General features: G+C 62.6%; 36 protein-coding genes, 1 pseudogene and 1 other annotated feature. Of the genes and pseudogenes, 19 read left to right on the plus strand and 18 right to left on the minus strand.

What is annotated here, in order from left to right:
* Positions 1–127: 127 nt before the first annotated feature.
* From NE547_RS13325 to NE547_RS13375, 9 genes and pseudogenes are all read right to left on the minus strand, one after another.
* Positions 128–427, minus strand: a pseudogene (locus tag NE547_RS13325) (biotin synthase); the annotation flags it as partial.
* Between the two features lie 722 nt (positions 428–1,149).
* On the minus strand, positions 1,150–1,452 hold the full coding sequence (locus tag NE547_RS13330; protein ID WP_256176161.1) for an HNH endonuclease: 303 nt from the start codon (positions 1,450–1,452) through the stop codon (positions 1,150–1,152).
* Positions 1,453–1,652: 200 nt separating this feature from the next.
* Positions 1,653–1,997: a hypothetical protein gene (locus tag NE547_RS13335; protein WP_256176162.1), complete on the minus strand. Its 345-nt coding sequence runs from the start codon at positions 1,995–1,997 to the stop codon at positions 1,653–1,655.
* 499 nt (positions 1,998–2,496) lie between these two features.
* Entirely contained in the window at positions 2,497–6,222 is a 3,726-nt protein-coding gene (locus tag NE547_RS18435) for an S-layer homology domain-containing protein (RefSeq protein WP_305148524.1), read from the minus strand.
* 419 nt (positions 6,223–6,641) lie between these two features.
* Positions 6,642–9,026, minus strand: a complete 2,385-nt coding sequence (locus tag NE547_RS13355; RefSeq protein ID WP_256176163.1) for a valine--tRNA ligase — start codon at positions 9,024–9,026, stop codon at positions 6,642–6,644.
* A gap of 41 nt (positions 9,027–9,067) precedes the next feature.
* Positions 9,068–9,285, minus strand: a binding site (T-box leader).
* A 231-nt stretch (positions 9,286–9,516) separates the two neighbouring features.
* The gene (locus NE547_RS13360; protein ID WP_256176164.1) at positions 9,517–11,025 is read right to left on the minus strand and encodes a M23 family metallopeptidase; all 1,509 of its coding nucleotides are present in this window, start codon (positions 11,023–11,025) and stop codon (positions 9,517–9,519) included.
* A gap of 322 nt (positions 11,026–11,347) precedes the next feature.
* The gene (locus NE547_RS13365; protein WP_186906805.1) at positions 11,348–12,448 is read right to left on the minus strand and encodes an MFS transporter; all 1,101 of its coding nucleotides are present in this window, start codon (positions 12,446–12,448) and stop codon (positions 11,348–11,350) included.
* Between the two features lie 416 nt (positions 12,449–12,864).
* Positions 12,865–14,673 carry a translation elongation factor 4 gene (gene lepA, locus NE547_RS13370; protein ID WP_186907461.1) on the minus strand — a complete coding sequence of 603 codons (1,809 nt, stop codon included), beginning with the start codon at positions 14,671–14,673 and terminating at the stop codon, positions 12,865–12,867.
* A 250-nt stretch (positions 14,674–14,923) separates the two neighbouring features.
* The gene (locus NE547_RS13375) at positions 14,924–15,625 is read right to left on the minus strand and encodes a helix-turn-helix domain-containing protein (protein WP_186907462.1); all 702 of its coding nucleotides are present in this window, start codon (positions 15,623–15,625) and stop codon (positions 14,924–14,926) included.
* Between the two features lie 184 nt (positions 15,626–15,809).
* On the opposite strand from NE547_RS13375, the gene pta reads away from it, so the two are divergent.
* Positions 15,810–16,793 (plus strand): phosphate acetyltransferase, encoded by a 984-nt coding sequence (gene pta, locus NE547_RS13380; protein WP_352408858.1) that lies wholly within the window; start codon positions 15,810–15,812, stop codon positions 16,791–16,793.
* 135 nt (positions 16,794–16,928) lie between these two features.
* Here the strand turns inward: pta and NE547_RS13385 are convergent, their stop codons facing one another.
* A complete protein-coding gene (locus NE547_RS13385) occupies positions 16,929–18,248 on the minus strand; it encodes a S1C family serine protease (protein WP_186907463.1) in 1,320 nt (439 codons plus the stop codon).
* A 163-nt stretch (positions 18,249–18,411) separates the two neighbouring features.
* Positions 18,412–19,281: a DegV family protein gene (locus NE547_RS13390; RefSeq protein WP_186907464.1), complete on the minus strand. Its 870-nt coding sequence runs from the start codon at positions 19,279–19,281 to the stop codon at positions 18,412–18,414.
* A gap of 174 nt (positions 19,282–19,455) precedes the next feature.
* On the opposite strand from NE547_RS13390, the gene spoIIP reads away from it, so the two are divergent.
* Positions 19,456–20,649: a stage II sporulation protein P gene (gene spoIIP / locus NE547_RS13395; protein WP_256176165.1), complete on the plus strand. Its 1,194-nt coding sequence runs from the start codon at positions 19,456–19,458 to the stop codon at positions 20,647–20,649.
* A 41-nt stretch (positions 20,650–20,690) separates the two neighbouring features.
* Here spoIIP and NE547_RS13400 read toward each other — a convergent pair whose 3' ends face one another.
* The gene (locus NE547_RS13400; RefSeq protein ID WP_256176166.1) at positions 20,691–22,076 is read right to left on the minus strand and encodes a sigma-54-dependent Fis family transcriptional regulator; all 1,386 of its coding nucleotides are present in this window, start codon (positions 22,074–22,076) and stop codon (positions 20,691–20,693) included.
* Positions 22,077–22,352: 276 nt separating this feature from the next.
* Here NE547_RS13400 and NE547_RS13405 point away from each other — a divergent pair, with 276 nt between their 5' ends.
* From NE547_RS13405 to NE547_RS13455, 11 genes are all read left to right on the plus strand, one after another.
* A complete protein-coding gene (locus tag NE547_RS13405) occupies positions 22,353–23,843 on the plus strand; it encodes an amidase (protein ID WP_256176167.1) in 1,491 nt (496 codons plus the stop codon).
* 31 nt (positions 23,844–23,874) lie between these two features.
* The gene (locus NE547_RS13410; RefSeq protein ID WP_186907467.1) at positions 23,875–25,356 is read left to right on the plus strand and encodes a sodium:solute symporter family protein; all 1,482 of its coding nucleotides are present in this window, start codon (positions 23,875–23,877) and stop codon (positions 25,354–25,356) included.
* Between the two features lie 13 nt (positions 25,357–25,369).
* The gene (locus tag NE547_RS13415; protein WP_256176168.1) at positions 25,370–25,492 is read left to right on the plus strand and encodes a hypothetical protein; all 123 of its coding nucleotides are present in this window, start codon (positions 25,370–25,372) and stop codon (positions 25,490–25,492) included.
* 13 nt (positions 25,493–25,505) lie between these two features.
* Positions 25,506–25,628: a hypothetical protein gene (locus NE547_RS13420; RefSeq protein WP_256176169.1), complete on the plus strand. Its 123-nt coding sequence runs from the start codon at positions 25,506–25,508 to the stop codon at positions 25,626–25,628.
* A gap of 36 nt (positions 25,629–25,664) precedes the next feature.
* A complete protein-coding gene (locus NE547_RS13425) occupies positions 25,665–26,117 on the plus strand; it encodes a RidA family protein (protein ID WP_186907468.1) in 453 nt (150 codons plus the stop codon).
* A 235-nt stretch (positions 26,118–26,352) separates the two neighbouring features.
* Positions 26,353–27,666 (plus strand): aminotransferase class I/II-fold pyridoxal phosphate-dependent enzyme, encoded by a 1,314-nt coding sequence (locus NE547_RS13430; RefSeq protein WP_186907469.1) that lies wholly within the window; start codon positions 26,353–26,355, stop codon positions 27,664–27,666.
* 52 nt (positions 27,667–27,718) lie between these two features.
* Complete coding sequence (locus NE547_RS13435; RefSeq protein ID WP_256176170.1) at positions 27,719–28,042, plus strand: cyclic-di-AMP receptor; 324 nt, start codon at positions 27,719–27,721, stop codon at positions 28,040–28,042.
* Positions 28,042–29,025 carry an AAA family ATPase gene (locus NE547_RS13440; protein ID WP_256176171.1) on the plus strand — a complete coding sequence of 328 codons (984 nt, stop codon included), beginning with the start codon at positions 28,042–28,044 and terminating at the stop codon, positions 29,023–29,025. The genes NE547_RS13435 and NE547_RS13440 overlap by 1 nt, the downstream gene beginning before the upstream one ends.
* Before the next feature lie 39 nt (positions 29,026–29,064).
* Positions 29,065–30,336 (plus strand): regulatory iron-sulfur-containing complex subunit RicT, encoded by a 1,272-nt coding sequence (gene ricT / locus NE547_RS18665; RefSeq protein ID WP_370866851.1) that lies wholly within the window; start codon positions 29,065–29,067, stop codon positions 30,334–30,336.
* A gap of 123 nt (positions 30,337–30,459) precedes the next feature.
* Positions 30,460–33,129 carry a translation factor GTPase family protein gene (locus NE547_RS13450; protein ID WP_256176172.1) on the plus strand — a complete coding sequence of 890 codons (2,670 nt, stop codon included), beginning with the start codon at positions 30,460–30,462 and terminating at the stop codon, positions 33,127–33,129.
* Between the two features lie 306 nt (positions 33,130–33,435).
* Positions 33,436–37,119 (plus strand): S-layer homology domain-containing protein, encoded by a 3,684-nt coding sequence (locus NE547_RS13455; protein WP_256176173.1) that lies wholly within the window; start codon positions 33,436–33,438, stop codon positions 37,117–37,119.
* Positions 37,120–37,459: 340 nt separating this feature from the next.
* Here NE547_RS13455 and NE547_RS13460 read toward each other — a convergent pair whose 3' ends face one another.
* The 6 genes from NE547_RS13460 to NE547_RS13485 all read right to left on the minus strand — a co-directional run bounded on the left by NE547_RS13460 (position 37,460) and on the right by NE547_RS13485 (position 41,203).
* A complete protein-coding gene (locus NE547_RS13460; RefSeq protein ID WP_186906336.1) occupies positions 37,460–37,651 on the minus strand; it encodes a hypothetical protein in 192 nt (63 codons plus the stop codon).
* Between the two features lie 76 nt (positions 37,652–37,727).
* Entirely contained in the window at positions 37,728–38,066 is a 339-nt protein-coding gene (locus NE547_RS13465; protein WP_256176174.1) for a hypothetical protein, read from the minus strand.
* Positions 38,067–38,135: 69 nt separating this feature from the next.
* On the minus strand, positions 38,136–38,921 hold the full coding sequence (locus NE547_RS13470) for an amino acid ABC transporter ATP-binding protein (RefSeq protein ID WP_186906337.1): 786 nt from the start codon (positions 38,919–38,921) through the stop codon (positions 38,136–38,138).
* 12 nt (positions 38,922–38,933) lie between these two features.
* On the minus strand, positions 38,934–39,572 hold the full coding sequence (locus NE547_RS13475; protein WP_186906338.1) for an amino acid ABC transporter permease: 639 nt from the start codon (positions 39,570–39,572) through the stop codon (positions 38,934–38,936).
* A gap of 84 nt (positions 39,573–39,656) precedes the next feature.
* Positions 39,657–40,508 (minus strand): transporter substrate-binding domain-containing protein, encoded by an 852-nt coding sequence (locus tag NE547_RS13480; RefSeq protein ID WP_256176175.1) that lies wholly within the window; start codon positions 40,506–40,508, stop codon positions 39,657–39,659.
* A 95-nt stretch (positions 40,509–40,603) separates the two neighbouring features.
* A complete protein-coding gene (locus tag NE547_RS13485; protein WP_186906340.1) occupies positions 40,604–41,203 on the minus strand; it encodes a molybdenum cofactor guanylyltransferase in 600 nt (199 codons plus the stop codon).
* Between the two features lie 164 nt (positions 41,204–41,367).
* On the opposite strand from NE547_RS13485, the gene NE547_RS13490 reads away from it, so the two are divergent.
* The 6 genes from NE547_RS13490 (at position 41,368) to NE547_RS13515 (ending at position 51,208) form a co-directional block, all read left to right on the plus strand.
* The gene (locus tag NE547_RS13490; protein WP_186906341.1) at positions 41,368–42,498 is read left to right on the plus strand and encodes a D-alanyl-D-alanine carboxypeptidase family protein; all 1,131 of its coding nucleotides are present in this window, start codon (positions 41,368–41,370) and stop codon (positions 42,496–42,498) included.
* Between the two features lie 301 nt (positions 42,499–42,799).
* Positions 42,800–44,791 carry a 1,4-alpha-glucan branching protein GlgB gene (gene glgB / locus NE547_RS13495; RefSeq protein WP_186906342.1) on the plus strand — a complete coding sequence of 664 codons (1,992 nt, stop codon included), beginning with the start codon at positions 42,800–42,802 and terminating at the stop codon, positions 44,789–44,791.
* A 30-nt stretch (positions 44,792–44,821) separates the two neighbouring features.
* A complete protein-coding gene (locus NE547_RS13500; protein ID WP_256176176.1) occupies positions 44,822–46,030 on the plus strand; it encodes a glucose-1-phosphate adenylyltransferase in 1,209 nt (402 codons plus the stop codon).
* Positions 46,027–47,142, plus strand: a complete 1,116-nt coding sequence (gene glgD / locus NE547_RS13505; RefSeq protein WP_256176177.1) for a glucose-1-phosphate adenylyltransferase subunit GlgD — start codon at positions 46,027–46,029, stop codon at positions 47,140–47,142. Before NE547_RS13500 ends, glgD begins: the two co-directional genes overlap by 4 nt.
* 77 nt (positions 47,143–47,219) lie before the next feature.
* Positions 47,220–48,656 (plus strand): glycogen synthase GlgA, encoded by a 1,437-nt coding sequence (gene glgA, locus NE547_RS13510; protein WP_256176178.1) that lies wholly within the window; start codon positions 47,220–47,222, stop codon positions 48,654–48,656.
* A 116-nt stretch (positions 48,657–48,772) separates the two neighbouring features.
* The gene (locus NE547_RS13515) at positions 48,773–51,208 is read left to right on the plus strand and encodes a glycogen/starch/alpha-glucan family phosphorylase (protein WP_256176179.1); all 2,436 of its coding nucleotides are present in this window, start codon (positions 48,773–48,775) and stop codon (positions 51,206–51,208) included.
* Positions 51,209–51,254: the final 46 nt, after the last annotated feature.

Below are 51,254 nucleotides of genomic sequence, written 5' to 3' on the forward strand. Positions count from 1 at the left end.
GTTTCTTCCCGTGGCAGCAGCGGCTTGATTCGTTCCCATTGTTTTTTTGTTAATTCATATCGTTTCATGCCCTTAGCTTCGCATAACTTGGTTTGTTGTGCAACTTTTATTTTTCAAACAAGCCCTAGTTGCGGCGATAAAATTGGATGGTGAGCTCGGCCAGCTCCCGGGGGGTAAACGCCGCCCGGGGCACGTCGTTGGAGCGGCGATTCACGCAGTATTGGCAGTCGTAGGCACATACATTGGTCATCAGGACTTTGAGGAGGGTGACGCACCGGCCGTCGGCGGAAAAGGAGTGGCAGCAGCCGGCCGGCGTGGTAGAACCCAACTGTCCCGGCCGCCCGGCCCGGTCCAGCCCGCTGGAGGTGCAGGCTGCGTCGTACTTGGCCGCATCGGCCAGAATGGTCAGCTTATCCAGCAGTTCCAACGGGGGGGCCTCCCTTCAAATTCGAACTGGTGTACGATTATTATATATCGAACATACGTGCTGGTCAAGGGACAGTTTTTGGGAAAAACCATGCAACGAACAGGAAAAAGTGGGGGCGTCCGGCAATGAGCTGGACGCCCCCACAGCTTGTCGAAAAGTCCTGGCAGCGTTCGCGCCCGTGCCCAAGCCTGCCGGGCAGGCGCGGAAATGCCCTTGGGGTACAGGCGCGGATCCGGTCCGATCCACTTTCCCGGGCGGCACAAGGTGAATTGCCCCGCTGGGGTACAGGCGCGGATCCGGTCCGATCCGCTTTCCCGGGCGGCACAAGGTGAATTGCCCCGCAGGGGCAGGAGAGGGTCCCCCGGGGGATGCGCGTCGGGCGTGGGGCGTGGGCCGGGGCGGGCCGGGCGAGTTTGGGGCATGAGGGCCAACCGGCCCGAAATGCCCCGTGTTTGAAGCCCGGAACGCCCCGGCGCATGCCCCATGCCATCCCCGCCAGGCCGACACTGCCAGGGGGCCGACGAGGGGGCCGAGCGCCCGCCGACAGGCCGAGCCGCCGAATCGGCGGCGAAGCCCCGGACCGGGCTTGTCCGGGCCGGGGGTGGCGCGGGCGGCCAAGGGCGATGGCAGCCACGACCACCAGCAGGCGAGCGGGGGAGGGCACCGCTGAACGTACGCCCGGCCCCCTGGTTATCACCATGTGGAGACAGGAGGGCGGACCATCATGGCCCGTCCTTCCCCCAGGGATTCCAGTCCGGGGCATAGTAGTCCGCCAGGTACTCCACAATGGCCTGCTCCATGTCCTCTTTGGTGGCCCCCCAGCCGTTGAGGTCCATTCCGTGGGCCAGGGCATGGCAGTCCGCGCAGAGGCATATGAGGTTTTGCATGCCGTCCGTCCCACCCTGGGACCGCTTTATGCAGTGGTGGACCTGAAGGTATTTGGTGCTGTCGCAGATGGCGCAGCGGTACCCCTCCCGCTTGTAGACGGACTTCCTCGTGGCGTTGCTGATTCCGGCGCTTATCATGTCGCGCCCTCCTTTCTGCCTGTTCGGCACTTCCATTGCTCCACCCGAAGTCAAGCGGTCCCCCGCCGCTTGACCGGGTGGTACAATGGGAAGCCGAGCGGGCAGGCGCTCCAGGCTTCCGCTGAACGTACGCCCGGCCCCCTGGTTATCACCATTTGGAGACAGGAGGGCGGACCATCATGGCCCGTCTTTGAAGCGGGCTATCCGCGCTTGTCCGCTTCCCCGCCTGCGGCCTGCTCCAGCGCCTTGCAGACCCAGGCATAGAGGCTTATCCCCTGCGCCATGGCCGCTTCCCGGCAGCGGGCAGCCGCTTCCCTGGGCACCCTGGCCCCCACCAGGGTACGGCGGGCGGCATCGGTACGCCGGTCTGAGGCCCGCTTTCGGACGGCTTCGCCTCTTGCTGCAGCAATGGCTGTGATGCGCGAAAGCATGGCCGGGTCCTCCTGCGCGGCCTGCATGGCCCGCCTCAGCGCCTCCCGCTCGTGGGCGCTCATGGCCTTCACTCCGTCCTCAAACCGAGCCAGCTTCCCTCTTTTGTGCCCCATTTTTGTCCTCCTTTTTCGGTACGTCACAGCAGTTAAAATTTGGCAATCCATTGGGCCGCAACGGATTGCACGTTTCATAGAACGCCCGTTCTATTTCCGGACTTCCCGCTCTTCCCTACGCCGTAAGGCGTATGCCACTCCTTGTGGCAAGATGAATTGCCCTGCAGGGGCAGGAGAGGGTCCCCCGGGGGAGGTGCGTCGGAGAAAACGCTTCCCGGCCCGTAAGCGTGGGAGCTTCCCGCCATAGGCGGACGGCGAGTGCGCGCAGCAGGCCGCAGCTCCTTCAGACAAGCGGCAAAAGGATGCAGGACGGACCGGGTTCGACTTCCTGCGAAAAGTCACCCGGTCCGTCCTGTGAAGGGGCCTTTTCAAGGACATGCGCATTGAAAAGGCCGGATTCTGATTTTAGCCCGTCATCTTCGGATGACGAACTCTGCGCGGCGTTGTTTGCCCGGAAAAGCGGCTCTGCCGCCTTTCCGGGCGCCCCTGAGGGCTGCTGTCACATGGTCAGCACACGGTGGAGGATGGTGGCCATCTCGGCGCGGGTCAGGTAGCTGGTGGGATTCAGCATACCGTTGCTGCCCTTGATGATGCCTGCCTGGACCAGCGCGGACACGGCGCCCTGGGCGTAACTGGCCACGGAAGCGCGGTCGGAGAAGCCGCTCAGCGCCAGGGCGGTACCGTTGTTCATGATGCCGCCGGTGGCCTGGACGGTACGCTGGATGAGCAGCATGGCGTCCTGGCGGGTCAGGGGGGCGGTGGGCCGGAAGTTGCCGTCCCCGGTACCGGTGGCGATGCCCATCGACTTGGCTGCGGCGATGGCCTGGGCGTAATAACTGTTGGCGGGCACGTCCGGGAAGCTGGAGGTGCCGGCACTCTTCAGGCCGAAGGCGCGGTAGAGCATGAGCACAAAGTCGCCCCGGGTGATGTAGTTGGCGGGCGAATACTGCGTGGCGCTGGTACCGGTGACCACGCCGCCGGTGTACAGGAAGTCGACGGACGCGGCGGCCCAGCTGTAGTTCGTGCCCACATCGGTGAAGACGGCGGAAGAAGAGGCGGGAGAGACCACGATCTGAACGGCGCCGGAGTAAGTGGCGTTGTTCAGGTCGGTGCCGGTATAATTCAGGGTCACGGTGCCGGTGAAGCCGGCCTTGGGCACGAAGACCAGATCGCCGATGGAGGGGGAGCCGGAAGCGTTGTAGGCGGTGGTGGCGCTGGCCGGGCTGCCCGGAGTGGCGGGCGTCTTATAGCCGTTGTACAGGGTGCCGTAGGAGCTGTCCGGCAGAACGAACTTCACGAAGGAGAGCGCTGCGCTGCCCCGGGCGTTGCAGGCGGAGATGAAGTCCGTCAGGCGCAGGGACACCGGGGAGCTGTTGGAGGTATACCGGATGACAGCGGCCTCCTTGGGCGCGGAGTAGGTGATGATCACGTTGCCGGCGGCCTTTGTGCCGCTGGTGGAGACCGCCTCAAAGGGAATGGTCACGCTGCCGCTGTAGCCGTTGGCGGGGACGAAGGTAATGCAGTCCAGATAAGGCTTGGAGGTGCGGTAATACTTGGCGCTGCCGGAGACCTTGGTGTTGGAGTTGCTGCCGGCGGAATAGTCGTAGTAAAGCACGCCGCGGCTGGAGGAGGGCAGGTCGAAGGTGACGTAGCTCAGGTTGGAGCCGGTCTCATCCTTACAGAAGTCGTTGAAGTCGGTCACCACAAAGCGGACGTTCTCGCCCACGGAGGCGGTGTAGGATACGTCGCCCGCGTTTTTGCCCACGTAGATCTTCAGGGTCCCGGTAAACTTGGTGCTGTTGGAGCTGTAGCCGGTAAAGGAAATGGAGACGGTGCCGGTGTAGTTGTTGGCGGGGACGAAGGTGACATAGTCCGCGTAAGGCTTGGAGGTGCGGTAATACTTGGTGTTGGAGGTGACCTTGGTGTTGGAGCTGCTGCCCGCGGAATAGTCGTAATAGAGCACGCCGCGGCTGGAGGAGGGCAGGTCGAAGGTCACATAATTAAAGGTGTAGCCCGTTACCGCCTTGCAGTAGTCGATGAAATCGTCCTCGTCCAAGCGGACGGCGGTGTTGGCGGCAGTGGAATAGGTGATGGTCTTGGCCTCGGCGCCCACCTTGACGACCAGCGTGCCGGAGAAAGACTTGTTATTGGTGCTCACGCCGGCGAAGGGGATCTCCAGGGTGCCGGTGTATCCGCTGGCGGGGACAAAGGTCACGTCGGACAGATAGGGCGTGGAGCTGCGGTAGAACTCGTCGTTGGAGTCCACCACGTATCCATACCGGCTGCTGGAAGTGTAATTATAGTACAGGCGCCCGTATTTGGTGGCGGGAGGCGTGAACCAGATGGATTCGAAGTTGTAGCCGGTCACATCCTTGCAGTAATCGTTGAAGGAGGCGTTGTCCAGCTGTACGGCTTCATCCACCGCGGTGGTGTAGGTCACGTCGCCGCTGCCGGAGCCGGCGCCCACGGAGACCACCACGGTCCCGTTGAAGGCGGTGCCCTGGGAGTTATAGCCGGTGTACTCGATGGTGACGGAACCGGTATAACTGCTCTTGGGGACGAAGGAGACGTAAGAAAGATAGGGAGAGGTGGCGGTGCGGTAATACTTCTTGCTGGCGCTTACCGTGCCGCCGTTGTTGCTGCTGTTGGTATAATTATAGTACAGGGTACCCCGGGTGCTGGAGGGCAGGGAGAAATAGACGTAATTCAGGCTGTAGCCGGTCAGACTGTAGCACACGTCGTTAAAGTCGCTGGCGTCGAATTCCACGGGGGTGTTCTCGTCGGTGGAGTATTTGACCGCCGTGGCCGTGCCGGCGCCGGAGACGGTGACGGTACAGGCCGCAGTATAGGTGTGGCCGTTAATGGTCACCTGGGCGGTGATGGTGGCGGAACCGGTGGCTCTGGGATAGAGGGTGCAGGAAGAGCCGGTATAGGTGCCGGTGTTGGTGGTGCTGCCCACCCGGATGACGTTGGAGTTGCCGGAGCTCCAGCGTACGCTGCTGGCGCTGGAGGAGGGGACCGTGGTGGCGCGCAGAGAAGTAGTGCTGCCCATTGCCACGCTTACAGAGCTCTTGCTCAGGGTCAGCGGACTGATCACGGTGATGGTGGCATAGCCGGACTTGGAGCCGTCTGCGGTGGAGGTGGCGGTAATGCGCACGGTGGAGCCGACCGCGGCGTTGGCGTTGACCGTGACCTTGCCGGAGGAATCGACGGTGGCGACCGAAGCGTTGCCGCTGCTCCAGGTCACGGCCTGACTGACCGCAGCGGGGGCCACAGAGGCGGAAAGCGCAGTCGTACCGCCGGGGACGAGCGAGTAGGTGGCCGGAGTGACCGTCACGCCGGTAGCCGTACCGGTGACGGTGATGGTGCAGCTGGCCGTTTTGGTCGCATCGCCTGCTGCCGTGGCGGTGACCTTGATGGTGGAGCCTGCCGCGGCAGAGGAGTCCACCTTCACCAGCCCGGTGGAGGCGTTGACCGTGGCGGGACCGGAGGTCACGGCCCAGGTCACGGTTTGGTTTGCGCTGGAAGGAGAGACCGTGGCGGTAAGCTGCTGTGTGCCGCCCGGGGCGACGGAAGCGGAGGCCGGGGAGATCGAGACGCTGGAAACAGCGGCGGCAGAGACCGTGATGGTACAGGAATCCGTATAGCCGCCGTCTTCTGTGGTAGCGGTGATGATCGCCGTATCGCCGGCGGCCGCGCCGGAAGAGACGGTAACAGCCCCGGTACTGGAATTGACAGTGATGGTACTGGAATTACTGCTCCAGGTCACCCCTTGAATCGTAGCGTCCGAGGGTGCAAGAATCGCCGCAAGCGTAGCGGTTCCGCCGGCGGACAGGCTCATGGAGCCGGGGGCGACGGTAACGCCGTTAACGGGTGTGCAGGTATAGGTGTAGCAGGATTCAGTATGCGTGTGGTAGCAGTCAGCGGTATGTGAGTGACCTTCCGTACCGTCTGTCTCCTCTTTACCACAAGTGAGTTCATTGTCTTGGTAGCATTCCGCTGTGTGATGGTGCGCTTCGACAGGAGCTTGTTCTTCTTTTCCACAGACCAGAATCTGGCCTTCGCCCAGGAAGCTGCTATATTCACAGCTCAGCTCTTTCGGGCATTGGCTCGTGTGCTGATGGGGACTGCTCGCCAGCGCGGCGGGCATCAGGCCCGCGACCAGGGACAGAGACAGAACCAGAGACAGGACGCGGGGCCAAAGCTTATTTGTCTGGGATTTCATGGTGGTACTCCTTCCATATCCTTTTGTTGCTATTGTATCGCAACCGGGCAAAAAGGTCTATAGATTTAAGACGATCGTAAGAAATAAAAAGTTTCCGTTTGGAAGCAATTACGCAAAATAAAATCCGGCGCGGGCCTGCCCGGAAAACGGCAGGCCCGCGCATCCGCTGGTCGAACGACTGAGACTCGCACAAGCGGGCGCACGCTTCCTGCACAAGGGGAAGCCCTCGGCAGGGGTTCGCCGCCGCAACGGCGCAATCAACGCTGAGACCGCATTCTCCGGCGGCATGCGCTTCGGAGAATGCGCTGCTGCGCCTGAACGCGCACGGGCTGTCCGCCAGCGGCGGACAGCCCGTGCGCGCAGCAGGCCCCAGCCATCTCAGAAAAGCGGCTCAGCCGCTTTTCTGACCGCTGCGCTGCTTAATCGTGGTATTGGAACGCGATCTCCCTGGCGTGGGTGCAGGCGTTCAGATCGCCCATGCTCTGTTCGAACCAGCGCTTGTGGGAAGCGAGAGCCTCCACCTCCAGCCGGTCGATCTCATCCCGCATGGACAGATTGTGCTCGGATTTGTATTTGCGCATGGCGTCCAGCGCGGCCTTGAACTCCTCGCCGAAGCGGAGGATATCCTCGTCGGCCCGGTCGCCCTTCTCCCACTGGAGCAGGTGGATGGACGGCGCGCCCACAAACTCCTTCAGGCCCTTCTGGTAGATATATTCGGTGATGTGGGGCACATAGATGGCATAGAGCTTGAGGATGTTCAGCAGGGCGTAGAACACCGCGTACTGCCCGCTGCGGCGTTCGGCCTCGCCATGGATCTCGGGCTCGTACAGGCGGGACTTGACGATCTCGATATAGTCGTCGCACAAATCGTTCCAGAACAGCTCGTCGATCAGGTGGCGGGCCAGGCCGATCTCGTAGGAGTCCAGCAGCTCGGTGGCCTTCCGGGCGGTCTCCTGCACCCGCTCCACCATCCAGCGGTCGATGGGCAGCAGCTCCGGCCGGACGCCGGGATCAAAGTCGTGCAGGTGGGACAGGCAGAACTTGGAGGCGTTCCACAGCTTGGTCATAAAGCGCTTGGAGGAGTCCACCATGTCGTTCTGATCGAAGAAGGTGTCGGTGCCCAGCCGGGCGCTGGCCGCCCAATAGCGGATCATGTCGGCCGGATGGGTCTCCAGCAGGGACTTGGGCGTGAGCTTGGCGTTGCCCTTGGACTTGCTGATCTTTTCACCCGGCTTGGCCAGAACGAAGCCGCAGATCATCACGTCCTTCCAGGGGATGGTGTGGCGGTGGTAATAGCTTTTGACGATGGTATAGAAGGCCCAGGTGCGGATGATCTCATGGGCCTGGGTACGCATGGTCATGGGCACGAAGGGCTCCTCGTAGCCTGCGCCCCGGGCGGTGTTCTCGTTGATGGCGGGGGTCAGGGAGGAGGTGGCCCAGGTGTCCAGCACGGCGGACTCGGGCACAAACTCGCTGCAGCCGCATTCACAGGCGCCGTGATAGGGGGTCTCCAGAGGGTTGACGGGCAGCTGAGACTCGTCGGCAAAGTGGGGCTTGCCGCACTTTGCGCAGTACCACACCGGGAAGGGAACGCCGAAATACCGCTGGCGGGAGATGCACCAGTCCCACTTCAGGTTCTCCACCCACATGCGGTAGCGGTTTTTCATGGAGGCGGGATACCAGTTGATCGCGTCGCCGGCCTTCAGAAGCTCTTCCTTAATATTGAGCACGTCGATATACCACTGCTGGGAGGGAATGATCTCCACCTCGGTGCCGCAGCGCTCGTGGATGGACACCGTGTGGGTCAGCTTCTCCGACTTGAGCAGCAGGCCCTTCTCGTCCAGCAGGCGGATGATCTCCTTCCGGGCGGCCCGGACGGAGAGGCCCGCGATATAGGGCACGTCCGCGGCGATGCGGCCGTCGGGCAGGATGACCTGACGGTAGGGCAGCTGATAGTCGTTGTACCAGTCCAGGTCGGTGGAGTCGCCGAAGGTGGCGCACATGACCACGCCGGTGCCCTTTTCGATGCTCACCCGCTCATCGGAGAGGATGGGCACCTCGTACTCATACAGGGGCACCGTGATCTGCTTGCCGATATAGGCCTTGTAGCGCTCGTCCTCGGGGTTGACGAAGACGCACACCACACCGTAGAGCAGCTCGGGCCGGGTGGTGGCCACCTCCAGGGTCTTGCCCTCTACCACGAAGGGGATATAGTTGAATGTGGAGTCGATGTCCTTGGCGTCCAGCTCCGCCTGAGCGATGGAGGTCTGGCACTCGGAGCACCAGAGGACCGGGGACTTCCTGAGGTAGGCGTGGCCCGCCTTGGCCAGCTCGATAAAAGAGCGCTGGGAGATCTTCTGCGCCTGGGCCCCCACGGTGGAGTACTGCAGGTCCCAGTCGCAGGAAAAGCCCATGGCCTTCCACAGGGCCTTGAACTCCGCCTCGTATTTTCCAGTGATCTCGATGCACTGGCGGCCGAACTCGCTGCGGGGCACGTTCATGGCCTTTACGCCGGTCTCCTTTTCCACCAGCCGTTCCGAGGGCAGGCCGTTGTCGTCAAAGCCGAAGGGGTAAAACACGTTGTAGCCGTTCATCCGGCGGTAGCGGGCGATCATCTCCGCCTGCGTATAGCTGAAGATGTGGCCGATGTGCAGGCTGCCGTTGACGGTGGGAGGGGGCGTGTCGATGGAGTAAATGGGCCGGGACTGGTCCGGCACGTACTTGTAGACCTGCTGCAGCTCCCACAGCTGCTGCATCTGGGGCTCGATCTCCAGCCCGTTATATCGTTTTTCAAATTCTTCCATAGTGACCTCCCAATCAAAATAAACGCCCTAAACTGCTGCCAGTTTAGGGCGAAATCAACTCCGCGGTACCACCTAAATTCGCGTGCCGGGACGGCGCGCGCGCTCTTGGGGGCGATAACGGGCCCCTCCCGATGGAGTCTACTGCAGTTCCTTCCATGGCTCCCGGGCGACTTGGGCGGCCCGCCTGCGAAAGCTCACACCCAACGCTTTCTCTCTGGGGCAGGAAAGACCGCTTACTACTCCCGATCCGTGCCGTTTTCCTATGATTTTCCGAATCGAACGGAGAAATGCTATCACATTTCAAATTGCTTGTCAAGAGCAGAACGCTCCCCCGCCGCGGCAGGCGGCGGGGGAGCGCAGACGGTCGAGCACGCAAAGCCCATGCAGGAAGGAGGGGGACGCTTCCATGGGAAAAGCCTCCGGCGGGGGCCGGCCCCAGACGGCCAAGAACATACGCCTGGGACGTTTGACTGCTTCAGGAAGCGGGGATTCAGCTCAGATAGGCCAGGGGATTGACCGAGGTGCCGTTGATCTTGACCTCAAAGTGGCAGTGGTTGCCGGTGGAGCGCCCGGTGGAGCCCACCCGGGCGATGGTCTGGCCCTGGTAGACGTGGTCGCCCGCCGAGACCAGTACGCTGGAGCAGTGGCCGTAATAGGTCACCTTGCCGTTGCCGTGGTTGATGATGACCAGGTTGCCGTAGCTCCAGTTGCTGCCGGTGGCCCGGCCCGCGAAGGTCACGGTGCCGCCGTCGGCGGCGGCGATGCCGGTACCGTAGGAAGCGGCGATGTCGATGCCGCCATGATAGCTGTAGGAGCCGAAAATGGACCGGTAGCCAAAATAGGAGGTGATGCGCCCGTAGACCGGCCAGATAAAGTAGCCGTTGGGGTACCAGGAGGGCCGCACCTTGGTGCCCACCGCGATGACCTTGGTGGTGGCCTCCTGCAGCACCTGGGTGCTGATGATATCCCGCTCCTGCTCGCGGCCGTTGACATAGGTGATGTTGGCGCTGACCAGCGCTTGGCCGGGAACGCCGGGGTCGATCACACGGGATTCACCCTGGTACATGGAGTCGTCCTCCACCTGCTCCACGGGGCACTCCACGGCCTCGGTATAGGTGACGGAATCCACCGTCTGCACCGACAGGTAGGGGATCTCCTCCCGGACGTTGAGCAGCTGGCCGATATAGATCCGGTTGATGTCGATCTCGGGATTGAGCTGCTGCATCTCGCTGACGGTCATGCCGTTGTCCAGCGCGATCTGCATAAAAGTGTCTCCGCTCTGAACCTCATAGGTGGTCTGGCCGTTGGTGTTTTGGGTCAGCCGGGCCAGCATCGCGTCCAGATCCTGATTCACGTCGGAGGGGGTGTATTCATGAGAGACGACCACATTGGAGGTGAAATCGGCGGAGACGGTGTTTTCGGTCCGGTAGGGCGCCTTGATGGCGTCCAGCAGGGCGTCCAGGCTCTCCCGGTCGGCGGCTGCGCCGATAAACGTGCCGTCCACCTTGAGCACATAGCTCTTCATCACCGCGCCGATCTGGTCGAAGAGATAGGTCTCAAATTCGCCGGTGTCGGAAAGCTTCCCGCGCTCGGACAGGGCAAAGGTATAGCTCACCGTGCTGGGGATCTCATAATCATAGCCCAGAATGGTGGCGGCCCGGGCCTCCACCCGGTCCATCACATCCTCGAAGACCTGGGGATCGGACACGGTGCCCAGGGGCACCCCGTCCACCGACACTACGTAGCTGGGCGTGTAAACGGTGGCCACCACAGTGGCCACGCCCACCACGGCGGCCACCGCCAGAAAATTCAGCGGTGTGAAGAGCCGTTTTCCCCCTGCCGTGGCCTCGTCCAGCTTGTGCTGGAACCGCCGGGCGCTCAGCCGCACGCGGGCCATGCCGTCCATCCAGGCGGCACGGTAACGCTCCAGCCGTTTTGCCAGGGGCAGGCCTGCCTGCTGTGCGTCCTCGTCCCGGGGCGCATGCAGAATATCGTCCATATGGGAATCCCTCCCGTTCGAGTGGTTTACATCAAGATCGATCCGGCACAAAAGCGCCGAATCGTAACAAGTTGAATAAAAAGATTACAAAAAGGTTACAGAGTTTATGATACACGTTTTTCCCGGCACAGTCAAGCCCTTTCTGCCCTGGGGGAGGCGCGGCGGCCCGCGCCGGGCGGCAACACGACATCTTGTGGAGCCGGGGCGCGGAAGGGAAGCCGTACCCCCACACCCGCCCCGCGAGCCGGAAACGGCCGGAGGGGCGGTATAAAAATTTCGTCCTTTTGCTGAGGGCGCGCTCCGGGGACAATGCGCGGCGGCATTAGAGCAGCCCCTCCCAAACGGCCCCGGTCAGGGGCGAGAGAACGATCATGACCAGGCTGAAGGTCATGGAGGAGACCGAGATGAGGGTGGCCCGCCGCTGGGAGGGGATCATGGCATTGAGCCGGGCGTCGGTAAGCATCTGGAACGCATCGTCGCAGGCGCTGGCCAGAAAACCTCCGGCGGCCAGCAGGGGCAGGCGGCCGGTGAGCGACAGAGCGGCTCCGGCGGCGACCCCGGCCAGACAGAGGAGCCCCGTCAGCCGGTAGGGCAGCCGTTCCAGCAGCAGGGCGGCGCGGGAGCCGGCCACGCCGCCCAAAGCCACTAGGAGCAGCAGAGGACCCAGCAGCGCGTTCCCCGCCCCGGCGGAAGTCAGGCCGTCCTGGAGAAAGAAGCCCAGCAGGGTGGCCAGAGCGCCCACCAGAGCATTGAAGAGCATGACCGCGGCGGCAGCGGGGTTGGCGCGCAAAAAATCCGCCGCGTCCCGTGCGCAGTCCCGAAAGCCCCGGGGCAGTTCGCTTAGGCGAGGCCGCCGCTCCGGAGCGCCCACGGCGGGCTCCGTCAGGCCCAGCGCCGTCAGCACGGCCAGCACGTCCACCAGGATGTCCAAGCCGTAGGCCAGCCGGTAGCCCAGCGCGGCGGTCAGCCCAGCCCCCAACAGGGCTGCGGCCCCGGCACCCCGCCAGAAAATGTTCTGCCAGGCGCTTACCCGGAGGTAGCGCTCCGCCTGGCCGCATTGGAGAAGCGAGTCGTAGGTGATGGCCTCACGTGTGCCGGAGGCCAGGTTGTAGCCTAGGGCGCACAGGCCCATGGCCAGACACACGCCCAGTCCGGTCCGGGCCGTGATCATGGCCAGGGCGGACAGCGCGCCCATCGCCCGGCTGGCCGCCAGGGTCCATTTCCGGCCCAGCAGGTCGGCCAGCATACCCGAGGGCAGCTCACAGCAGAGGCTGACCAAATGGAACACGCCCTCCGCCAGGCCGATCTGAGTCAAGGTAAAGCCGCGCAGGGTGAGCAGCAGCACCCAGGCCGTCCCGGCCAGGTGGAGGTTGCTCAGCCCGTCCAGCAGCAAAAGCCGCCGGATCTGTTTGTTCAGGTTCATAATCGCATCGTTCCTTTCTGATCGCTCCATCCCTGCAGGCGCCGGCCCGAGCCGCACAACGCGTTTGGCCGCGCGGGGCGCGTCTGGCTTTACATCAGGGAAGGAACGTTGAAATAAGCATCAAAAAGGAAAAGACGCCTTTTTTGCGCAGAAAAAGGCCGCGGCAGAACTGCCGCGGCTATAAAACATCCGATGGTTTTACCGCCGTGGGTCCCGCAAAAAGGGCGCACTTCCCCCAGGACGGCCTAAAAAATTTCCAAAAGTTTCCATAACTATGCCGAACGCCCAGCCCATGGTACGCCCTCCTCTCGAAAAAAGATAACGATAGGATACCATAAATTTATCGTAATTGCAAGCGCGCCGCAGGACGCGGCGGGGCCCTGCTCTGCGGAGGCGGGAGGAAGATGGGGCTGCCTCTATTCCTCGTCCAGCTTGAGCACGGCCATGAACGCCTCAGTCGGGATCTGTACGGTCCCAAGAGAGCGCATCTTTTTTTTGCCCTCTTTTTGCTTTTCCAGCAGCTTTTTCTTGCGGGTGATGTCGCCGCCGTAGCACTTGGCCAGCACGTCCTTGCGCATGGCCTTGACGGTTTCCCGGGCGATGACCTTTCCGCCGATGGCGGCCTGCACCGGCACCTCGAAGAGCTGGCGGGGAATGTTCTCCCGGAGCTTTTCGCACAGCCTTCTCGCCCGGGGGTAGGCCTTGTCCCTGTGCGCGATGAAGGAAAGCGCGTCCACCTGGTCGCCGTTGAGGAGCAGGTCCACCTTCACCAGCTCGGAGGCCTGGTACCGGTCCAGTTCATAGTCCAGGGAGGCGTAGCCCTTGGTGCGGGCCTTGAGGGTGTCGAAGAAATCGTAGATGATCTCGCCCAGGGGCATGGAGTAATGCAGCTCTACCAGGTTGGTGTCCAAATACTGCATATCCTTATATTCGCCCCGCCGCTCCTGGCACATGGGCATGATGTTGCCCACGTAGTCCGGCGGGGTGACGATGGACACCTTGGCGTAGGGCTCCTCGGCCAGCTCGATGACCGCCGGGTCGGGATAGTTGTGGGGATTGTCCACCATGACCACCGAGCCGTCGGTCTTGGTGATGCGGTAGATGACCGAAGGCAGGGTGGTGATGAGGTCCAGGTCGAATTCCCGCTCCAGGCGCTCCTGAATGATCTCCATGTGGAGCATGCCCAGAAAACCGCAGCGGAAGCCGAAGCCCAGGGCGGCGGAGGACTCCGGTTCAAAGGACAGGGAAGCGTCGTTGAGCTGGAGCTTCTCCAGCGCGTCCCGCAGGTCGGGATACTTGCTCCCGTCCTCGGTATAGATGCCGCAGTACACCATGGCCCGGGCGGGGCGGTACCCGGGCAGCGCCCCGGCGGCCGGGCGCTCCGCACCGGTGACGGTGTCGCCCACCTGGGTATCCTTCACATTTTTGATCGAGGCCGTGAAATAGCCCACCTCGCCCGCGATGAGCTCGTCGCAGCGCTCCATGCCCAGAGGGAGCAGATGGCCGCACTCCAGCACCTCGTAGGTGGCGCCCGAAGCCATCATCCGCACCTTCATACCCGTCCGGATAGCGCCCTCCATGACCCGGAAGTACACGATCACGCCCCGGTAGGCGTCGTATTGACTGTCGAAGATCAGCGCCTGCAGGGGCGCGTTCACGTCCCCCTTGGGGGGCGGGACGTTTTTGACGATATCCTCCAGCACCGCATCGATATTGATGCCTACCTTGGCGGAGATCTCGGGCGCGTCCTGAGCCGGAATGCCGATGATATTCTCGATCTCGTCCTTCACCCGCTTGGGGTCGGCGGCGGGCAGGTCGATCTTGTTGAGCACCGGCAGGATCTCCAGATCGTGCTCCAGGGCCAGAAAGGTGTTGGCCAGAGTCTGGGCTTCGATGCCCTGGGCGGCGTCCACGATCAGCACTGCGCCCTCGCAGGCGGCCAGGCTGCGGCTGACCTCATAGTTGAAGTCCACGTGGCCCGGGGTATCGATCAGGTTGAGCTCATAGGTCTGGCCGTCCTCCGCCTTATAGTTCAGACGCACGGCCCGGGCCTTGATGGTGATGCCGCGCTCCCGCTCCAGGTCCATGTTGTCCAGCAGCTGGCTGGCCATCTCGCGGGCTTCCACCGCGTTGCATTTTTCGATCAGCCGGTCGGAAAGCGTGGACTTTCCGTGGTCAATATGCGCGATAATGGAAAAGTTGCGGATTTTGGATTGGTCGGTCAATCAAAACACCTCCGTAGGAAGGTCCGCGCTGGGGCCCCGCACAGCGGGGCGGCGCACAGCGCCGGAATCAAAATCAGAAACGGGATCTGAGCAAAGCCGTGAGGCTTTGCCGCGGGGAGCGGCAGCGCAGCGGGCAGCCCCCCGGCTTCCGCCGGGGACGGGGGACACAGGGCCGGCCCCGGCGCGGCCGGTGTGGGCGGTCCGGCAGGAGTAAAACCGTTGGCATCGGCCGGCCGTGCGGCCGCGCGGCTCAGCGGTCGTTCCGGCGGGCTTCCACCCGGCGGTTGATGCGGGCGCCGGTGGTGTGGATGATCTGCAGAAGGGATTGATACAGGCCGGGGTAGCTTTCGGTAAGCGCATCGTTGTTCATGGGCGGGAAGGTGCCCTTTTCTTTGGCGTGGGTGGCCAGAGCGTCCACATAATCGGCCTCGGCACAGATCATGTCGGCCCGGGGCACGCCCACGACGAAATGGCGGGCGGGGACGGAGAAAAAGTCCTCGTTCTGCGTGCCGTTGGCCCGGAACAGATGCCGGAACATGGTATAAACGGCGGTGCCCAGGTAATCGGCGGCGGCGGAGATGGCCTGCTTGCTGCCGGTTTTGCCCAGCAGGTCGAAGAGCACGCCCACCGAGTTGACCAGCAGCTTTTTGTTCAGCGTAGCCATGATGCTGCCGTGGAGCACATTGTCCTTTTCCGCGGAGTAATCGTACAGCTCGTCGGCGGAGACGATGGTGGTGCCGTCCCGGGACAGGGTACGCCCCAGAAGAAAGTCCGCCGACACATGATAGTAATTGCAGGCCTTGACCACGAAAGCCAGACCGGGTTCGCGCACGCCGTTCTCATAATGGGAGAGCAGCGCCTGGCTGATCCCCAGGTCCTTGGCGGCCGCACGCTGGGAGACGCCCCGTTCCTGGCGCAGCAGGGACAGGCAGCGGGAGAAATCAGAAGCCATAATACACCTCAACCAAAAAACAGTGAGTATAGTATAAAAGCGGGAATACCAAAAGTAAAGTGGATTTTTTCACAATCTTGTACCCTTTTGGGATTGAGCTTGGCGGAAGAATGGGTGTATAATAAAAAGAAAGCCGGAAAGACCGGCAATTTGACCGATTTTAATTCAAACGGAGGTAATTCCCATGTCCATGCATATGTTCCAGCAGCTCATTGATACCTTGAAGAAAGACCCCAGGAAAATCGTTTTTACCGAGGGTACCGATCCCCGCATCCTGGAGGCCAGTGCCCGCCTGCTGGCCGGCAACTTCCTTACCCCCATCCTGGTGGGCAGCGAGCAGGAGGTCCACGCCGCCGCCGAGGAGTCCGGCTTCAACATCCGCGGCGCCCAGATCATTGACCCTGAGACCTACGAGGGCATGGACGAGATGGTACAGACCATGGTGGAGCTGCGCCGCGGCAAGATGACCGCCGACGAGTGCCGCGCCGCCCTGAAGAAGGGCAACTACTTCGGCACCATGCTGGTAAAGATGGGCGTGGCCGACTGCCTGCTGGGCGGCGCTACTTATTCCACTGCCGATACCGTGCGCCCGGCGCTGCAGCTGATCAAGACCAAGCCTGAAAACAAGATCGTTTCCTCCTGCTTCATCATGGTCCGCGAGCGGGTGGGCGACAACGAGGTGCTGGCCATGGGCGACTGCGCCATCAACATCGACCCCAGCGAGGATGAGCTGGTGGAGATCGCCCTGGAGACCGCCAAGTGCGCCAAGATTTTCGGGATCGACCCCAAGGTGGCCTTCCTGAGCTATTCCACCAAGGGCTCCGGCAAGGGCGAGGATGTGGACAAGATGCGCAATGCCTGCGCCAAGGCCAAGGCTGCCGCGCCCGATCTGGCCATTGATGGCGAGATGCAGTTTGACGCCGCCGTTTCTCCTACCGTGGGCCAGCTCAAGTTCCCCGGCTCTCCCGTGGCGGGCTACGCCAACACCTTCGTCTTCCCCAACATCAACGCCGGCAACATCGGCTATAAGATCGCCCAGCGCCTGGGCGGCTTCGACGCCTACGGCCCCATCCTGTTGGGCCTGAACGCTCCCATCAACGACCTCTCCCGCGGCTGCAACGCCCAGGAGGTCTACTCCATGGCCATCATCACCGCGGCCTTGAAGTAAGCGATTTGTCTCAATGGAAAGGGTCCCGCGCAGCAGCTGCCGCGCGGGACCCTGGATTTATTTTTGCGGGAACTACAAAAGCAGGTAAAAGACGCCGCCGGACAAGGCCCGGCGGCGCGCCGTTTGATGGAACTGTTAATAATTAAATCCGCCGAAGGGCCAGTTGTAATAGCCGTTGCCCTGCTGCTGAGACTGGATGGACTGGCTGTACTGCTGGTAGAGCTCATCCATGGCGTCCGAGCGGGCTTGATTGTCCTCATCCAGTGTGACCTGGACGGTCTGGGAAGCGCCGTCCCGATATACGGTGAAGGTGACGGTATCCCCGGCCTTATAGTTCTTCACCGCGGACTTGAGCTGCGTGGTTCCGCTCACGGCGGAGTCGTCCACGGCAGTGATGATGTCCCCCACCTGGAGACCGGCCTTCTGGGCGCAGGAACCGTCCAGGATGGCGGTAATCTCCGCGCCGGCGGGAATACCATAGCGCTGGGCGGAGGAATCCACGTCGTTCATGAGGATGCCCACATTGGGCTTGCCGGTGACATAGCCGTTCTCAATGATGCTGGTGACCATGTCCTTCACATCGTTAATGGGGATGGCAAAGCCAATGCCCTCGATGGAGGCCTCGGAGGAGGAGGCGCTGCTGGAATACTTGGCGGATACGATGCCCACCGCCTGGCCGTACCGATCAAACAAAGGGCCGCCGGAGTTGCCGGAGTTGATGGCGGTGTCCGTCTGGAGCATATTCATAATGGTGCCGTCGCTCATGGTGATGGTGCGGTCCTTGGCGGAGACCAGCCCCCCGGTGAGGGTAAAGGTCAACTCCCCCAGAGGATTGCCGATGGCATAGACGCTCTCGCCCACGGCCAGGGCGTCGGAGTCGCCCAACGTCACGGCGTGCAGGCCGGCGGCCTCGATCTTCAGCACCGCGATATCATTTTCTTCCTCGCCGCCCACCACTACGGCGTCGTAGCTGGAGCCGTCGGCGAAGGTGACCTTGATGTCGCTGACACCGTCGATGACGTGGTAATTGGTCAGGATGTAGCCGTCGGAGCTGATGACGAACCCGGAACCGGATACGGCGTTGCGTACCGTCTGGCCCCAGACGTTGGTGGTCACGTCGCCGTTGACGCCTACCACGCAGTCCAGATTGGCCGCGTAGATCTGCTCGGCGGTGAGGACGGTCTTGCCGTCCACGTTTGCCAGGGAGACGGCGGCCGTAGGACGGCTGCCTTCGTAGACGGTGGTGGAGGAGCCGAAGAAGCCGGAACTCTTCAAAGCCATCGCGCCCGCGCCGCCGGCCAGACCGCCCGCGATGGCGCACACAAGACCCACGGCCACAAATTTGGCGGCAAAGCCCTTCTTTTTCTTGGGCGGCTCGGGATCGCTGACCTGATAGTGGATGGTCTCTATGGGCTCCCGCTCCTCAGGGGGTCTGTTATAATCGCTGTAATACATAACTGGTCTCTCCTTTGACGGGTTCGGTTTTCTTTGGAACAAGTCCTAGGATAAACGGAAAATGTGTATAAAACATGAAGATTTTTTGCACGTTTTTTAAATTCAAAATACGCCATACGCCCCGGAGGAGCACAAGCTCCTCCGGGGCGTATTTTTGAAGGGATCAGATCCGCAGCGCCCTGGTGACGGTGACGGCCCGGGCACCGGGGCCGATGTGGCAGGCTACGCTGAGGGAAAGCGGGTCCATGTGGATGGGATAGCCGGGAAAGGCCTCCTCCAGTTCGGACAGCCACTCCTGGGCGCTCTCCGCCTCGCCGGTGAAGGCCGCGGCGAGGTGCAGGTCTTCGGGACCCCGGCAGTCCGGGAAATCCCGGGCGATGGTCTGAAGGATCGCGTCGATCATGGCCTTTTTGGCGGCCTTCCAGCCGCGGGTCTTGGAAAAGGCGTCCAGCTTTTCCCCCTTGATGCGCAGCACCGGCTTGAGGTTGAGCACCGTGCCGACGGCGGCGGCGGCGGGGGTGAGGCGGCCGCCCTTCTTCAGGTACTTCAGGGTATCCACCGTGATATAGATATCGGAATCGAACCGGGTCTGCTCCAGAAGCGTCCGGATTTCCTCCGCGCTCCGGCCCGCCGCGGCCAGGGCCTTGGCGTCCAGCACAGACTGGCGCAGGGTGACGGAGATGCGCTGGTTGTTGACCACCTCTACCCGCCCGTCGTAATCCTGGGCCAGCATGATGGCAGTCTCGCAGGAGCTGCTCAGACCGCTGGACATGGGAATATGCACCACGGCCTCGTGGTCCTGCAGGAGCCTGTCCCACAGCTCGGTCACATCCCCCGGGGCGGGCTGGGTGGTCTTTACGTCGGCGTCCGCGGCCAGATGCCGGTAAAACTGCTCCTGGCTCAGGGTGATATCCTCTAAAAACAGCTCGTCGTTGATATAAAAGGGCATGGGCAGTACGAAGACCCCAAGCTCCCTGCTTTGGGCCTGGGTGATGCCGCTGTTGCTGTCGGTCACGATCGCAATGTTTCCCATAGTAAACCTCTCTCACAAAATGCGTTCTCACAGCATACAAGCATTATATCGGATTGTCGGAAAAAGTCAAGGAGGGCGCCTTGGCCGGAACGGGCGCCGGTGGAAGGGACAGGCTCATATCTGTTTCCTCCCATGCATACTCTGGAGTATCACGACCGATAAGGATGATGAAACATGAAGCACAAGCAGAACATTCACTGGAGCCGTCTTCTGCGCCGGGCGCTGGCGCTTTTCCTGGCCACCCTGGCGGCCTGGCTGCTGCTGGTGTGCGCCGGGGCGGGGGCGGCCGCAAATGCCTTCAAGAGCTTGGGGGAGAGTTCCGCCTTTGTCTCGGCCGCCCTGGCGGCCGAACTGGGGGAGGTGGCCCGGGCGGACAGCCCCCGGGGCGCGCTGGACGGCTGGGGGCGGCTGGTGGTGGACCAGTCCCCGCTGCTGCGGGGCGCGGAGGGCGCGGTAGAGCGGTATCTGGGCGCGGAAGCGCCGGGAAATTCCGCCACGCCGGTGGAGGAGCTTCCCGCCGGACAGCCCGCCCGGGACCACGACGACATTGCCGAGCAGCCCGAGGCCGTGGCTGCGCCGGAGGACATCGTGGCCCGCACCCTGGTGCCCACCAGCACCCAGGGCTATGAATTTGCCGATGGGGTCTACCTCTATAACCGCACCAAGCTGACGGTGGACCTGGCGGCGGCGGTGGCGGAGCCGGTGGAGATCGCCCTGACGGGAGAGGGACCCCAGATCCTCATCGTACATACCCATGGCACGGAGGCCTACACGCAGGACGGGACCGATCTCTATCAGCCCTCGGACAACAATACCCGCACGCTGGACGAGGCGTATAACGTGGTGCGGGTCGGGGATGAGATCGAGCGGGTGTTCACGGAAATGGGCCTGAGCGTGGTCCACGACCGCACCCTGTACGACTACCCGCAGTACAACGGCGCATACGACCGTTCTGCGCAGGGCGTCAGCGCCTACTTGGAGCAATATCCCTCCATTCAGATCGTGCTGGACGTGCACCGGGACGCCCTGGTGGGGGAAGACGGCACGGTGTATAAGGCCCTCACCGAGATCGACGGGGTAAAATCCGCGCAGGTCATGCTGGTGCTGGGGTCCAGCGAGGGGGGCGAGCACCCGGACTGGACGGCCAACCTGGCACTGGCCGCCAAGGTCCAGCAGAGCATGAACAACCTCTATCCCACCCTGGCCCGGCCGATGGCCCTGCGGGCCGCCCGCTATAACCAGCAGCTCTCCACAGGGTCCCTGCTGGTGGAAGTGGGCTGTCACGGCAATACCCTCCAGGAGGCCCTTGCCGGAGCACGGCTCTTTGCCCGGGCCGCGGGACAGGTGCTTTTGGGACTAAAAAAGTAAACGGCGCCCGCCCGGAAGCAGAGCTTCCGGGCGGGCGCCGTTCAGCGCAGATGCTTTTTGACCTGGATTCCCAGCCTGCGGATGCGGGCATAGAGGGTATTGCGGCTCATATTCAGCGCCTGGGCGGTACGGGAAATGTTCAGACCATTTTCCAGCAGGGCCTGCTCAATCAGCTGTTTCTCAAAATGATCCATCCGGTCCTCGATCGGGGAACGCTCCACTGCGGGCGCATCTGGGATGCCCAGGGCGTGGCGTACGGCATCCTCGGTAATGCGCTTTCGCTCCAGTAGGTCCATTTTAGCCGCAAAATTGCGCAGCTGCCGCACATTTCCGGGCCAGTCATAGGCCTGCATCAGATGCATGGCCTCCGGCGTGAAAGAGATATCCAGCGCATCCTTGGCGATAAAGTAGTCGATAAGCACCGGAATATCCTCCCGCCGCTCCCTTAGGGGCGGTATGTTGATCTCGGCGATGCTCAAACGGTAGTACAAATCCTCACGGAATTCACCGTCCCGCATTTTCTGCTCCAGGTTGCTGTTGGTACAGGCGACGATGCGGGCCCGCAAGGGGATCAGGGTATTGCCGCCGACCCGCTCGAACTCCTTCTCCTCAATAGCACGCAGCAACTTGCTCTGGAGGGCGGGGTCCAGGCTGCCGATTTCGTCCAGCAGCAGCGTCCCAGTGCCCGCGATTTCAAATTTGCCCAGCTTGGTGGAGTAAGCGCCGGAAAAGGCGCCTTTTTCATAGCCGAACAGCTCAGACTCCAAAAGCGTGGAGGGAATGGCGGTACAGTTGATCTTGACAAAAGGGGCCTTGCCGTCCAGATGGCTGGCGGTGTGAATGCCGCTGGAGACGATTTCCTTGCCGCAGCCGGTCTCGCCCCGGATCAGTACGGGATAGTCATGGACCGCTACCTTTTGGGCAAACCGCAGCATCTCCTGAACGGCTGGACTGATCCCAATAAAGTCGGACAGGGTATAGTGCGCCTCTGCACGGGAGAGCTGATCGTAGAGCGCCTTGGATTTGGTGTCGAAATCAAAGCTGTTGTCCCGCATCAGCCGTTTGAGTTTTTCGATGCCGCGGAAAATGATTACGCCAAACGCGCCGATGATGTTGTCCTCCTGATCGAAAAGCGGGATCATGTGCGTAATGCAGGACATGCCGTTGATGATGTGCATCTTTCCCAGAACGGCTTCTCCAGTGGCCAAGAGCTGGGGGTAGGGGGAGGCGGAGTCCAGCTCGGTAATATGCCTGCCGATGCTCTCTTCGTTGGGACGGTTCCAAATAAGGGGAGAGCTGTCCGAGCAGTGCAGGATATAGCCATCCTTGTCCATGATGCAGGATTCGTCAAAGGCAAGATCCATGATGCCCTGGAGAAGAGGACCCGGGCTGTAGAGCTCGTCTCGGGTGATCCGTATTTTTTCCATAGCAGGCTCCCTTTGCACAAAGTGTGTAATAATTTGAGCACATGTTCAAAACAATTGTACTGCAAAAGAAAAGAAAAAGCAAGCGCCGGGAAGGAAACAGCCTTGAACGGAAAAGAAAACCTGCCCCAAAACAAGCAAAACGACCAAAAATGGATGAACCGTTTTGACATGAAAGGAAAAAATTTAAATAATTTGCTGCAGAATGACGTTTTGGCGCGGCAATTGCTAAAAAGAAAAGCAGCCGGCAATTTTTGCGAAAGAGAGAGGAGTGATCCCTTGGACGAGCTTTCTTATCTGTCAGCAGCACGTATGTCAGAAGCGATCCGAAAGAAAGAGCTCTCACCGGTGGAGGTAATGGAGCATACCATCCGTCGTATTGAGCAGCGGAACCCCAGCCTGAATGCCTTTGTGTATACCAAGTTTGATTATGCCATGGATCAGGCCAAGCGGCTCCAGGAGCAGCTTGGCGCCGGGAAGGTTTCGGGCGGGGAGTTCTGTGGAGTCCCCACGGCGCTTAAGGACTTTTTGCCTGGGAAGCCGGGCTGGCCCGGCTCTTCGGGCGGCGTCCGTGCTTTGGCAGGGGCGCCTGACGCGGCCTGGTCCAATTACGCCAGAAGCATGGAGGCGCAGGGGGCCATCCTGGTGGGCAAGACCAATTCTCCATCCTTTGCCTTCCGGGGCACCTGCGACAATTTCCTGTACGGGCCTACCAGTACGCCCTTTGACCTTAGCCGCAATTCCGGGGGCTCCTCCGGAGGTAGCGCTGCTGCGGTAGCTGATGGACTGGTGCCGGTGGCCGAGGGTACCGACGGCGGCGGCTCCATCCGCATCCCGGCGGCGTGGTGCTGCTGCTACGGCTATAAGGCCTCCGTTGGAACGATCCCATCGGTAAATCGGCCCAATGCCTACGCGGAGAGCCACCCGTACTGTTTTGCCGGGGCCATTACCCGTACGGTGGAGGACAGCGCTATGATCCTCAACCATATGGCTTACTTTGATCCCAGAGACCCCTTCAGCATCGAGTACCCGAAACGGGACTTCCGGGACGCCCTCAAGCGCAATATAAAAGGAATGCGTATCGCATATACCCTGGATTTCGGCGTATATGCGGTAGAGCCTGAGATCGCCGCCACAGCGGCTAGGGCGGCCCAGCGCTTTGCGGAAGCGGGATGTTCGGTGGAGCAGGTGGACTTCCGCCTCAAGCGCAGTCACAATGAACTGGCCGAATGTTGGGACGATATGATCTGTATCAACACGGTGGACGTGGTGGAGAGCATCAAACGTGCCGGAGTGGACCTGATGGGGGAGCACGCCGGGGACCTGCCGGAAGAGATGCGGCGGTGCATCGAAAAAGCCTATCGGGGCAATTACCTGGACTATGCCCGTAACGACGCGATTCGCACCGAGGTCTACGACGCGCTCCAGGACGTGTTCGACCAATATGATTTGATCCTCTCGCCCACCCTGGCCTGCGACCCAGTGCCCAACGCCAAGGACGGCAATACCATGGGGCCGGAGTACATCAACGGAGAAAAGGCTGAACGGCTGATTGGTTTCTGCCTGACTTATTTCTGTAACTTCACCGGACATCCGGCGGCTTCGGTCCCTGCGGGCCTGTCCCCGGCGGGACTGCCTGTGGGCCTGCAGATCATCGGCAGACGGTTTCATGATGCGGATGTGCTGGCGGCAAGCGCCGCTTTTGAGCAGATCCAACCCTGGTATCACCTTTACGAGCGCGCGGACAAGCGGCCCCTGCTGCGGCCGTAAGCGCTTCAAGTGCAAAGGAGAGAAGTGAAATATGAGAACTGATGTTATCATCATGGTCCTTATTTATGAGGTCCTGGTGGTCATCGGGATCGGCGTGCTGCTGATCATCCGGGACCGCAAAAAGAATACCGGCGACAGCTTTGCGGTAGCAGGCAGAAGCATGGGCTTCGGTTTGCTGGTGCCGACCATGACGCTGACGGCTTTGGGCAACCCCCATATCGTAGGCCTGTTTGAGATGTCCTACGGCATGGGTGCCGTGGCTCTGTGGTTTGCCTTTGCCAACACCGTGCACTTTGTAATCCTGTGCCTGTGCACTGGTCCCTGGCTGCGAAAGATGAAGGTGGCGACCGTGGGTGAGGCGCTGGATAACCTGTACGGGAAAAAGGTAGGCCTCGGGATATCCTGTGCCATGTCCGGCGTGACCTTCGGTGTGCTCACCGTGGAATGTCAAGGCGTGGGGATCATCATCAACGCCCTGACTGGCTGGGATTTATCCATCGCTATCGTTGTGGGCGGTGTATTCGGCATGCTTTACGTACTGCTGGCCGGTATGAAGCAGGTAGGCAGCGTCAATATGATCAATCTGGTCATCCTGTACATCGGCATCGTTGCCGCCACCATCTGTATCGCAATGACCTTGGGGGGAGGCTTTGATTCCGTACGGGCCTACTATGAGAGCGACGTGACCACCAGATTTATGACAAATGTGTTTGGAACGCCGTCCCTGTGGTTCAGCTTTGCCCTGGCCAATATCATTTCGGTTGCATTCTACGGCCCCATCAGTCAAGCCAATACACAGGCCCCCATGTCTGCGAAGAATACCAAGATGATTCGCCGGGCTTTGTGGATCGTGGCTCCGATCAACGGCTTGTTCGGCGTATTTTCCGTGATGCTGGGCCTGACGGCCCGCTCGATTCCCGAGTATGCCGAGCTGGGGGCCACCTCGGCCGCCATTACGATGCTGGTGGACCGGCTGCCCAACTGGGTATGCGCACTGCTGCTGGCCTCCTGCATGGCGGCCTGCCTGTCCTCCTTCGCCATGACGTCCCTGGGTTGCGGTACGATGTTCGGCTATGATATCTTTAAGGGCCTTTATAAGCCTGACGCTACCGACAAGCAAGTCACGCTGGTCATACGGATCGTGGTGGTAGTGGTCTGCGTCGCCGCGATCTCCATTGCCGTGGGCATCTCCTCTATCATCGGGGCCATGAACTGGGTCTTCGCCTGGATCGTGCCGGTCTTTTGGCTGTTCCTCTTCGGATTGTTCTGGAAGCGCAGCAGCAAAGTGGCCGGCTGGACACTGGGCATTACCTGGATTGTCAACTGCCTGTGGTCGCTGACCGGTCTGCCGGCATTGTTTGGCACCACCGCCGATGCAGTCCCCAATGGCTACGTGACGCTCGTCGTAGGCTTGGTCTGCTGCATCATCGGCAACTTGATCGTGAAGGGACAGCCTGGTCTCTGGAGCAAAAGGGCCAAGGCCCTACAGCGGCAATCAATAAGCAACGCGTGAGGAGGCGAGCGAAATGTTCTGGATGCTGTTTTTAAAGGCGCTGGGTGTGATTGCGGTTATTGTACTGATCGGAGAGGGAGTGTTCTGGGCATACCACGCCAAACACCCGATCGATGACGGCGATGACGAGGACTAAGGAGGCTGAAATTATGTCAACGACAATGAGTTGGATGATCGGCGTTTTGGCGGTCATGGCGGGTTATGGAATCTTTTCCGTAATCGGGCTGTATGTAGCCGGAAAGCGGAAAAAGGAGCAAAAAGAAAAAAAGTAATCTTCAAAACCAACAATGGAAAGGAATGGATAAAGTATGGAAAGCGAGATCAAGAAATACGGTTGTTTTGTCAAGGGCGTGGAGCAGAAGTATCCCAACGTTGCACCCGGCACCCCCATCTACGCCAACGCCGTGGTGGTGGACAACATCGTGTATGTGTCGGGGATGACCGCCCAGAAGTTTGAGGACGGCAGCTGTACCACCAACACCATGCAGGATCAGATGTGGGTGGCCCTGAGCAAGATGAAGCAGGTCTTGGAGGAGGCGGGCAGCTGCCTGGAGAACGTGTTCAAAACGTTTATCATGCTCAAGGACATCAAGGATTACCCGGTCATGCGCGCCACGGAGCTGAAGTTCTATCAGGAATACGCCCCCGAGCTGGCGGAGCATCCCGCCGCCAGCACCATCCTGCAGGCGGGCTGCCTGGCCCGTCCGGAATTCCTGGTAGAGATCGAGTGTATGGCCGTGCTGAACAGGAAAAAGGACTGACCGAAAAAGAGAGCGCTGCTTTACTGCGCGACAGGCGTTCGCCGACCCAGAGACGGCAAAACAGATTTGCCCCGCCGCCGGAACGGGCCCTTGCCGTTTCGGCAGCCTCCAGCCGCTCAGGACCATGGTCCTGAGCGGCTGTTTTTGCAGGAAGGGCGCAGTGCGCTCTTGTGGTGGGGACGGTTTTCTGCTATACTCATTTTAATTCGAGCCTTTGCAGTCAGGAGGGACGCCCATGGGGCCTACGCCGCTGTATGACGCCCTGCGGGCGTTTGCCGGGCAGGACGCCCTGCGTATGCACATGCCGGGGCATAAGGGCAAGCCCCTGCCCGCGCCGGAGCTGGCGGGGCTGGCGGCGCTGGATGTTACGGAACTGGGGCCCACCGGCGATCTGTTTGCAGGCGGCGGGCCCATCGGCGCGGCGGAAGCGCTGTGGGCGGCCCGGTTCCGGCTGCCCAACTGCCTGTTCCTCACCGGCGGCTCCACCCAGGGGGTGCTCTGCGCCCTGACCCTGGCCTGCGCGCCGGGGGAGGGCGTGCTGCTGGACCGGGACAGCCACCGTTCGGCCTATAACGCGCTGGCGCTGCTGGACCTACGCCCCGTCTGGCTGGAGCGGCCCTGGCTGGAGGGGCCCGGCGCGGCGGGCCCGGTGACGCCGGCTGCGGTGGATGCGGCCCTTGCCGCCCACCCGGAGGTGCGCGCGGTGTTTCTTACCAGTCCCACCTACTACGGCGTGCGCTCCGACCTGCCCGCCCTGGCGGCGGCGGCCCACGCCCGGGGCTGCGTGCTGGTGGTGGATGCGGCCCACGGGGCCCATCTCCCTTTTTTGGGAGACTGGGATCTTTCCGCCGCTGACCTGGCGGTGGTCTCCGCCCACAAGACGCTGCCCGCGCCGGGACAGACCGCCCTGCTGTTTTCTTCGGACCGCTTCCCGCAGCAGGCGCTGCGCCGGGCGGCGGCGCTTTACGGCAGTTCCAGCCCGTCTTACGTGTTCCTGGCCGCGCTGGACGTGTGCCGGGCCTGGATGGAGGAGACGGGGGAGCGGGCCTATCGGAAGACGGCGGCTGCGGTGGAGCGCCTGCGCGCCCGCTATCCCGCCCTGCGCCCGTCCGACGCACCGCTGGACCCGTGCCGCTTCGTGCTGTGTACCCCGGACGGCCTTGCCGCCCGGGCCCGGCTGGAGGAAGCGGGGATCTATGTGGAGCTGGCCGACCGGGGCCATATCCTGTGTATCCTCACGTGCATGGATACGCCGGAGGACCTCGCACGCCTGACCGCGGCGCTGGACACGCTGCCGGCCGGCCGCCGGCGCCTGCCCCCGCCGCCCCCTCCGCCGGAGGCGGTCCTGACGCCCCGGCAGGCCCTGTTCGCCCGCCGGGAAACGCTGCCCCTGCATGCCGCCGCCGGGCGGGTTTGCGCCCAGCACCTGGCCCCCTATCCGCCCGGGATACCCATCGTGGCCCCGGGAGAGCGGATCGAGAAAAAAACTGTCGCATATTTCGAGCGAATCGGTTATAATATGGTAGAAGATATCCAGGTCGTCCACTGATGCGTGTGTGTACATTGTTCGGAGGGCCGTCTTCCGCCAAGGAGGGATAACAATGAAACTGATCCTTGCCATCATCAACCATGACGACGCCAACACCGTCACCCAGGCCCTCACCAAGAAGGGGTTCTCCTCCACCAAGCTGGCGACCACCGGCGGCTTCCTCATGGCCGGGAACGTCACGATCCTGGTGGGCGTGGACGAGGAAAAGGTCCAGTCCGTCATCGATATCATCCGGGAGCACTCCCACAGCCGCAAGCAGATGATCCCGACCACCACCGAGATGAGCTACGGGTACTATCCCAGCATGCCCGTGGAGGTCGTGGTGGGCGGGGCCACCATCTTCGTGATGGATATCGAGCGCTTCGAGCGGGTCTGATGGACCTGTCACAGCTGGCGGGCAACGCCCCTCTGAAGCGGCAGCTGGAGCTGGAAACCGCCCGGCGGGGCCTGTCCCACGCGTACATTCTCAGCGGGCAGCGGGGCTCGGGGCGGCATACCCTGGCCCGGCTGCTCTGCGCTGCGCTGGTCTGCACCGGAGCGGGGGAGCGCCCGTGCCGGAACTGCACCCCCTGCCGCAAGGTGCAGCAGGGGATCCACCCGGACGTGCGCTGGGTGGGGGATGACGGGAAGGATATTACGGTAGGACAGGTGCGCGCGCTGCGCAGCGATGCGTATATCCGGCCCAACGAGGCGCAGCGCAAGGTCTATGTCATCGAAAATGCCCAGACGATGAACGCCAGCGCCCAGAACGCCATGCTCAAGCTGCTGGAAGAGGGGCCGGCCTATGCCGCCTTTCTGCTGCTTACCGATAATGCCGCCGCGCTGCTGCCTACGGTGCGCTCGCGCTGCGAGGTCCTGGCCCTCTCGCCCGTCACGCAGGAGCAGGCGCTTTCCTGGCTGCGGGAGGCGTACCCGGACCGGCCCGCAGCCCAGCTGCAGGCGCTGGCCGGGCGGTGCGAGGGCCTGCTGGGCCGGGCCGTGGCGGAGCTGGAGGGCGTGCAGGCGGAGGACGAGGCCGTGACAGATACGGCGCTGGCCCTGCTGGAGCGGTTCGCCCAGCGGGATGAACGGGGCCTGCTGGAGCTGTGCGTCGGGCTGGAAAAGTGGGACCGGGACAAGCTGTGCGCCCTGCTGGAAGAGAGCGTGCAGCTGCTGCGCTGCGCTCTGTGCTGCGCCGTGGGCCGCACCGACGAGACCGACGCACGCAGGCAGGCCGCCGCGCGGCAGGCCGCCGGCGCGCGCAGCGCCCGGGAGCTGACGGCGGCGGTGGACAAGCTGGAGCGGCTGCGTACCGCCTGCGGCTTCCATGTGGGCGCGGGGCACCTGGCCGGATGGATGGCTGCCGCGCTGTTTTCCTGATTTACTACGGGCGCGCCGCGCCCGGTTCGGAGGAACGCTATGACCGAGATCATCGGCGTCCGCTTTAAGAGCGGAGGCAAGCAATATTACTTCGACCCCAAGGGCGTTGCAGTGCAGAGCGGCCAGGGAGTCATCATCGAGACCTCCCGGGGCCTGGAGTACGGAGAGTGCTCGCAGAGCAACACCATGGTGGAGGACGAGGCGGTGGTGCAGCCCCTGCGGGAGCTGGTGCGCATCGCGACCGACAAAGACCTGGAGACGGTGCGCCGCAACCGGGAGAAGGAAGAAAAAGCCTTCCTCATCTGCCAGGAGAAGATCGCCCAGCACGGTCTGGATATGAAGCTGGTAGAGGTGGAGTACAACTTCGAGGGGAACAAGATCCTCTTTTTCTTCACCAGCGAGGGCCGGGTGGATTTCCGCGCCCTGGTGAAGGACCTGGCCGGGGTCTTTCACTCCCGCATCGAGCTGCGGCAGATCGGCGTGCGGGACGAGGCCAAAATGCTGGGCGGGCTGGGCATCTGCGGAAAGCCCTTCTGCTGCGCGACCTTCCTGGATGAGTTCCAGCCCGTATCCATCAAAATGGCCAAGACCCAGAACCTCTCCCTGAACCCCACGAAGATCTCCGGCACCTGCGGGCGGCTGATGTGCTGCCTGAAATACGAGCAGGAGGCCTACGAGGACGCGGTCAAGCGCATGCCTAAGAATGAATCCTTCGTGGAGACCCCGGAGGGGGTGGGGACGGTGTCCCAGGTGAACCTGCTGCGGGAACAGGTGAAGGTCCGCCTGGAGGATGCGCCGGATTCCCCCAAGTGCTTCCATAACTGTGAGATCTGCGTGGTGCGCAACGGCAAAGGAAAACGGCCGGAGGGCTATGTGGCCCCACCCCCGGAGGAGCTGGCCAAGCTGCGCAAGGTGCCCCCGGCGGAGGAGCCCAAACGCCTTTCCGATACGCTGGATGCAGCCCTGTCCAGCCTGGGCGTGAACGCCCCCGCCGCGCCGGAGCAGCAGGAGCACAGCGGAGAGGCACGCCCCCGCCGCCGCGGGCGGGGAAAAGGGGGCGGCAGGAGCAACGCGGCCGAGGCCCCGGCCAGGCACCCGGAACAGGCTGCGCCCCAGACGGCCAAGCCTCCAAAGCCGGCCCGGGAGAAGAAGCCCCAGAGTCCCAAGGAACGCCCCGCCCCTCAGCAGGCTCATCCCGCTGAACCGGGGGAGAACGCGGGCGGCGAGGAGAAAAAGCAGCGCCGGCCCCGCCGCCGCTACCGGGGCAAGCCCAAGGGGGAACGGCCCCAGCCGCCCGCCCAGGGCGAATGAGATCACAGCGCCGCCCGACTAACGCCGGGCGGCGCTGTTTTTGACGGGGCCGCGGGGACAATTGATTCCCCCGACGGGACATGATATAGTAAGAAAGAGCCTTTGAAGACGGAGCGATCGGCTATGAAGAAATTGGCGGTGGGTATTCTGGCCCACGTGGACGCGGGAAAGACCACCCTCACCGAGGGGCTGCTCTACCGCGGCGGACAACTGAAAAAGCTGGGCCGGGTGGACCACCGGGACGCCTTTTTGGACACCGGGGCGCTGGAGCGGGAGCGGGGCATCACGATCTTTTCCAAGCAGGCCAGGCTCCCCCTGCCCGGGGCAGAGGTCACCCTTGTGGACACGCCGGGGCACGTGGATTTTTCCAGTGAGATGGAGCGCACGCTCCAGGTGCTGGATTACGCGGTCCTGGTCGTCAGCGGGACGGACGGCGTGCAGGGGCACACCCGCACTCTTTGGCGGCTGCTGGAACAGTACCGCATTCCCGCCTTCCTGTTTATCAACAAGATGGATCTGCCCGGCGCGGACCGCGGCGCTGTGCTGGAGCAGCTGCGGACGCAGCTGGGCGAGGGATGCGTGGACTTCGGCCAGCCGGAGGCCGCGCTTTGGGAGCAGGTCGCGCTGTGCGGGGAGGAGGCGCTGGAGCGCTATCTGGAGCAGGGAAAGCTCAGCCACCGGGACGCGGCGGAGCTGATCCGCCGGCGCAGGCTGTTTCCCTGCCTGTTTGGCTCGGCCCTGCGTCTGGAGGGGGTGGACGCGCTGCTGGAGGTGCTGGAACGGGATACCCTTGCGCCCGTGTACGGCCCGGATTTCGGCGCGCGGGTCTATAAGATCGCCCGGGACAGCCAGGGGGGGCGGCTGACCTGGCTGAAGGTGACGGGCGGGACGCTGCGGGTGAAGGACCTGGTGACCAACCGGCGGGCCGGACTGCCGGAGGATCGGGTGTGGTCGGAGAAGGTGGATCAGATCCGGTTCTACTCCGGAGAGAAATACCGTCTGGCGGAGCAGGCCCCGGCGGGGAGCGTGTGCGCCGTTACCGGATTGAGCCGCACGCTGCCCGGCGAGGGGCTGGGGGCGGAGCGGACGGCGCCCGCGCCCCAGCTGGAGCCGGTGCTCACCTATCAGGTGCTCTTGGAGGAAGGGGCCGATCTTCACGCCGCCCTGGACAAGCTGCGCCAGCTCCAGGAGGAGGACCCCCAGCTGCACATCGTCTGGAACCGTTCGCTGCGGCAGATCCACGTTCAGCTTATGGGCGAGGTCCAGCTGGAGGTGCTGCAGCGCCTGATCGCCGACCGGTTTGGCCTGGCGGTCTCCTTCGGTCCCGGAAGCATTGTCTACCGGGAGACCATCGCCGCGCCGGTGGAGGGGGTGGGCCATTACGAGCCCCTGCGCCATTATGCGGAGGTCCATCTGCTGCTGGAGCCGCTGGAGCGGGGGAGCGGACTGCAATTTGCCGCCGACTGCCCCGAAGACCGGCTGGAGCGGGGCTGGCAGCGGCTGATCCTGACCCATCTGGAGGAAAAGGAGCACCTGGGCGTGCTCACCGGCTCGCCCATCACCGACCTGCGCATTACTTTGGTAGACGGGCGGGCCCACGAAAAACATACCGAGGGGGGCGACTTCCGCCAGGCCACTTATCGGGCGGTGCGCCAGGGCCTGATGGAGGCGGAGAGCGTTCTGCTGGAGCCCTGGTACGACTTTCGCCTGGAGGTGCCCCAGGCGTGCGTGGGCCGGGCTATGCACGATCTGCAGCGTATGGGCGGCAGGACGCAGCCGCCCGAGACCGGGGGGGAGTCGGTGCTGCTGACCGGGGCGGCGCCGGTAGCCGCCCTGCGGGACTATGCCCGGGAGGTGGCCGCCTATACCCGGGGGAGCGGACGGCTGCTGTGTGCGCTGCGGGGGTACGAGCCCTGCCGGGAGCAGGCGGCCGCCGTGAGGGCGCGGGAGTATGACCCCCTCCGGGATCTGGACAACCCTGCGGATTCCATTTTCTGCACCCATGGAGCGGGTTTCAGCGTGCCCTGGGACCAGGTGAAGGCCCGGATGCATGTGGACAGCGGCCTGCGCCTGGGCACGGAGGAGCCGGACGGGCGGGAAGCGGAGCAGCCCGCCCGCCGGGGCGGGAGCTACGCCGCCGGAGCGGCGCTGGACCAGGAGCTTCAGGCCATTTTCGAGCGGACCTACGGCCCCGTGAAGCGGCGCCCCATCCCGCCGCCGGCCCGGCCCCGGACGGAGAGCCAGCAGGAAAAGCGCAGTGTGCCGTCCCGGCCGGAGGAGCCGGAATACCTGCTGGTGGACGGATACAATATCATCTTTGCCTGGGATGAGCTCAAGGATGCGGCGCATGCCAGCCTGGACGCGGCCCGGCAGCTGCTGATGGATCTTTTGAGCAATTATCAGTGGTTCCGCAGCTGCGTGGTGATCCTGGTGTTCGACGCGTATAAGGTCCCCCGCGCCACCCAGGACGTGAGCCGGTATCATAACATCTACGTGGTATATACCAAACAGGCGGAGACGGCGGACGCCTACATTGAGAAGGCTACCTACGAGCTGGGCAGGCACCATCGGGTGCGGGTGGCCACCTCGGACGGAACCGAACAGCTCATCATCCTGGGCCATGGGGCCCTGAGGCTGTCCGCCCGGGCGTTCCGGGCGGAGGTGGAGCAGGCGGGCAGCCAGATGGCGGCCATTCTGGCGCGGAACAACCGGCGGGAGCGATCCGGGGCCGTCCAGGCCGCCCTGGAACGGGCGGCGGAAGAAAAAGGAGACAAAATGAAAGAAAACCGGTAGAAAGTTGCAAAGTCGGCAGAAGCGATCCTTATACGCCACAATCGTTGCCGCGGCGAAGGCGCAGAAAATCGCGGTTTTACCTGCTTGACAAAAATTTTACCACATGGTATTTTTAAATTACCAAATACGGGAACGATCCGGCGCAGAATTGCTGAAGATGCAACGGCGGGACGGGCACGGCAAGGGCGCTGAGAGGTTGGTTCTCAGCGCCCTTTTTTATCGCCCGATTTCTCGTGCAGGAGGTGGAAACAGAAGGAAAGCAGGTTGCATCAGGATGGTATCATCATTCATAAGGAGGAAGGAAGAATGACTCAAAAGACCAAGTGCTCCAAGCGCGTGCGGGGAGTGTCCCTGCTGCTGGTGCTGGCGATGCTGGCGTCTCTGCTGATGCTGCCCGCCTCCGCTGCCGAGACCGCTTCGCTGGAGGTATCCGGGAGCAGCATCTACCTGTCTGAGGAGGGACAGTCCTTTACCGCCAAGCTGACCGTTCCTGCCAGCCAGGTGAGCGGCGATGTTCAGGCCTGGGCCGAGGGCCTTACCTGGACCCTGAGCCGGGACAAGAGCGAGCAGGACCCTGCGCTCTACCCCTACTGCTACACCGGCGACGAGCTGAAGGACTGGCAGTCGTGGGGCACCAACGGTACCGACGGCGCCGGCTACTTTGAAGTGGGCGAGCCGGTTGCCGTCTCCGCCGATGGCAAGGTCACCGTCACCCTGACCTTCACCAACAACGCCTTTGTGGTGAACAAAGAGGGCGCCAACGCCCTGGGCGGGAACGGCGTATCGAACCGCAACGTGTATATGAGCTTCACCGGCGACTATGATCTGGCGGCCAGTGTTGACGGAAAAGTGCTGGCCAGCACCGTGATGGACGTCAGAATGTACGCCAGTTATCTGCATTATTACGAATCCTATGAGACACTGAAGGAGATCCAGAAACTGGCGGAAGAGAACGGCCGCTATCTGGGCATTGAGATTTACGGTGAGTCGGAAGGCGGCTATCCCCTGATTTATGCCTACCTGTCCGACAGCGAGAAATCTGTATCGGACTTTATGTCTACAAACGCGATTGCCGAGACCGATCCCGCCGCCCTGCAGGCGAGAATCAAGGAGGGCAAGCTGGGCGGCAAGGATTACCGCATCCCCTTCCTGATCAACAACGTGCACCCGGACGAAAACCCCGGCGCAGACGCTCATGTCAACCTGCTGCGCACGCTGGCCACAGAGGACACCATCAGCTACTGGACCCTCACCGGCCTGCTGGAGGGCGAGGTGGACACCTCCCTGTTTGACCCCAAGGTGGCTGCCATCGACGGCTTCACCGGCCTGGGCTCCCACCGGATCAGCGGCAGTGAGGAAACCGGCCACAATACCGGCAAAGAGGACGCCAGCGAATACTATACCATCAGCGATGAGATCGTGGTGGATGTGGACGAGATCCTGGATAACATCATCTTTGTCTGTGTCCCCAACGAGAATGCCGACGGCCGCACTTACAACTCCCGCCGCAACGGCAACGGCTTCGATCTGAACCGCGACGCATCCAACCAGACCCAGAACGAGACCTATTACCTCTACCAGGTGGTCAACAAGTGGAATCCCGTGGTCTTTGCCGAACTGCACGGCTACATGGAAGAGTACCTGATCGAGCCCTGCACGCCTCCCCATGAGCCCAATATGGAGTATGACATCCTGGTGGAGAACTTCCTGAGGGGCGCCGAGGCCTGGGGCAGGGCTTCCCTGGGCAGCATGTCCGCCGACGGCTCCTATGACTATAAGTTCCAGTCCTACTACACCCCCCTGCGCGACGACTTTACGCCCGGCGTGGGCTGGAGCGCCTGGGACGATCTGTGCACCAACTACGGCCCCAGCTATGCCATGCTCAACTGCGGCGCCATGGGCTACACGGTTGAGATCCCCTGCTCCAACGAGGCCAGCACCCGCGTTCTGGAGTACGGCCTGTACGGCATGATCGACTATGTGATGGAGCATAAGGACGACATCTACCGCAACCAGCTGGAGTTCTTCCGCCGCGGCGTGGAGAACGAGGACCACCGTGCCGACATGGAAAAGTGGTACGTGGACATGAGCAACAATACCCTGGAGAGCGACACCTGGCGCGTGCCCTACGCCGAGAACGGCAAATACTTCCCCGAGTATTACGTCATCCCCGTGGATGCCGAGAGCCAGCGCGACACTGCCGACGCCTGGGCCATGGGCGGCTTTTTGACCCGTAACGGCGTTGAGGTGCGCAGGCTGACCGCCGACGTCACCGTGGGCGGCACCACCTACAAGGCCGGGTCTCTTGTGGTGGATATGTACCAGGCCAAGCGCAACTATGCCAACACGGTGCTGTGGCAGGGCGCCGACGCCTCCAGCTCCGGCTTCCCCGACCTGTATTCCGAGTCTGTCTCCAACTTCCCCGAGATGCGCGGCTTTGACTGCGTCCCCGTCGCCACCGTGGGCGCGTTCAGCGGCAAGCTTTCCGACGTGCTCACCGACTTTGCCGGCGAGAGCCTGCTCTCCGGCTCCGGCGCGGCTGTGGTCCTGTCCAACAACGGCGCCGAGGCCGTCCGCGCCGTTAACGCCCTGCTGGACGAGGGCAAGACCGTCGGTATGATCACCGAGGGCGCGTATCAGGGCGACTTCCTGGTCAGCAACGCGGTCTTTGCCTCCGTGAAGGACGAGTTCGTCCTCACCGGCACCGCCGTCAGTGAGCTGCCCGTGGCCTATGCCATTTCGAAGCCCACCGTTTTCCTGGCCGGACGCTATGATGCGTTCTCCGGCTATCAGATCACCGAGGGCTATTATGCGCAGTGGTTCTCGGACGGCTACGGATTCATCAATTACCGCAACGTCCACCAGAACGGCACCTCCAACTACGATGTGATGGCCTATGACAAGCAGCTGGGCTTTACCATTACCGACGAGCCGGCCCAGGCGGACGTGATCGTGGGCAACGTGGCCCTGAATCAGGGAGAGAGCGGTGCGGCCGCCGTGGCCGCCGTCAAGGCGGGGGTCCCCTACATCGCCACCGGCACCAGCCCCCTGAAGTACATCCAGGAAAACCTGATCACCGATCTGGAGTATGCCAGCCTGGGCATGGAGGCCCTGCACACGGTGGAGTATCCCACCGCCAGCCTGATCACCGCCAGCCAGGTCAAGGATGCGGACAATGTCATCTATACCTACAACTGCGGCGTGATCACCTCCGTACCCGAGGGCGCGCAGGTGCTCATCAAGGCTGCCGATCAGGACGCCTTCCTTGCCGGCTGCTGCCTCAATGAGGACGGTACCCCCCTGGATGGCTATGTGGAGGCCTTCGCCATCGAGCGCTCGGGCATGGACATCACCGTCTTTGCCAACTCCACCAATAACCGCGCGCACCAGCAGGACGACTATCAGTTCGTCACCAACGCCATCTATGCCAAGAGCCTGACCGGGGCCGCCCTGACCGCGGCCGCCCTGGACCAGCCCGCGCCCAAGGGCTTCTCCGACGTGAGCGCCGGCTATTGGGCCGCAGAGGGCATCCGCTACGCGGTGGCCAACGGCCTGATGACGGGCACCTCCGCCACCACCTTCGCGCCGGCCGCTACCACCACCCGCGGCATGCTGATGACCGTGCTGGCCCGTCAGGCCGGCGAAGATACCACCGGCGGCAGCGTGTGGTACGAGAAGGGGATGGAATGGGCCAAGACCGCGGGCGTGTCCGACGGCACCAACCCCGGCGGCGCCATCACCCGCGAGCAGCTGGCCACCATGCTCTACCGCTATGCGCAGAGCAGGGGGGACGACGTGAGCATCGGCGCGGATACCAACATCCTCAGTTACAATGACGCCCAGGAGATCAGCGAGTGGGCCATTCCCGCCATGCAGTGGGCCGCGGGCGAGGGGATCATCACCGGTAAGACCGGCGGTCTGCTGGACCCCGCCGGCACCGCCTCCCGCGCCGAAATGGCCGTCATCCTCATGCGCTTCCTGGAAGCGTAAGCAGACCGGTCTCCGGAATCAAAACAGAAACAGCCGCCCGCCTTCCATCGGAAGGCGGGCGGCTCAGCCTGTCGAAAAAGGCCAAAGGCCTTTTTCGACAGAGGGATGCATGACGGACAGGGCTCGATTCTTTCAGAAAAGTCGCCCTGTCCGTCATGAGAGGTGTCATTTCCGACGCACGTGTCGCCGGAAATGACGGAGCTTCCTTTCCTTCCGTCGTCTGCGGACGGCTCAGCTCTGCCATGCTCTTCTCCAGGAGGGTTTTTCGGCAGCCTGATCCAAATCTCCGGTACAGCAGGGGATTGTGCCCGCGCCGGGCCGGGCCGCCCCGGACGGCCCCCTATACGTACTCGTAATCGGAGAACTTGGTCTCGCCCTGCTTGATGTCCTTGGTCTCGCCCACAAATTTGCCCATCACATGGCAGTCCGGGCAGGCGCCGTAGTCCGGGTCGGACATCAGGTCGATGGGATAGCGGTATTTCTTGCCGCATTCCGGGCACTCATAAAAAAAGAAATAATCTCCCCAGGTCATTTTGCACATCCTCCATCGCGTTGCGTTTGCGTTCGTTTTATTCCAGGCCCTGCCGCAGCACGGCCGGCCTCCGGGATCAGGCGCTCCCTTCCGCCTGCCCGGCCGAGCGGGCCCGCTCGGCCCGGACCGCATCCCGGCGGCGGATGCTCTCCTCCAGCCCGGGCCGGGGCCGTTGGCCGATCGCGTCCCGCCAGCCGGTCAGCCACCGGCGCAGCTCCTCCAGCCCCTCGTCGCTGAGCGGGAAGGTCCGCGTCTCCTCCACCCGGCTGTCCTCATAGCGCCAGGGCCCTTCCCACACCTCGGCGGCCAGGCCTTCCTCCCGGGGCGTCACCCGGTAGCGCAGCGCGCCGGCGCTGGCTGTCCAGAAGTTTTCATTTTGAAAATGGGAGAGCACAGGCAGAAAAAAGTCTTCCATGATTCCTACTCCTTCTCGCGGCCGCAGCCACAAATGCGGTAGGTATTATACCACATTTTTCACCGTTTTTCAATTCTGGGAAAAACGGGTCAAAAATTGCCGCGTACGCTCCTGCTGCGGGTGGACGATGACCTGCTCCGGTGTCCCCTGCTCCACGATCACGCCGCCGTCCATGAAGATCACCTGATCGGCCACGTCCCGCGCGAACGCCATCTCATGGGTGACGATGATCATTGTGGTGTTCTGTTCCGCCAGGGAGCGGATGACCTTGAGCACCTCGCCGGTCAGTTCCGGGTCCAGCGCGGAGGTGGGTTCGTCAAAGCAGAGGATATCCGGGCTCAGCGCCAGGGCCCGGGCAATGGCCACCCGCTGCTGCTGGCCGCCGGAGAGCTGGTGGGGATAGTGCCCGGCCCGGTCGCTCAGGCCCATCTGCTCCAGCAGCGCCTTCCCCTGCTCCTCGATCTGGCGGAGGATGCGCTTCTGATCCCGCTTATAGTCCGCCCGCTCCTTTGCCAGCAGCCGTCCGGCCAGGGTCACGTTTTCCAGCGCGGTGTACTGGGGGAAGAGGTGGAAGGACTGGAATACCATGCCGAAGTGCAGGCGCTTGCGGCGCACCTCCGCCTCCCGCTGGGTGGCGGGGTCCGCCGCGTCAAAGAGGGTCTCCCCCCGCACGGCGAGGCTCCCGCGGTCGGGCCGCTCCAAAAAGTTCAGGCAGCGCAGCAGGGTGGTTTTGCCCGAGCCGGAGGATCCGATGATGGCCAGGGCCTGCCCCTCCTCCAGCGAGAAGCTGATATCCTCCAGCACCCGGGTGGCGCCGAAATGCTTTTCGATGTGACGTACCTCCAATACCGACATCGTGACGCCTCCTTACTTGAAGTAATCCAGCTTTTTCTCCACCCAGCCGAACAACAGGGTGAGAATGCCGTTGACCGCCAGATAGAACACCGCGGTATAAAACAGGGGCCAGATCATGCCCTTCTTGATGAAGGACTCTCCCATCCAGATGATCTCATACACGGAGATGATGCGCACCAGGGCGGTGTCCTTCACCAGGGTGATAAACTCGTTGGACATGGGCGGAACGATACGCTTGACGACCTGGAGCAGCGTGATCTTGAAGAAGATCTGGCTGCGGGTCATGCCCAGCACCTGTCCCGCCTCGTATTGCCCCCGGGGCACCGCCTGGATGCCCCCGCGGTAGATCTCGGAAAAATAGCAGGCGTAATTGATGACAAAGGACGCCAGCGCCGCCGTGAACCGGGGCAGCAGCGGCAGGCCGAAGAGCAGGCCGGGGCCGTAAAAGATCACCAGGATCTGGAGCATCAGCGGCGTGCCCCGGATGATCCAGACCACCGTCTTCACGAAGCCCCGCAGGGGCGCGAAGCGGCTCATGGAGCCAAAGCTGATGATCAGGCCCAGGGGCAGGGCGAAGACCAGCGTCAGGACAAACAGCTCCAGGGTGGTGACAAGTCCCTCCAGCAGGGTGAGCGTAACGGTCGTAAGCATGGCGATTCCCTCTCTTAAACCGGGGAAAGGCAGAGAGCCGGACGGCTCTCTGCCTGTTTCCTCTCCCGAAGAATGATGAACCTCTTACTTTTCGATGATGGACTCCTGAACGCCGTAAGCCGTGGCGGTCTCCAGAACGGTACCGGCGTCGCAGGCTTCCTTCCAGAAGGCGTTGAAGGCGTCCGTCAGGTCGGAGCCCTTGCGGAACGCCACGCCGTACTCCTCGCTGTTGAGCTGCACGGTATAGGTCAGCTCGGGGTAGCTGGTGCCCTCGCCGATCATGGCGCCCGCCATCAGAAGGTCGATGACGCAGGCGTCGGAGGCGCCGGAAGCCACCTCCAGCAGGGCGTCGGCCTGGGTCTGCTTGGCCACGTAGCTCAGGCCCAGCGCATCCAGCTGCTCGGCGCCGGCGGAGCCGTTCTCCACCGCAAAGTTCAGGCCGGACAGGCTCTCCACGCTCTGGTAGTCCTCCGCCTTGTCCGCGGGGAGCACCACCACCTGGCCGTTGTTGCAGTAAGGCTCGGAGGTGGACGCGCCGCTCTTGACTTCGTCGGTGAGGGTCATGCCGTTCCACACGCAGTCGATGCCCTTGGCCTCCAGCTCCATGAGCTTGTTGTCCCAGTTGATCTCCAGAAATTCCACTTCCACGCCCAGGTCGGCGGCAAAAGCCTTGGCCATATCGGCGTCAAAACCGATCCACGCGCCGCTCTCGTCCTTATAATCCATGGGGGCGAAATCGGTCATGCCGACCACCAGGGTCCCCTTATCCTGAACATAGGCCACATCGCTCCCGGCGGCGGGGGTCTCCGGAGCGGCGGTCTCCGGAGCCGCGGTCTCCGGCGCGGGGGGGGACGCGGTGCCGGCGCCGCCCGAGCAGGCGGCCAGGGAAACGGTCAGGCCCAGAGCCAGGGCCAGCGCAAGCAGTCTCTTTTTCATTCTTGGTTCCTCCAAACAGCGCCGCAGCGCGTTAATACTTTCGTATATTACCACACTAAAGCAATTGTGTAAAGAGGAAATTTGAATTTTTCCCTTCAGCCTTCGGCTTCCTCCGCCGCGGCGCGGGCCGCCGCATAGTCCTCCGGGCGGTTCACATTGAGCAGGATACGTTCCAGATCGAAGCCGGGCAGTTCGGCCTCGTCCACCGTCCGGCAGTCCACCCGCTCCAGCATGCCGCGAAAGGCGCGCCGCCCTTCCTCCAGGCAGGCGGATGCCGCGCCCAGACAGCCCCGGCCATAGACCGCGAACAGCGGCTCCAGCGCGCCGCCGGCGCGGCGGATGCAGCAGGCGTCGGCCGTTCCCCGCAGCTGCTCCAGCCGCCGGGCCAGCGCCGCGTCTCCAAACGGCAGGTCCACGGCGGTCAGGAAAATCGCCTCCGCCCCCGTCTGCAGAAAAGCGGCCTCCAGCCCGGCCAGCGGTCCCTGGCGTCCGGGGCGGCGGTCGCAGACCTCCTCCGCCCCGGCCGGATCGAAGCGCCCCGGCCGGTCCACGGATACGCACACGCGTCCGAACGCCCCCCGGTACCGCTCCACCAGCCGCTCCAGAAACGTCTCCCCGCCCAGCCGCAGAGCGCACTTGTCCCGCCCCATCCGGCTGGACCGTCCTCCGGTCAGGATCACCGCCACGGTTTCCATCCTCCGTCCCCCTCGCTGCGCCGCAGATGCGGGCAAAATGTTTTTTTCCAGCATACCAGAAAATTTTTCCCGGTGCAAAACTTTCTCAGCGCTGCATAGAAGTCCCTTTGATTCCACATCCTTTGACTACAGAGAAATCAACAAGTCTGGAGGAGCGCATACCGATGAAAAAAATAGCTGCGGCCCTGCTGGCCGCCTCTCTTTTGATCCTCCCCGCCCACGCCGCCGGCGCGAACCCGGTGGATGCCGCCGCCGCCGTCCTGATGGAAAAGGAGACGGGGACCATCCTCTTTGAACAAAACGCCCACGACAAGCTGGAGCCCGCCAGCGTCACCAAGATTATGACCCTCCTGCTGGTGATGGAGGCGGTGGACAGCGGCCGTCTGGCTGCGGAGGACCTGGTCACGGTTTCCGCCCGGGCGGCTTCCATGGGCGGCTCCCAGGTGTATCTGAAGGAAAACGAGCAGATGACGGTACACGACCTGCTCAAGGCGGTGGCGGTCGCCTCGGGCAACGACGCCTCCGTGGCCCTGGCCGAACACCTGGCCGGCAGCGAGGATGCTTTCGTGGCGCAAATGAATCAGCGCGCCGCCGAGCTGGGCATGGCGGATACCTGCTTTCTCAACTGCACCGGCCTGCCCGCATCGGGCCACCTGACCAGCGCCCACGACATCGCCCTCATGAGCCGGGAGCTGATCTTGAACCACCCCCGCATCCGGGATTACACCACCATCTGGATGGATTCCCTGCGGGACGGGCAGTTCCAGCTGGCCAACACCAACAAGCTCATCCGCTTCTATGAGGGGGCCACCGGCCTCAAGACCGGCTTTACCGACGCGGCGGGCTACTGCATGTCCGCAACGGCGGAACGGGACGGCATGGAACTGATCGCCGTCATCCTCAAATCTTCCACCCGGGATATCCGCAATGAGGCGGCCAAGAGTCTGCTCAGCTACGGCTTTGCCAACTACACCCTCATGGACGTATATCCCGGTCAGGCCCTGCCGCCCATCGACGTGCTGCTGGGCGAGCGTGAACAGGTACAGCCGGTGCTCGCCCAGTCCAGCCGTATCCTGGTCGACAAATCCCAGGTCAATGCGGTGACCACCCAGGTCAGCCTCTGCGAAGATGTGGAGGCCCCCGTGGAGGCGGGGCAGAAGCTGGGCGAGATGGCGGTCTCCATCGGCGGGGAGCCGCTTCAGACCATCCCCATCGTTGCCGGAGAAGCAGTGGAGCGCATCACCATCCCCGGCATCTTCTCCCGTCTGCTGCGCAATCTGTTCATGGCAGGCTGACCCTGTTTCAAATTGACCTTGCCGCTGCGGCGGCCAACCTCTGCCAGGCTTTTTCGACAAGTGGGGGCCGGAGCGGATCTTCCGCTCCGGCCTCTTCGGCGTTCTGGACAAGGGCCTACTTTCTTCCTGACGGAATTTTTACATACACTACCGTATCCTATCCTTGACTATATTCGCAACAGGTTGTATAATTTATACAAACAGTCCCACCACATCCGGGGCTTCTTTATTACCAATGACAACAAAGCCCCCCTGACTTTTTCTTGTTTTTGGTAACTTTTACCACGAGGAGAGGATTCCTATGGCTTTTGCAGCAAATACGGCCCCTGGACCGGCGCCGCTGGAGGCATTTCTGGCCGGACAGGCCGTCCGGGCTCAGGATTATCTGGGTGCCCATCCCGCCGAGCTGGACGGCCAGCCGGGCTATGTGTTCCGGGTCTGGGCCCCCCGCGCCAAGGCCGTGTGCGTCATGGGTGCGTTCAACGCCTGGAACGAGACCGACCAGCCGCTCTCACCCGTGGGCGGCGGCGTTTGGGAGGGCTTTGTGCCCGGCCTGGAGCGCTATGACACCTATAAATTTGCCGTCCACACCGCCGACGGCCGGGTTCTGGCCAAGGCCGACCCCTACGCCTTTCACGCCGAGACCCGCCCCGGCAACGCCTCCAAGCTCTACGATCTGTCCGGCTATGTATGGGGCGACGAGCTCTGGATGAAATACCGCCGGGAGCACCCCGTCTACCACAATCCGCTGAACATCTACGAGGTCCATCTGGGCTCCTGGCGGCGCACCGGAGCGGGCGAGTTTCTCTCCTACCGCACCATCGCCGAGTACCTGGTCCCCTACGTCAAGGAGATGGGCTTCACCCATGTGGAGCTGATGCCCATCACCGAGCACCCGCTGGATATGTCCTGGGGCTATCAGTGTACCGGTTATTTCGCGGCCACCAGCCGGTTCGGCACGCCCCACGACCTGATGTGGCTCATCGACCAGCTCCATCAGGCGGGCGTAGGCGTCATTCTGGACTGGGTGCCCGCCCATTTCCCGAAGGATGCGTTCGGCCTGTATGAATTCGACGGCACATGCTGCTACGAGTACGCCGATCCCCGCAAGGGGGAACACGCCGACTGGGGCACACGGGTATTTGACTACGGCAGGAACGAGGTGCGCTCCTTCCTTTACTCCTCCGCCCTGTTCTGGCTGGAGCAGTACCACATCGACGGCCTGCGGGTCGACGCGGTGGCCTCCATGCTTTACCTGGATTACGGACGGCAGGACGGACAGTGGGCGCCCAATATCCACGGCGGACACGAAAATCTGGAGGCGGTGGAATTTCTCCAGCAGCTCAACGGCCACGTATTCCTGGACCATCCGGATGTGCTGATGATCGCCGAGGAGTCCACCGCCTGGCCCCTGGTGTCCCATCCGGTGGACCAGGGCGGGCTGGGGTTCAACCTGAAATGGAACATGGGCTGGATGAACGACATTCTCCACTATATCAAGCTGGACCCCTATTTCCGGCAGTTCAACCACAAGGATATTACATTTTCTTTGATGTACGCCTTTTCCGAAAACTTTGTGCTCCCCCTGTCCCACGACGAGGTGGTCCACATGAAGGGTTCCCTGCTGGGCAAAATGCCGGGGGACGACGCGCAGAAATACGCCGGTGTGCGGGCCTTCTATACCTACATGCTCGCTCATCCGGGCAAAAAGCTGCTGATGATGGGCTGCGAGTTCGGCCAGTGGAACGAGTGGCACTACGAGCAGTCCCTGGATTGGCACCTGCTGGAGCAGCACGACGAGACCGGCGACGGCGACCGTCACCGCGCCCTCCAGGCCTTCTTCCGGGCGGCCAACGCCTTCTATCTGGCCCATAAGGAGCTGTGGGAACTGGATTTCTCCTGGGAGGGCTTCCAGTGGATCTGCGCCGACGACAACCAGGGCAACTGCGCCGCCTTTGTGCGCCGCGACAAGAAGGGCGGCTGCCTGCTGGTGTGCTGCAACTTCTCCCCCGTCCACCGCAGGGGCTACCGTCTGGGGCTTCCCTTCCCGGGCCGGTATGAGTGCGTACTCAATACCGACCGCCCGGAGTTCGGCGGTACCGGTCTGGGGGATACCGCGCCGGTCAAAAGCGAATATGTGCCCTGCCATGGGCAGGAGCAGTCCATGGAGATCGACCTGCCGCCCATGTCCGCGGTGATCTACCGCTGCGTCAAGAAATTCCCGCCCCGGCGGACCCGCGCGGCCGGCCCGGCGCAGAAAAAGAGCGCCGGCAGCGCCCCGGCCACCCCCTGATCTTCCCCACTTCCAACCTGAGGTGATCGTATGAAAAAAGAGTGTGTCGCCATGCTGCTGGCAGGCGGGCAGGGCAGCCGCCTGCACGCCCTGACCAGCCATGTGGCAAAGCCCGCCGTCCCCTTCGGGGGCAAGTACCGCATCATCGATTTCCCCTTGTCCAACTGCATCAACTCCGGCATCGACACCGTGGGCGTGCTCACCCAGTACCGCCCGCTGGAGCTCAACAGCTACATCGGCAACGGCCAGCCCTGGGACCTGGACCGGTCCGATGGCGGCGTGCACATCCTGCCCCCCTACATGCGGGAGGGCGAAAAGGGCACCTGGTACAAGGGCACCGCCAACGCCATCTATCAGAACCTGGGCTTTATCGAGCTATATGACCCGGAATACGTGCTGATCCTCTCGGGGGACCACGTCTATAAGATGGACTATTCCCAGATGCTCCGCCGCCATAAGGAGACAGGGGCGGCCTGCACCATCTCGGTGCTGGAGGTCTCGCTGGAGGAGGCCACCCGCTTCGGCATCCTGAACGTGGACGAGAACGACAACATCTATGAGTTCGAGGAAAAGCCCCGGCACCCCAAAAGCAACCTGGCCTCCATGGGCATCTACATCTTTACCTGGAGCAAGCTGCGGGAATACCTGATCGCCGACGAGGCGGATGAAAAGAGCAGCAACGACTTCGGCAAAAATATCATTCCCGCCATGCTGGGCGCCGGGGAAGCGATGACGGTCTACCGCTTCTCAGGCTACTGGAAGGACGTGGGCACCATCGACTCCCTGTGGGACGCCAATATGGATATGCTCTCCACGGAAACCAGCATCGACCTGTACGACCAGGAGTGGCCCATTTACGCCCGAACCCCCACCAAGCCTCCCCACTTTATGGGGGAGCATGCCGTAGCGGAGCATTCCATGGTCACCGGCGGCTGCGAGGTATACGGCCGGGTGGAAAACTCTGTGCTCTTCCACTCGGTCATCGTGGAGGAGGGCGCCGTGGTGCGCTACTCCATCCTCATGCCGGGCACCATCGTCAAGGCGGGCGCCGTGGTGGAGTATGCCATCCTCGCGGAGAACGCGGCCATCTGTGAAAATGCCCACGTGGGCGCCTCCCCCGACGGCAGCGACAGCTGGGGAGTAGCCGTGGTGGCCCAGAACCTCCGGGTGGGGGAAGGGGCCGTGGTGCCCCCCAAGGCCATGATCACCCGGAATGTGAAAGGGGGCGGCGCGAAATGATGAACCAGCTGCACGGCATCATCTTCGCCTATCTCTCCAATCCCGACCTGCGGGAGCTGACCCAGCACCGCAACACCTGCTCCATCCCCTACGGTGGCCGGTACCGCATCATCGATTTTATGCTCTCCAATCTGGTCAATGCGGGCATCGACGACGTGGGCCTGATCGTACACACCAATTATCAGTCCCTGCTGGACCATGTGGGCTCCGGCAAGGATTGGGACCTCTCCCGCAAACACGGCGGCCTGCGCATCCTCCCCCCCTTCGGCTATGCCAACAAACGGGAGGGGATCTACCGGGGCAGGATGGACGCGCTGGCAGGCGTGCGCTCCTACCTTCAAAACATCCGCCAGGATCATGTGGTCCTGGCCGGGGGCGACCTGGCGGTCAACCTGCCCATCACCGACATCTTTGAGCAGCATCTGAAATGCGGCGCCGACATCACCGCCGTATGCACCCGCCAGCCCAAGGGCGACCCCAAGTGCTGCGATTACTTCACCATCGGCGCCAGCGGCCGGGTGAGCGACGTGGCCGTCCATCCCGCCCTTCCCCAGGGCTGCGAATCCCTGGAGGTCTACATCCTCTCCAAGTCTCTGCTGCTCTCGCTGGTGGATCACTGCGCGGCCCATAACATCCCCTCCTTCAGCACCGGCGTGCTCCAGCCCATGGTGGACGCTCTGAAGATCTTCCCCTACGTCTTTGACGGCTACGCTGCCCGGCTCCAGTCGGTGGCGGGGTATTTTGCCCGCAGCATGGAGCTGCTCGATCCCCAGGTCCGCCGCCAGCTCTTCGTGCCGGAGCGCCCGGTGAAGACCAAGGACCAGTCCAATCCCTCCACCTATTACGGCCCAGGCGCTCATGCGGTCAACTCCCTGGTGGCCGACGGCTGCATCATTGAGGGCGAGGTGGAAAATTCCATCCTGTTCCGGGGCGTGCGGGTGGAAAAGGGGGCCAGGGTCTCCGGCTGCGTGCTCTTCCAGGGCACGGCCATCCAGGCCGGCGCGGTGCTGAAATACGCCATTACCGACAAGAATGTACGGGTAAATCCAGGCCGCATGCTGATGGGCCACAGCACCTATCCGCTGGCTATCGCGAAGAACGAGATCGTCTAAACGCCGCGTGCGGATTTCGCCCCATGCGCTGCGGCGCCCCGCCGCTCCCGTTCCATCTTTCTTTGAAGGAGTAAGCTATGAACATTCTGTTTGCCACCTCTGAATGCGCGCCCTTTATCAAGACCGGCGGGCTGGCCGACGTGGCCGGATCCCTGCCCAAGGCGCTGGCCAAGGAGGGCCATGACGTGCGGGTCATCCTCCCCCTCTACGAGGGCATCGGGGAGGACTGGCGCAGCCAGGTGACCTTCCTGCAGTGTTTCCACATCACCCTGGCCTGGCGCACCCCCTACTGCGGCGTCTTTGAATTGAAGCGGGACGGCGTCACCTACTGGTTTGTGGACAACGAATACTACTTCAAGCGCTCCAGCATCTACGGCCACTATGACGACGGCGAGCGTTTCGCCTACTTTTCCCGGGCCGTCGTGGAGAGCGTCGGACATTTGGATTGGCATCCCGACGTGCTCCACTGCAACGACTGGGAGACGGCGCTGGTGCCCATCTACCTGCTGGAGGAGCGCCACCGCATTCCCCAGCTCTACGACACCAAAAGCGTGTTTACCATCCACAACATCGAGTACCAGGGCCGCTATGGCAGCCAGACCCTTCAGGACCTGTTCGGCCTGAACGCCGGATATTTCAACGAGCATATGCTGGAGTATCACGGGGATGTGAATCTGATGAAGGGGGCCATCTACGCCGCCGACTATGTCACCACCGTCTCCCCCACCTATGCCGAGGAACTCCAGTACGACTTCTACGCCCACGGCCTGGCAGGGGTGCTGGCCAATAACCGCCACAAGCTGCGGGGCATCCTCAACGGTATCGACACCGAAGGGTACGACCCCTGGCGGGACAAGGGGCTGACCAAGTTCTTTTCCGCCCGGCAGATGCAGGGCAAGAAAAACTGCAAGGCCGCCCTTCAGCAGATGTCCGGCCTGCGGGAGGCGCCCGATACCCCCATCGTCGCCTGTATCTCCCGTCTGGTCAAGCATAAGGGCTTCGATCTGGTCACCGCCGCCATCCATGACATCATGGCCATGGACGTGCAGATGATCGTGCTGGGTACCGGGGATTGGAACTACGAGGAGTCCTTCCGCCAGGCGCAGGCCCAGTATCCCGGCCGGTTTGCCGCCCATATGATGTACTCCCCCAATCTGTCCACCGCCATTTACGGCGGCGCAGACCTGTTTCTGATGCCCTCCATCTCGGAGCCCTGCGGCCTTTCTCAGATGATCGCCATGCGCTACGGCACCATCCCCGTGGTGCGGGAGACCGGCGGCCTGAAGGATTCCGTCGTTCCCTACAACCAGTTCACCGGGGAGGGCAACGGCTTCTCCTTCGCCAACATCAACGTTCAGGAGATGACCGGCGTGCTGGGCGCGGCCGTGGGGCTGTACCACACGGACAAAAAGGCCTGGAAAGGCCTGATGAAAAACGCCATGACGACCGACTTCTCCTGGGGCCGCTCCGCCGGGGATTATCTTGAGATCTACGGCTGGCTGACCGGCAAATGAGCCCCGCTTGACAAAAAATTAACACTGTGATAAAATGACCGCTCCGCAGGTGGGGTTAGGCCCGCCTGCGGAGCGAACTGTGTCTGCTTCCATCCAATTCCTTAATTGTTAAGGAGATGTCTGCATTGCATACGTACAGCAAGAAAGAATTGATGAACCTCATCACCGGCAAGCTGCGCCGCAATTTCGGCCGGGATGTGGAAGAGGCCACCAGCCTGCATATGTTCAAGGCCTGCGCCCTGGTGCTGCGGGACATCATCAACGAGCGGCAGCTGGCGACCGAGGACAGGGTATCCACCGAGCATCTGCGCCAGGTGCACTACCTCTCCCTGGAATTTCTGATGGGCCGCTCCCTGATGAAAAACGCCTATAACCTGGGGCTGCTGGCGCCCTTGACGGCAGCCATCGAGGCTCTGGGCTTCTCCGCCCCCGACCTGTTCGAGACCGAGCCCGACGCGGGTCTGGGCAACGGCGGCCTTGGCCGCCTGGCCGCCTGCTACCTGGACTCGATGACGACCCTGGAGGTCCCCGCCACCGGCTATTCCATCTGCTATGAGCTGGGCATCTTCAAGCAGAAGATCGTGGACGGCCAACAGGTGGAGCTGCCCGACGACTGGCTGGGCCTGGGCGACGCCTGGCTCATCCCCAAAATGGACGAGACCGAAGAGGTCCGCTTCGGCGGCAAGGTGGAGGATGTGTGGGATCAGAGCGGCCACCACGTCAAGCACACCGGGTACGACACGGTGCTGGCCGTTCCCAAGGATATGGAGATCGCAGGCTATGCAACGCAGCACAGCAACGTGCTGCGCCTGTGGGACGCCAAAAGCCCCACGCCGGTGGACATGGGTCTGTTTTCCTCCGGCCAGTATCTGAAGGCCGTGGAGCAGCAGGCCATGGCGGAGACCATCTCCAAGATCCTCTATCCGGAGGACAATCACTACGAAGGCAAGTCCCTGCGGCTCAAACAGCAGTATTTCTTCGTCTCGGCCACCATCCAGTCCATCGTGCGCAAACACCGCGCGGAGTACGGCACACTGCGCAACTTCCATCAGAAGCATGTGATCCAGATCAACGACACCCACCCCACTCTGGCCATCCCGGAACTGATGCGCATCCTGCTGGACGAGGAGGGCTACGGCTGGGAGGCGGCATGGCATATCGTCACCCACTGTGTGGCCTACACCAACCACACCGTCCTGGCGGAAGCGCTGGAGCGCTGGCCCCAGCAGCTGATCCAGACGCTGCTGCCCCGCATCTGGCAGATCCTGACAGAGATCAGCGGCCGCTACCAGCAGGAACTGACCGACTACTTCCACGGCGACCTGTCCAAGGTGGCCCCCATGGCCATTATCTGGGGGGGCGAGGTGCGCATGGCCAACCTGTGCGTGTGCGCCTGCTTCAAGGTCAACGGCGTCTCCGCCCTCCACTCGGATATCCTGAAAAAAGACGTGTTCCACGACGCCTATCTGCGTACTCCGGAAAAGTTTACCAACGTCACCAACGGCATCGACCACCGCCGCTGGCTCTCCGAGTGCAACCCCAAGCTGGATGAGCTGATCCGGGACTGCGGCTGCGGGGAGTATCTGCTCCGCCCCGACGCCCTCCAGGGCCTGGAGCGGTACAAGGACGACGCCGGGGTGCTCTCCCGGCTGGGGGAGATCAAAGCGGCCAATAAGCGCTCCTTTGCCGCCTGGGTCGCCCGGGAGAGCGGCGTCGTGCTCAACACCGACGCCATGTTCGACGTGCAGGTCAAGCGCCTGCACGAGTATAAACGGCAGCTGCTCAATGTGCTGCATATCATCTCGCTCTACCAGCACCTGAAGGACGACCCTCATTTCTCCTTTACCCCCCGCACCTACCTCTTCGGCGCCAAGGCCGCGCCGGGCTATGCGGTGGCCAAGAAGATCATCCGCCTGATCAATTCCGTGGCGGAGCTGGTGAACCGGGATCCCGCCTGTAAGGATCGGCTCCAGGTGGTCTTCCTGGAAAATTACCGGGTCAGCCTGGCCGAACAGCTCATGCCCGCCAGCGAGCTGAGCGAACAGATTTCCACCGCAGGCAAAGAGGCCAGCGGCACCGGCAACATGAAATTCATGATGAACGGCGCCCTGACTATCGGCACTCTGGACGGGGCCAATGTGGAAATGCATCAGGTGCTGGGCGACGAAAACATCTTCCTCTTCGGCCTGAAGGCCCGCGAGGTGGCTGAGATGAAGCAGAAGGGCTATAAATCCTACGAGTATTACGTCCACAATCCGGATCTGAAGCGGGTGGTGGACCAGCTCAATCTCGGCTTCGGGGACGGCGCAGCTTATGACGACCTGGCCCGCCGCCTGCTCTTCGGGGACGGCGGTCCCGCCGACGAATACCTGCTGCTGGCCGACTTTGAAAGCTACCGGGACGCCCACGTGCGGGCGGGTCAGGTCTATCTGGACCCCACGCGCTGGAACCAGATGTCTCTGGTGAACATCGCCCGCTCCGGCATCTTCGCCGCCGACCGCTCCATCCGGGACTATGCCCGGGAGATCTGGGACATCCCCGTGCGGGCGTAATCCGCCGTTCCTGCCGGAGGGGGGGGGGGGGGGGGGGGGGGGGGGG

It is taken from the genome of Flavonifractor sp. DFI.6.63, assembly GCF_024462255.1.
Classification (GTDB): domain Bacteria; phylum Bacillota; class Clostridia; order Oscillospirales; family Oscillospiraceae; genus Lawsonibacter_A; species Lawsonibacter_A hominis.

What these genes read in the sequence shown, in the direction of transcription:
- NE547_RS13330 (WP_256176161.1), bottom strand. Translation starts at nt 1,452, where the DNA reads ATGATAAGCGCCGGAATCAGCAACGCCACGAGGAAGTCCGTCTACAAG.
- NE547_RS13335 (WP_256176162.1), bottom strand. Translation starts at nt 1,997, where the DNA reads ATGGGGCACAAAAGAGGGAAGCTGGCTCGGTTTGAGGACGGAGTGAAG.
- NE547_RS18435 (WP_305148524.1), bottom strand. Translation starts at nt 6,222, where the DNA reads ATGAAATCCCAGACAAATAAGCTTTGGCCCCGCGTCCTGTCTCTGGTT.
- NE547_RS13355 (WP_256176163.1), bottom strand. Translation starts at nt 9,026, where the DNA reads ATGGAAGAATTTGAAAAACGATATAACGGGCTGGAGATCGAGCCCCAG.
- NE547_RS13360 (WP_256176164.1), bottom strand. Translation starts at nt 11,025, where the DNA reads ATGGACGATATTCTGCATGCGCCCCGGGACGAGGACGCACAGCAGGCA.
- NE547_RS13365 (WP_186906805.1), bottom strand. Translation starts at nt 12,448, where the DNA reads ATGAACCTGAACAAACAGATCCGGCGGCTTTTGCTGCTGGACGGGCTG.
- NE547_RS13375 (WP_186907462.1), bottom strand. Translation starts at nt 15,625, where the DNA reads ATGGCTTCTGATTTCTCCCGCTGCCTGTCCCTGCTGCGCCAGGAACGG.
- pta (WP_352408858.1), top strand. Translation starts at nt 15,810, where the DNA reads ATGTCCATGCATATGTTCCAGCAGCTCATTGATACCTTGAAGAAAGAC.
- NE547_RS13385 (WP_186907463.1), bottom strand. Translation starts at nt 18,248, where the DNA reads ATGTATTACAGCGATTATAACAGACCCCCTGAGGAGCGGGAGCCCATA.
- NE547_RS13390 (WP_186907464.1), bottom strand. Translation starts at nt 19,281, where the DNA reads ATGGGAAACATTGCGATCGTGACCGACAGCAACAGCGGCATCACCCAG.
- spoIIP (WP_256176165.1), top strand. Translation starts at nt 19,456, where the DNA reads ATGAAGCACAAGCAGAACATTCACTGGAGCCGTCTTCTGCGCCGGGCG.
- NE547_RS13400 (WP_256176166.1), bottom strand. Translation starts at nt 22,076, where the DNA reads ATGGAAAAAATACGGATCACCCGAGACGAGCTCTACAGCCCGGGTCCT.
- NE547_RS13410 (WP_186907467.1), top strand. Translation starts at nt 23,875, where the DNA reads ATGAGAACTGATGTTATCATCATGGTCCTTATTTATGAGGTCCTGGTG.
- NE547_RS13415 (WP_256176168.1), top strand. Translation starts at nt 25,370, where the DNA reads ATGTTCTGGATGCTGTTTTTAAAGGCGCTGGGTGTGATTGCGGTTATT.
- NE547_RS13420 (WP_256176169.1), top strand. Translation starts at nt 25,506, where the DNA reads ATGTCAACGACAATGAGTTGGATGATCGGCGTTTTGGCGGTCATGGCG.
- NE547_RS13425 (WP_186907468.1), top strand. Translation starts at nt 25,665, where the DNA reads ATGGAAAGCGAGATCAAGAAATACGGTTGTTTTGTCAAGGGCGTGGAG.
- NE547_RS13430 (WP_186907469.1), top strand. Translation starts at nt 26,353, where the DNA reads ATGGGGCCTACGCCGCTGTATGACGCCCTGCGGGCGTTTGCCGGGCAG.
- NE547_RS13435 (WP_256176170.1), top strand. Translation starts at nt 27,719, where the DNA reads ATGAAACTGATCCTTGCCATCATCAACCATGACGACGCCAACACCGTC.
- NE547_RS13440 (WP_256176171.1), top strand. Translation starts at nt 28,042, where the DNA reads ATGGACCTGTCACAGCTGGCGGGCAACGCCCCTCTGAAGCGGCAGCTG.
- ricT (WP_370866851.1), top strand. Translation starts at nt 29,065, where the DNA reads ATGACCGAGATCATCGGCGTCCGCTTTAAGAGCGGAGGCAAGCAATAT.
- NE547_RS13450 (WP_256176172.1), top strand. Translation starts at nt 30,460, where the DNA reads ATGAAGAAATTGGCGGTGGGTATTCTGGCCCACGTGGACGCGGGAAAG.
- NE547_RS13455 (WP_256176173.1), top strand. Translation starts at nt 33,436, where the DNA reads ATGACTCAAAAGACCAAGTGCTCCAAGCGCGTGCGGGGAGTGTCCCTG.
- NE547_RS13460 (WP_186906336.1), bottom strand. Translation starts at nt 37,651, where the DNA reads ATGACCTGGGGAGATTATTTCTTTTTTTATGAGTGCCCGGAATGCGGC.
- NE547_RS13465 (WP_256176174.1), bottom strand. Translation starts at nt 38,066, where the DNA reads ATGGAAGACTTTTTTCTGCCTGTGCTCTCCCATTTTCAAAATGAAAAC.
- NE547_RS13470 (WP_186906337.1), bottom strand. Translation starts at nt 38,921, where the DNA reads ATGTCGGTATTGGAGGTACGTCACATCGAAAAGCATTTCGGCGCCACC.
- NE547_RS13475 (WP_186906338.1), bottom strand. Translation starts at nt 39,572, where the DNA reads ATGCTTACGACCGTTACGCTCACCCTGCTGGAGGGACTTGTCACCACC.
- NE547_RS13480 (WP_256176175.1), bottom strand. Translation starts at nt 40,508, where the DNA reads ATGAAAAAGAGACTGCTTGCGCTGGCCCTGGCTCTGGGCCTGACCGTT.
- NE547_RS13485 (WP_186906340.1), bottom strand. Translation starts at nt 41,203, where the DNA reads ATGGAAACCGTGGCGGTGATCCTGACCGGAGGACGGTCCAGCCGGATG.
- NE547_RS13490 (WP_186906341.1), top strand. Translation starts at nt 41,368, where the DNA reads ATGAAAAAAATAGCTGCGGCCCTGCTGGCCGCCTCTCTTTTGATCCTC.
- glgB (WP_186906342.1), top strand. Translation starts at nt 42,800, where the DNA reads ATGGCTTTTGCAGCAAATACGGCCCCTGGACCGGCGCCGCTGGAGGCA.
- NE547_RS13500 (WP_256176176.1), top strand. Translation starts at nt 44,822, where the DNA reads ATGAAAAAAGAGTGTGTCGCCATGCTGCTGGCAGGCGGGCAGGGCAGC.
- glgD (WP_256176177.1), top strand. Translation starts at nt 46,027, where the DNA reads ATGATGAACCAGCTGCACGGCATCATCTTCGCCTATCTCTCCAATCCC.
- glgA (WP_256176178.1), top strand. Translation starts at nt 47,220, where the DNA reads ATGAACATTCTGTTTGCCACCTCTGAATGCGCGCCCTTTATCAAGACC.
- NE547_RS13515 (WP_256176179.1), top strand. Translation starts at nt 48,773, where the DNA reads ATGTCTGCATTGCATACGTACAGCAAGAAAGAATTGATGAACCTCATC.